Consider the following 56851-nt stretch of genomic DNA (forward strand, 5'->3'; position numbering starts at 1 on the left):
ATGGCCAGCGCATCCCACGGCCACTCGGTGCCGCCCAGCGCCAGCACCAGCAGCGCCGCCGTGACGGCACCCGTCAGCAAGGCAGAACCCAGGTAGTCGATCCGGTGCGCATGCGTGCGCACCGGCTTGCGTATGGCGCGCGCGATGATGACAAAGGCGACCGCGCCCACGGGCAGGTTCACGAAGAAAATCCAGTGCCACGACAGCGCGTCCGTGATGACGCCGCCCAGCACGGGGCCCAGCACGCTGGTGACGGCAAACACGATGGGCACCATGCCCTGCCGCTTGCCCCGCTCGGCCGGCGGCACGATATCGCCGATGATGATTTGCGCCAGCGGCATGAAGCCGCCCGCGCCGAGGCCCTGGATGGCGCGGAAAACGATCAGTTCCGTCATGTTCTGCGCCAGCCCGCACAGCACGGAACCGAGCAGGAAGGTCAGCAAGGCCGTGAAGATCATGGGACGGCGGCCATACTGGTCGGCCAGCTTGCCGTACAGCGGCATGGTGGCCGTCGAGGCCAGCACATATGCCGTCACCACCCACGACAGGTGCGCCATGCCGCCCAGGTCGTCGACGATGCGCGGCAGGGCCGTGGCGACGATGCTCTGGTCCAGCGCGCCCAGGCCCAGCACGGCCATCAGGCCCAGGTAGGTGGCGCGCACTTCACGCTCCGTCAGCGGCGCCTCTGCGCCTGCGGGTTTGGCGGGGCTGCTCATGCCTGGCCAATCTCGAGCAGCGGCTGCATGGCGGCGGCCAGCGCCTCCATCTGCTGCGGCGTCAGGCGGGCGATGCGCCGCGCCAGCGCATCGCGGCGGCGCGCGCGCAGGGTCTCGAGGATGGCCTCGCCTTGCGCCGACACATGCAGGCCGGAACGGCGCCGGTCCTGCGGATCGGGCGCGCTGCGCTCGACGAGTCCCGCCTCGGCCAAAGACTTGATCTGCGCGCTGACGGTGGGCCCGCGCACATTCTGCAGGCGCGCCAGCGCGGCCACGCCGATGCCGGGCTGCTCGTGGATCAGCGCCAGCAGCATGTATTGCATCATCGACACGCCGCTCTCCAGCTCGCCCCCTTCGCGCTGCATCGAGCGCAGCAGGCGCTTGAACGCCGTGCGCAATTCATCGGACAGCGCCAGCGCGCGTTCGGGGATGGGAAGATCTTCAGTATCAGGCATGGGATGATATAAATAGGTAGGCTATCTATCCATATTAGGCCGCATGTGAACCCCACGCAAGGCTTTTTTGCGCCCATGCCCCGCCTGGCCCTTCCCAAAACCACCTTTGGCCGTCATAATAGCCGCCCTTGGGTCGTTAGCTCAGCTGGTAGAGCAGCGGACTTTTAATCCGTTGGTCGCAGGTTCGAATCCCGCACGGCCTACCAAGAATTTGCAGTCCGTTTGCATGCCGCCATGGCAAGCACGCACCGCACAGCGTTACCGCAGCAAGCAGTCAAAGTTTTGGGTCGTTAGCTCAGCTGGTAGAGCAGCGGACTTTTAATCCGTTGGTCGCAGGTTCGAATCCCGCACGGCCTACCAAATACTTCAGAGAAGCCAACCGTTCGCGGTTGGCTTTTTTGTTTTGCGCGCCAGCTACTCCATCCCCTCCCCATACCTGCCCGGCGTCACGCCCATCACGCGCTTGAACATGGCGATGAAGGCGCTGACGTTGTCGTAGCCCAGGTCCAGCGCAATCGTCGTGACGGGCTGGCCGGCGGCCAATAATTCCAGGGTGCGCAGGATGCGGGCGCGCTGGCGCCACGCGGCCGGCGCAAAGCCGGTCTCGGCCTGGAAGCGGCGCGCCAGGGTGCGCGGCGAGACGCCGGCCCAGGCGGCCAGTGCCGCCACGCCCCGCTCGTCGGCCAGGTCATCGAGCACGGCACGCGCCACGCGCAACAGGCGCGGGTCCGTGGGCAGGGGCAAACCGAAGGGCTCGTGAGGCGAGGCGGCGATCTCGTCGAGTATCACGCCCGCCACGCGGGCTTGCCGCGCATCGAGCGCGCCACCTTCCCAGCTGCTGGCGCGGCCCACCGCCTCGCGCAGCAAGCCCGAAACGCGCATCACGCACGGCGCGGCAGGCAAGCTGGCGCAACTGGCCTCGTCCACATACACGCTCCAGCCCGCAAACGGGCCATGCGAACGCAGCGCATGGGCGTGATGGGGCGGCATCCACACGCAGTGGCTGGCGGGCACCACCCACTGCCCGCTGTCGGCGCCGATGGACAGCAAGCCGCGCTCGGCGCCGAACAACTGGCCGCTGGCATGGCGGTGCGGCGGCGTCACCCGCTCCTGTGGCTGAGACATGCGCAGGGCGCGCAGCGGCGCCAGCAGCATCGGCGGCAAGATTGGCGGATTTGACGTATCGATAGTCATAAACAAGGCAGGCAAGACAATCCCGCCATCATACAGTGGAGTCTTTCCATTATTCAGGAGTACATCATGCGTGCCGAAGACGTGTTACCGGATCAACAAAACCAAGGCCAGTTCAACGGCGTCACCGTGCGCAAGGGCACGGTAGGCGCTTTTCTCGCCAATGCCCGCCTGTGGCTGGACGAGGCCAGCGGCGATGCGGAACGGGCCGTCGCCGAGCGCGACATGCTCGACGCCTTGCCCGCCCTGCACGCGCTGGGACTGTTCGACATCGTGCAAGTGCGCGATGCTGCGCTGCACGAGCTGGTATTGCCATCGGCCAGGTAGGCGGCATTGGCTCGTCGCGGGCGCGCATTTCCTCTATCATGCTGCTTTGCCCGCCCTTGCTCCCGCCATGCCGTTTACCATTGCCGCCCCCGTCCACAGCGAACTGATCATCAAGAAAAGCCGCTTCATCGGCTGCGTGCAGCCGATGACGGACCGCGCCAGCGCGCAGCAGGTGGTCAACGATTTGAAGGCGCAGCATCCGGGCGCCTGCCATGTGTGCTGGGCGCTGCTGGCGGGCGGACAGTCGGCGGCCGTCGACGATGGCGAACCGAGCGGCACGGCCGGGCGGCCCATGCTCGACGTGCTGCGCCACCAGGACCTCGAAGGCGTGCTGGCCACCGTCGTGCGCTACTTTGGCGGCGTGAAGCTGGGCGCGGGCGGCCTCGTGCGCGCCTACACGGATAGCGTGGCGCAAGCGCTCTTGCTGGCGGAAAAGACGGCCATCGTGCGCCAGAGAAACCTGCGCTGCACGCTGCCGTATGCGATGGAAGGCATGCTGCGCCGCGAACTCGATGCCGCCGGCGCCACCCTGCTCAAGGTGGAGCATGGCGAAGACGTGCTGTTCGACTTCAGCCTGGCGGAAGCGGCCGCCACTGCCCTGCTCGCCCACCTGGAGGAAGCGGGCAATGGACGGATCAACTGGCTGGACGCGCAGGATAGCGACGGCCAGTCATAGTCGGCAAGTGCGCTGCCGCTGGCAGTCACCAGTCACAAACCGGGTCTTTATCCGCGCCCGAGGCGCGTCTAACGGATTTCTATCTTTTCAACTCTGACATTTTTCAATTGAATGCCGCGCAAGGGCTGCATTATGTCGTCAGAAATTAACATTCCGCCAAACTCCGTCCAAGAAATTTCATGGATCACGTTGACGCTGGTGTCGGCATGCCTGTTCCCTCGCCCAAAGCCGAATTTCACGCCGCAGGCAGGGCAAGCCGCAATTTTTGCATCCGCGACTACTGCACCATCCATCATTGCGGGCTGATCGCCAAAGAGCAGGACCCACGGCGCTCCGCCAACAAATGCGCAGTGGCTCTCCATCTTCCTCGAAGAGTCACCGAGATAGACATCGCCGAACCTGAAAAATTCGTTTATGCGCTCCGGCAGCAATTTCCGCAGCCTGGCGGACATGATGGAAGGCGATAGCCGTCCCATTGAAAACATATCTGCTTTTGCAGGAATGCGCTGCTCCACGACCACGGCAAAGTCACCTTCATTCCCGGGCATATAATTTCCGCAGTCTTGACAGATACCCGCACCGACATGCCCGCTCGTCCACGCTTCACTGGCGTCCACCACATCCGTTCCAGAATAATACAGATGCCACATGTATTTTTTCACGGCCTTGCCCTCAAAACCACCAACGTCATGGATAGCGCTGCTCCTGATATCCATTCGTAAACATGTGGAAAATATTGTCCATCTTTCCATCCACATAGCCGAACAGAATCTGGTATCCGCTAGGGCTTTCCTGACCATGCTCTCGCTGCCGGACCATGATGGACTGGAGGCGATCCCCTTCATACAGGTAATCGTAACGACCTACGCCAAATTTTCCGAAATTAATGTCCTGCATAATGCGTGCCCCATCGAGAAAACTGAGCATGACATTCCTCAGGCTCCCTCCTGCATTGAAGTGCACGCTTTTCAGCTTGTCCGGTTCATGAAAATAGAAGTTCCTGTTGATGACAGTAGCAGAGCCGCCATGGCTTTCCACCAGGAGTATCCTGTCCTCCCCGTCGAAATAGTACACATAAGTATCTTTTAACTTCGCGGGCAGCGTCTTTAGCGCTTTTCCCGGCGTGAAGCCGGCCCGTTGGGCGTCGAATGGCCTGACATTAAACAGCGGTCCTTTGCTGATCTGCGTTCGTGCCACGCGCAGCTTGACGGCCTCTAAATAGGTCGCCATGAAAAAGTCGGATTGCGACGCTATCGCGTGGAATTGCTCGCCCAGTTTTTTGATTTCAGTAATAATATATCGCTCCCGCTACGGCACTTCCAGCAATCAAGCCTGGCGCGGGCGCTTGATCTGCAACAAGATGAAATGGATCCACGCCAGCGCCGGCAGCACCAGCAAGACCAGCATCAGTCCGGCAGCCATGTCCGGCACGAAACGCACGAAGCAGGCGAGGAAGCCGGCGATGGCCAGCCAGAAGCGCCAGTTGAACGCATAGGCCTTGCGCGCCACGGTTGCCAGCGCGATGCGCCAGAATTCCAGCAAGGCCCACAGGCCGCCCGTCAGCAGCAGCGCCGCCAGCGCATTGGCGCCGGGCGCGTCCGCATACGTGCGCACCAGGTTGTACAGCAGCACGGGATAGCCGGCCGTGATGGCCAGGGTGGCGGGGCCGGCGGCGATGACAGCTTCGACCAGCTGCCCTTTGGAACGATGATCCACTGCGACTCCTTAAGCGATCACGCCGGAATGGGCGGCGATCACTTGCAGCGCGCCGGCGGCATTGCGCGCCCACACGCGCGTAAAGCGGAAGTCGCCATGCGTCTCCACATCGTGATAGCTGCCCGTCAACTGCATGCGCACGGATACCACGGCCACGTCGCCGCTCAGGCGCACATGGCGCTCGGACGCGCGCAAGTCCGTGATGGTCAGCAGGCGCTGCTCGTGCGCGGCCAGGTCGGCATGCTTGCTCAGCAAGTGCCCCAGGTGATTCGTAAACAGCAAGTCGTCGCCCAGCAAGTCGTTCAGCACGGCCACATCGGAGGCCATCATGGCCTGGCGCAAGCGCTCTTCCACATCCAGCACCTGTACTTCCGTCAAAGCATTCATTGTTTTCCTTATCAAGATAACGCGCGCCATAGTAGCAAACGGGGAAAGCATGCTGGCACGAAATAGCCAATTACACAATCATCCGGACGACTTATGCCTGTGGAGCATATTTATATAGCGTAATATTCGCAGCGGTATGGCGCAAAACGTCCCCATAGTACTGTACAGTGCCTGCCCTTCCGCCCTGGACCGGGCCAGGACCGGCGCGGATGTTACTTGCAGCAAAGTTCTATAAAATGCCCTCTGCAGCATAAAACCAAGAAAACCAAGATAAGGCCCACTATGGCAATCAACATCATTCTGAACCTGCTCGTTGCACTGATCGTCTTCGCTTTCATGTTCCGCCAGCAAAGCCGCCACGCGACCTTTACCGTGCGCGTCTTCACGGGCCTGGGCCTGGGCGTGCTGCTGGGCGCGGCCGCGCAAGCCATCTATGGCGCCGGCTCGCCCATCATCGCCGGCACCAATGAATACATCGATATCGTCGGCAGCGGCTATGTGAAACTGCTGCAGATGATCATCATGCCGCTGATCATGGTCTCCATCATTTCCGCCATCCTGAAACTCAAGGATGCGAGTTCGCTGGGCAAGATCAGCGCGCTGACCATCGGCACCCTGCTCATCACCACCACTATCGCCGCCGCGCTGGGCATTCTGATGGCCAAGCTGTTCGGCCTGACTGCCGTCGGCCTGACGTCGAGCGCCGCCGAAGTGGCGCGCGGCGTACAGCTGCAAGGTTCGCTGGAAACGGCGAAGGCGCTGTCGCTGCCGAAACTGCTGGTCAGCTTCGTGCCGACCAACCCCTTCCTCGACATGACGGGCGCGCGCAAGACTTCCACTATTGCCGTGGTCGTGTTCTCCATCTTCATCGGCATCTCGGCCACCGGCATCGCCGCGAGGAAGCCGGAAATCTTCGCCTCGTTCGAAAGCTTCATGAAAGTGGCGCACGCCATCGTCATGCGCATGGTCACCCTGGTGCTGCGCCTGACGCCATACGGCGTATTCGCGCTGATGTTCGAAGTGGTGGCCTCGTCGAGCTACACGGACATCTTGAAACTGATCAACTTCGTCGTCGCCTCGTACAGCGCGCTGATCTTGATGTTCCTCGTGCACCTGGCCATCATCGCCGGCACGGGCCTGAACCCGCTGCGCTTCCTGAAGAAAGTCTTCCCCGTGCTGGCCTTCGCCTTCACCTCGCGCACCAGCGCCGGCTCGATCCCGATGAGCGTGCAGACGCAGACCCAGCGCCTGGGCACGCCGGAAGGCATCGCCAACTTCGCCGCCTCGTTCGGCTCGACCATCGGCCAGAACGGCTGCGCCGGCATCTATCCTGCCATGCTGGCCGTGATGATCGCGCCCACCGTCGGCGTCGATCCATTTACGATCAGCTTCCTGCTGCCATTGCTGGCCATCATCACCATCGGTTCCGTCGGCGTGGCCGGCGTGGGCGGCGGCGCCACGTTTGCCGCCCTGATCGTGCTGTCGGCGATGGACTTGCCCGTCGCCCTGGCCGGCTTGCTGATCTCCGTCGAACCGCTGATCGACATGGGCCGCACGGCCCTGAACGTGAGCGGCTCCATCACGGCCGGCACCGTCACCAGCCGCGTCATGGGCCAGACCGACCTGGCCGTCTACAACAGCGACGACGCGCCCGACCTGGACGAAGCGGAACACGCCGCCTAAGCACCACTCCAGCGGCGCGCCGCGCCTTGCCGCTTTCCTCTATATTTATTCACAACAAGTACAGAGGAAGGCGCCAGGCGATGGAACAAAAGTGGCCGCAGCAACTGTGGATCGTGCGTCACGGCCAAAGTGCCGGCAACGTGGCGCGCGATGCCGCCGAAGCGGAAAAACAGCTGTTGATCGCCATCGCCGAACGCGATGTCGACGTCCCCCTCTCCGACCTGGGCGCGCGCCAGGCGCAAGCGCTCGGCGACTGGTTTGCCGCCCTCCCCCCTGAGCAACAACCGACCGTCGTGCTGTATTCGCCATACGTGCGCGCCCATCAGACGGCGCAAGCCGTGCTGGCGCGGCTGGACGCGGACAGCCTGAGTTCCGTGGTGGCCGACGAGCGCCTGCGCGAAAAGGAATTCGGCATCCTCGACCGCCTGACCGCGCGCGGCATCGCCAGCAAGTATCCGGAACTGCACGAACAGCGCCAGCACGTGGGCAAGTTCTACTTCCGGCCACCGGGCGGCGAAAGCTGGTGCGACGTCATCCTGCGCCTGCGCAGCGTGCTCGACACCATCACGCGCGAATACCGGGGCGAACGGGTGCTGGTCGTCGGCCACCAGGTGATCGTCAATTGCTTCCGCTACCTGCTGGAACGCTGCGACGAGCAAGCCATTCTGGCCATCGACAAGGCCGCCGACGTGCCCAACTGCGGCATCACCTCGTACGCATTCAATCCCGCCCTCGGCAAGCAGGGCAAGCTGCAACTGGACCTGTGCAACTTCGTCGCGCCGCTGGAAGCGGCCGGCACGCCCGTCACAGCCCAGCCAGACATGCCGGCCGCGCCCAAATCCTGAGCCGCGCCAAGAAGTCACACGAAAATCACACAGAAACAACAGCCATAAGCATATCCATAAAGAATCGTTCGCCATGGCAACGGCCTGCCGTAAGCTCAATCAAAAGTTTTCATAAATACATTGACCGAGCCCAAAGGACACCGCCTTGCACCCGCGCCATTCACACCTATCGCCCTCCCTTCCCGCCACGTCGCTGCGCGCCATCGTGCTGGCCTGCGCCATGCTGGGCGCCGCACCCGCCTGGGCCGATGCCGAAACCGCTAACACAGCCGGCGATGCCGCAACGCAAGCGGGCGCCAGCATCGACCAGGTCACCGTCGTCGGTTCGCGCGCGCGCAACCGTACCGTCTTCGACAGCAGCGTGCCCATCGACCGCTTCGGCGCGCGCGAAGTCAGCAATGCGCTGGCCACGGGCGACGTGGGCGCGGCCCTGCAGGCATTGTCGCCCTCGATCAACTTCCCCCGCATCGAATCGAGCGGCGCATCCGACTCCGTGCGCGGCATCCAGTTGCGCGGACTGGCGCCCGACCAGGTGCTGGTGCTGATCAATGGCAAGCGCCGCCACACGAGCGCCGTGCTCGACACGGAAAGCAGCTTTGCCGGCACGGTGCCGGTCGACATCAACGCCATTCCGCCGGGCGCCATCGACCATATCGAAATCCTGCGCGATGGCGCCGGCGCCCAGTACGGCAGCGACGCCGTCGCGGGCGTGATCAACATCGTGCTGAAAAAAGCCCGCACGGGCGGCTCGGCGGCCGTCAGCTATGGCGCCAACCACACGCATTTCGACCCGACCGATCAAACCCTGACGGATGGCCAGACCGTCATCGTCAACGCCGACTATGGCGTACCGCTGGGCGAAGCCGGCTATTTCCGTTTCGGCGCAGAAACGCGGCGCCGTTCGCCCACGGAGCGGGCCGGCCCCAGCGACGCGGGCTGGACCTCGTACAACGCCACGCCAGCCGACCTGGCCCTCGACGGCAAGGTGCTGTTCAAGTCCGGCGACTCGCGCCAGCGCAATCACTACCTGTTCTACAACGCGCAGCTCACCCTCGCTAGCGGCCTGGACTTGTACTCGTTTGCCACTTTGAACGAGCGCAAGTCCGACGGCAGCGCCTACTTCCGCTATCCGGGAGATCCGTCGAACGTACTCGCCCTGTATCCGAACGGCTACCGTCCCGTCACGAATGGCGACAAGCGCGACCTCGGCGTCGTGGCCGGCGTGCGCGGCACGGCAGCGGACTGGAACTGGGACGCCAGCGTCCGTCACGGCAGCGACCGCTTTGACTACGGCGTGAAGCAGTCCGTCAACGCCTCGCTGGGCGCGACCAGCCCCACGCGTTTCCACCTGGCCGGCTTCGGCTTCCGCCAGGATGCCCTGAACCTGGACGCCACGCGCAGCCTCGACATCGGCCTGCCCGCGGCCCTGAACGTGGCCGTGGGCGCGGAATGGATGCGCGAAAGCTACCAGAGCTCCGCCGGCGACGCCGCATCATATGCGGCCGGCACCGTCACGGATGCGCAGGCTATTGCACCACCGGGAGCCCAGGCTGGCCCCGGCCTGCGTCCGTCGGACACCTACGACGGCAGCCGCCACATCCGCTCCGTGTACGCGGACGTGGAAAGCGACCTCACGCCGCGCCTGCTGGTGGGCGCCGCCGCCCGCTATTCGCGCTACAGCGATTTCGGCAGCGCCAGCACGGGCAAGCTGTCGAGCCGCTACAAGGTGACGGACGCCTTCCTCGTGCGCGGCTCGCTGTCGAACAGCTTCCGCGCGCCGACCCTCGTGCAGACGGGCTTCCGCTTCGCCACCCTGAACTTCAACGCCGATGGCACGGCCCTGCAAACATCGGCCCTGCTGCCGGCCAGCGACGCGCTGGCACGCAGCTTCGGCGCACAGGCCCTGAAGCCGGAAAAATCGACCAACGTATCGCTGGGCCTGGCCTGGAAACCGGCCAGCGCCACCAGCCTGACGGTGGACGCCTACGTGATCCGCATCCGCGACCGCATCACGCGCTCGAGCGACTTGCAAAGCGACGCCGTCACCGCCTACCTCGCTGGCGTGGGGCGTAGCGACATCCAGTCCGTCGCCTACCTGGCCAACCTGCTCGACACGCGCACCAAGGGCCTGGACGTGGTGCTGAACCACGACCTCGCCTACGCCAGCGGCAAGCTGAACCTCAACGCGGCGCTGAACCTGAACACGACCACGCTCGACAAGGTCCGCTTGAGCTCCGACGCCTTGAACGCCATCGATCCCAGCTTGACCCTGTTGACGCAAACGAGTTTGTTCCGCATCAAACATGCGTCACCCAAGAGCAAATTGATACTGGGCGCCGACTGGCAGGCGGCAGGCTGGGGCGTGCAGGCGCGTGCCACGCGTTTTGGCGAGCTGAAAGATTTTTCATACGACAGCGAGGCCCCCCTGATCGACGGCATACCCGCGCAGCGCTTCGGCGCCGTCTGGTCACTGGACCTGGAAGGCCAATTGAAACTGAGCAAGCAGCTGACGGTGAGCGTGGGCGGCAACAATATCCTCGACCGCTATCCGCAGCGTGTGCGCCAGACGAATAACGCCACCTATGGCGGCGCCCTGCCCTACAATTTCATCAATCCCATCGGCGTCAACGGCGCGTATTTCTACGCCAAGCTGAACTACACCTTCTAACGCACGGAAAGACCATATGATCACCAAGAAAATCTCCCGCTTCGTCGCCGGCGCCTGCCTGGGCGCCCTCCTGTTGTCCAGCGCCCAGGCCGCCTCGCCGCTGGTGCTGATGACGGACTTCGGCACGGCCGACGGCGCCGTCTCGGCCATGCATGGCGTGGCGTACGGCGTCGCCCCCACGCTGACCGTTTCGGACCTGACGCACCAGATTCCCGACTACGACATCTGGCTGGGCGCTTATCGCCTGTACCAGACGGCCAATTACTGGCCGCAAGGCACGGTGTTTGTTTCCGTCATCGATCCGGGCGTGGGGACGGCACGCAAGTCTGTTGTTTTGAAGACAAAAAATGGCCGCTATTTCGTGGGCCCCGATAACGGCCTGTTCACCCTGATCGCCGAGCGCGACGGCGTGGCCGAACTGCGCGAGATTGATGAAAAGGTCAACCGCCTGGCCGGTTCCGCCGAGTCGTACACCTTCCATGGCCGCGACGTGTACGCGTATGTGGGCGCGCGCCTGGCCTCGGGCGCCATCAGCTATGAACAGGTGGGACCACAATTAGCGAGCGAATCCGTGGTGAAGATCGCCTATCAAAAACCTGTACGTGACGGCAATACCATCCGCGGCATCGTGCCCGTGCTCGACGTGAAGTATGGCAATGTCTGGACGAATATCCCGAAAACCCTGCTCGATGAATTGCAGGTAAAACTGCACGATCCGCTGCAAGTGCGCATCTTGCATAAAGGCAAGCAGGTCGCCAGGGTCACGGCGCCGTTCGAACATACGTTTGGCGGCGTTGCCAAGGGCAAGCCCCTCGTCTACCTGAACAGCCTGCTCGACGTGGCCGTTGCCATCAGTCAGGGCGACTTTGCCGCCAAACACCATATCGAATCGGGCGTGGACTGGGAAGTGGAAGTCAGCAAGGCCCCTGCAAAATAAACCGTTCCCTGCGGCCAGGATAGGCTGTCCTGGCCCATCTTGCCGCCCTCCGGCGACAGATGGGTATCGCGCCCTTGCGCCACATCAAACCTGACCATATCCGCTCCGCCCCAACGCCCCTCATTTGTAACTGCGGTGAACCTGCGCCAGGCTGCCTACTCTAATTTCTGCAAGCGATGCCAGCCATGCTCCAGTTGCCAGTCAGGCAGTCTGGCAAGGCATGCGCTTCCACGACAGCCTTCCACCGAAAAGGAACAATCATGACGGCTCCACTCCTGACTACCAGCAAGCTCGTCCTCGCTAGCGCCATCGTCTGCGCGCTGCTGGGCGGCTGCAACAAGCGCAGCGACACCAGCACGACGACCACCACCACCACGCCAGCGGCCACGGAGCCGGCAACGGCGCCAGGCACCAGCGGCACCTCGGGCACCACGGGCACGACCGCCCCCGCCACGCCGGACGCCACCATGCCTGCCACGCCAGGGGTGGCACCAGGCACCACCACGAATCCGGACGGCACCACGACGCCGCCGCCGAGCGTGCCGCCCGCCAATGGCACCACGCCGGGCACGGGTACCGGGACCGGGACCGGCACGACCACGCCGCCACCGCGCAACAGCTAGGCAAGCGGCAAGCGCCAATGGTGAATTTCCGAGCATGATGTCGCGCGCCTGGCCGCGGCAACAGGCAAAAAAAAGGAGCCTTCCGTGGAAGGCTCCTTGAAAACCACGGCGCAGCGCAAGCTGGCCTTGGCCCGGTATTACTTTTGCAGGCTGACCGATGCCGCTTTCGGCGTGCGGCGTCCCATCGCGAACAGGATGCCCTTTTTCAGCATGCGGTAGACGAAGCGCAGCAGCAGCAAGGTCAGCACGCACTCGACCAGGGTCAGGATCATGGCCACGGCCACCGGCATGCGCGCGGCGCGGCGGTGGAACTTGGCCACGGCGCCATCGCGGGCGATCTCGATGCTGTCATAGAAGGTCGGCACCACGAGCAGGGTCAGAATCGTCGACGTGATGGTGCCGCCGATGATGGCGATCGCCAGTGGGCGGTAGAACTCGCCACCTTCGCCCAGGCCCAGCGCTACGGGGAACATGCCGGCGATCAGCGCGAACGTCGTCATCAGGATGGGACGCAGACGCATGCGGCCCGCATACATCAGCGCGTCTTCACGGCCATAGCCCTCTTCCTCGCGCTTGCGCGCCGCGTCCAGCAGCAGGATGGCGTTCTTTGCCACCAGCCCCATCAGCATGATGATGCCGATAAAACTCATCAGGTTAAGGGTGTTGTTCGTGATCACCAGCGCCACCACCACCCCGATCAAACTCAGCGGCAAGGACATCATGACGGCCACGGGCGCCGTGAACGAACCAAACTGCATGACGAGGATCAAATACATCAGGCCGATACCCATCACCAGCGCGATCAGCATTTCCGTGAACAGCTCTTGCTGGTCCTGGCCGGCACCGCCCAGCGCCAGGCCGTAGCCGGGAGGGAAATCGATCGACTTGGCCAGCTTCATGGCGTCGGTCGTCACTTCGCCATTCGAGCGGCCCTGCGCATTGGCCGACACGGTGATCGTGCGCTTGCCATCCTTGTGCTCGATACCGGACGGGCCCTTGCCCATGGTAATGGTGGCAATCTGGTCGAGCGGCACCATTTGCGACGTCCCCGTCACGCTGATCGGCAGGCGCTCGATATTCTCGGACGCCACGCGGTCGTCGGGATGCAGGCGCACGGCCACGTCGCGCGTTTCGCCCGTCGGATCGACCCAGTCGCCCACTTCCACGCCGGCAAACGCCACGCGCAGCGATTGCGCCGCATCGTTGACGGAAATGCCCATCGAGTTGGCCAGGCCACGGTTCAGTTCAATCTGCAGCTCGTTCTTCGGATCCTGCTCCGACAGGCCCACGTCGACGGCACCCGGAATCAGGCGCATCTTGTCCATATAGGCGTTCGTGATTTCCATCAACTTGCGCGAATCGGGACCCGTGAATTCCACCTGGATCGGTTTTTGCGAACCATTGCTCAGATCGTCCTGCACCACGTATTCGGCACCCACGAGGCGCGACATCTTCTCGCGCAGCTCGACCGCGATTTCCTTGGCGGAACGCTTGCGGGTATTGCGCTTGCCGATATCGACATACACGCGCCCGCCACCGGCATTGATGGAGCTGTTGGTATCCTTGGTTTCAGGCAAGGTACGCGCCAGCACGGCCGCCGCTTCCAGTTTCAGGCGCGAATACTCGATGCTGCTCGACGACGGCGTGCGCACATTGATCATCAAATTGCCGGAATCGGATGCTGGCAGGAAACTCGTGCCGCCATGCGTGCTATGCAGAACGATGGCGCCGACCAGGCTGCCGAAGGCGATGATGGCCATCCAGCGGCGGTGATGCAGGGCCCAGGCGATGACGCGGCCATAGCGGTCGGCCTGGTGGTCGAACCAGTGGTTGAATTTCTCCAGCACGCGGCCGATGCCTTTCTTCGGCGCCGCGTGTTCCTCGATCGGGTCGCCCCAGAAGGCCGACAGCATGGGATCGAGCGTAAACGAGATGCCCAGGCTGACCAGCACCGAGCACGTCACCGTCAAGGCGAACGGACGGAACCATTCGCCAGAGATACCGGGCATGAAGGCCACGGGGATGAAGACGGCGATGATCGAGAAGGTCGTGGCGGCCACGGCCATGCCGATCTCGGCCGTGCCTTCCAGCGCCGCCGTGCGGCGGTCCTTGCCCATTTGCATGTGGCGCACGATGTTTTCACGCACCACGATGGCATCGTCGATCAGCACGCCAATGGCCAGCGACAGGCCCAGCAGGGTCATGAAGTTCAGGGTAAAGCCGCACAGCCACACGGCGATGAAGGCGGCAATCACGGACGTCGGCAGGCTCAGCGCCGTGATCAGGGTCGAACGCCATGAGTTCAGGAAGGCGTAGACGACGAAAATCGTCAGCACGGCGCCCAGCACCAGCGATTCGATCACATTGTTCAAGCTATGCTGGGCGTTTTCGCCGCCGTCGCGCGTCACTTGCAACAAGGTGCCCTTCGGCAAGGTCTTGTTGATTTCCGCCACCATGTCGCGGATCTTGTTGGCCACGCTGACGGTGGAGGCGTCGCGCACGCGGGTAATCGATATCCCCACGTTCGGCTTGCCGCTGCGCACGCTCATGCTGTTGACTTCGGCAAAGCCATCCTGAATGGTGGCCACCTGCGCCAGGCGCACGATTTCCTCGCCGCGGCGCTTGATCACCACTTGCTCGAATTCGGCAGGCGATTCGATGCGCCCCACCAGGCGGATGCTTTTCTCGTCCAGCGTGCCGCGCACCTTGCCCACCGGCGCATTGGTGTTCTGGTTGCGCAAGGCCGTGACGACATCGCTGACGGAAACATTGTATTCACGCAACTTTTCCGCACGCAACAGCACGGACAGTTCGCGTTTCAGCGAGCCGCCCACATTCACCAGCGCCACGCCATCGACGGCGCGGAAGCGGTCCGACAGCACGTCCTCGGCCAGGCGCGAGATTTCCGCATGGCTTTGCGAGCTTGACGACAAGGCCAGCTGCATGATGGGCTCGGCCGACGGGTCGATGCGCTGCAGGATCGGTTCGCGCATCTCCAGCGGCAGCTTGTAGCGCACGGAGGCGATGGCGTTGCGGATATCGTCGGACGCTTCGATCAGATTGGTCTTGAACGAGAACTTCAAGAACAGGGTGGCCGAACCTTCGTTCGAATCGCTATTGACCTCGGTCACGCCGGAAATGCTTTGCAGCGACTTTTCCAGGCGGTTCACCACTTCACGCTCGACCGTATCGGGCGATGCGCCAGGGTAAGGAATGCTGACGACGATAAACGGCACTTCGACGTCCGGATTCTGGTTGACGCGCAGTTTCTTGAGCGCCAGCAAGCCGACGCACATCATCGCCAGGATCAGGACGATGGTGGCGGTAGGCCGCTTGATACTGAAATCGGAAAGGAACATGGCTTAGTTTCCTTTACCGGCAACGGCGGTGCTGCTGCTGGCCACGGCGGCGGCAGGCACGGCCTTGGCCGCCGTCAACTCCACTTTCTGGCCATCCTTGAAGGTCGAGCCCGGCGTGCGCAGCACGGTGTCGCCGCTGGCCAGCCCGCTTTGCACTTCCCACTGGCCCGTGCGCACGTCGCGCGCGCCGATGCGCAAGCTGGTCTTTTGCAAGGCCTTGTCCTTGACTTTCCACGTGTACGTCACGTCGCCCGCCTTCACCAGGGCCGAATCGGGGATCATCAGGGCGCTGACGGTATCCGTTTCGATGCGGCCTTCCGCATACAGGCCGGCCACGCGCGGCTGTTCCTTGTCATTGAAATCGACGAGCACGGCCACCTGGCGCGTGATGGCGTTGGCGGCTGGATCGACGCGGCGCACCTTGCCCGAGAAATCCTGGCCCGGATAACCATTGATGCGGAACAACACCGGCTGGCCCACCTTGACGACGCCGATCTTGTCGGCCGATACCAGGCCCTCCAGGCGCATGCTGGTCGGATCGATGACGCGGATCAACTCCTTGCCGATTTGCGCCGTATCGCCGTTAGATACCTTGCGCTCGCTCACGATGCCGTCGAACGGCGCGCGCACGAGCGTGCGCTGCAGCTGCTGGCGGGCCTGGGCGGCGCGGCTCTTCGCGGCCGACAGGTCGCTCTGCGCATTGTTGCGGCGGATTTCCGCGTCTTCCAGCGCCTGCGTCGACGTCATGCCCGAGGCGCGCAGGGTCTTCATGCGCTGGAACATGCGTTCGGACTGCTCCAGCACCTGGCTCGAGGCGCGGCTCGCTTCCTCGGCCGAATTGAGGCTGTCGCGGATGGCCGTTTCATCCAGGCGCACCAGCACGTCGCCGCGCTTCACGGCTTCGCCATTTTCCTTCATGACCTGGATCACCACGGCCGACACTTCGGCGCGCAGGTCGGCATTGCGCTCTGGCTGCACGGAACCGGTGATCACGGGCCCCGATGCCAGCGCATTGCTCTGGATGGTCAACATGTCTTCCGGGGAAATCAGCAAATTGACGGCGGCGCTGGCCTGTTCCTTGCCGTCCTTGCCAACGCCCTTGCCAGGATCTTTGGATTCTTTGCCACAGGCGGTCAGGGCAGAAGCGATTGCCAGAACAAACAGGGTTTTGCGCAACATGGGTAATTCTCCGGATAGATAGCACCGTTACCGTACCGGCAGCCCGGATAGGGCGGCAGGCGATAGCAGGCATTTATTTTTATTAAAACCACAAGCGCCAAAGTATCCATGAGCGTGTCTGGGCATGTCAATCGGCGGTTTCCTGTAATGCTTTAATCTATGGATGAAACGTAGTTTTTACGCCCTGAAACGCAAAACCCCGCCTTGAAGCGGGGTTTCATGTCGATAGGCGGCGATGCTGCGCCGCTCTAAAAAGATGTTATTTGGCAAATACGGCATTGATCAGGAAACCGATCGCCACGCCCGTGCACAGGCCGCCGGCAATTTCCACCAGCGTATGGCCCATGCGCTCGCGCAAGGTCTTGTGTGCGGCGCTGGCCGCTTCCCCGGCCAGGCGGTTGATGGCCGCCGCCTGCTTGCCCACGTGCTGGCGCAGGCTGTTGGCGTCGATGATGACGATGAAGGCCAGGGTGACGGCCACGCCGAAGGCCGGATGGCCTATGCCTTCGCGCAAGGCGATCAGGGTCGCCATGCTGGAAACGACGGCGCTATGGTTGCTGGGAAAGCCGCCATTGCCGACCAGGCCGAATGCCCACTGCCGGGTACGGGCGCTGTTGATCAGGAATTTGATCGGTCCCACCAGGATCCAGGTGATCAGGGGCGTGACGAGGTAAGCGATATCCACGGGGTATTCCTTCTTATATGTCTAAAAGTATGTCAGGGGCTGCGGTGGCCAAAAGGGGCGCGCCGCAATTATCGCAGATCAACCGCGCCAGCAGAACTGTCTGTCCACGGCCTATAAAAACGCCGCCAGCGGCGGTGATAATATAAAATCATGGCATATACAACAATTGACGTATATCAACACTGGCAGTGGCGCGCAGCGCGGCGCTGATAATCAAACGTCTTTCCACACTTGCAACGGGGTCTCCATGCGGCATTTCAGAATCTCTTTTTTAGTTACCTTCATCCTGATGGCGGTGGCCGGCTGGTGGGGCTACAGCCACGGCGGCGTGCCAGGCATGATCCAGGCCCTGTGGATCACGGGCGTGCTGGGCATCATGGAAGTGTCGCTGTCCTTCGACAATGCGGTGGTGAATGCCTCGGTCTTGCGCCACTGGAATGAGTTCTGGCAAAAACTGTTCTTGACCGTGGGTATCCTCGTCGCCGTCTTCGGCATGCGGTTGCTGTTCCCGCTGGTCATCGTTTCCGTCGCCACGGGCCTGGGCCTGGTCGACGTGTGGACCATGGCCACCACCACGCCGGAAGTGTATGCCAAGCACCTGACGGACAACCATGCCCAGGTGGCGGCCTTCGGCGGCGCCTTCCTGCTGCTGGTATTCCTGAATTTCATGTTCGACGATGAAAAGGAATTGCACTGGCTGGGCTGGGCCGAGGAAAAAGTCAACGCGCTGGGCACCGAAAGCCTGGCCGTGCTCATCACCATGGGTGCCGTGGCCGCCTGCGTGGCCATGGGCCCCGTCGATGAAAAATACAGCGTGCTCGCTTCGGGCATCGTCGGCATCGCCGTCTACATCGGCGTGAACTGGATCAGCGGCTTGCTGGAAGAAGGCGAGCCGGACCTGCAGGACGACGATGAAGAGGCAGGCGCAGCGCCCGCGAAAAACGGCAATGGCGAGCTGGTAAAAACAGTGGCGCGCGGCAGCATCGGCGGCTTCCTCTACCTGGAAGTGCTGGATGCCTCGTTCAGCTTTGACGGCGTGATCGGCGCCTTTGCCATCACCAACGACGTCGTCATCATCATGCTGGGCCTGGCCATCGGCGCCATGTTCGTGCGCTCGATGACGGTTTTCCTCGTGCACAAGGGCACCCTGGACGAATTCGTCTACCTCGAGCACGGCGCCCATTATGCGATCGGCATCCTGGCCTTGATCATGCTGGCATCCGTCAAGTACCATATTCCCGAGTGGTTCACGGGCCTGTCCGGCGTGGCCTTCATCCTGGTCTCGCTGTGGTCGTCGCTGCGCTATCGCAAGCGGCACGCGGCACAAGCTTGAAATCGGGGGTTTCGCCCCCAATTGAGAGAGTAATGGCACGAGCGCCCTGGCGCGCTCATGCCATGAAGGCTGGATTAACAACGCCTTGCAAGACCGTAGCGAGCGGAAGGAAGTTGTGGTCGGGAAGCGCAACTGTACGAAGGCACAGTGAGCATCGCCGGCCGCAAATTACGACGCGCAGCAGGTTTTGACAGGCGTTCTAAGTTTAATTACTAAAAGGAGCACCACATGGCAATCAGTTTGCAAAAAGGCGGCAACGTCAACCTGAGCAAGGAAGCACCGAACCTGAAGAAGATCATCGTCGGCCTCGGCTGGGATCCTCGTTCGACAGACGGCGCCACCTTCGACCTTGACGGCAGCGCTTTCCTTCTGAAAAACGACGGCAAAGTCCGTGGCGACTCTGACTTTATCTTCTACAACAACCTGAAGTCGACCGACGGTTCCGTCGTCCACACGGGCGACAACACGACCGGCGAAGGCGAAGGCGACGATGAGCGCATCGAAATCGACCTGACCCGCGTGCCGGCCGACATCGACCGCATCAGCATCACCGTGACGATTCACGACGCCGACGCGCGCCGCCAGAACTTCGGCATGGTATCGAAAGCCTTCATCCGCTGCCTGAACGCGGAAGGCGAGAAGGAAATCGCCCGCTACGACCTGTCCGAAGACAGCTCGACGGAAACGGCGATGATCTTTGGCGAAATCTACCGCTACAACGGCGAATGGAAGTTCAAGGCCATCGGCCAGGGCTTCAACGGCGGCCTCGGCCCCCTCGCCCGCTCGTTCGGCGTGAACGCCTAAGATTCACGCTCGTAAAACCGGCTGCGCCGCTCGCCTTCGGGCTCGCGCGCGACGGTTTTCCGCGGTGACTTGGGTTAATGTCATATCATTACTGCCGCCTGCACAGTTCAGGCGGCTTTTTTTTGGAGATTACCATGCCAGTATTTAGTGTCACCGGCGACGTCGATCCATTCCTCCACGTCAGCATGAAACAGGGCGAAACCATCTATTGCGAATCCGATGCGATGGTGATGATGGAAACGGCGCTGGACTTGAAGGGCAAGATGACGGGTGGCCTGGGCAGCGCCATCATGCGCCGCTTCGCGAATGGTGAATCGTTCTTCCAGCAGCATATCGAAGCGGTGCGCGGCAGCGGCGATTGCCTGCTGTCGCCCACCCTGCCCGGCGCCATCGAAGTGGTCGACGTCGGTGCGCGCCAGTACCTGCTCAATGACGGCGCCTTTGTCGCGGCCACTTCGGGCACGGAAATGAAGGTGCGCACTCAGAGTCTGGGCAACGCATTGTTCGCCCAGTCCGGCGGCTTCTTCGTCATGGAAACGGCCGGCACGGGCCAGGTGGTGGTGTCGGGCTTCGGCTCCATGTTCCAGCTCGACGTCGAGCCGGGCAAGGATGTCGTGATCGACAATTCCCACGTCGTGTGCTGGGACAATAGCCTGAAATACGAGATTTCCGTGACCACGGGCGGCGGTTCGGGCGGTGGCGGCATCGGCGGCTTCCTCGGCAATATCGTCAACAGCGTGACCAGCGGCGAAGGCATCGTGCTGCGCTTTTCCGGCTCCGGCAAGGTCTTCATCTGCTCGCGCAACCGCGACGCGTTCTTAAAATGGACAGCCTCCGGCAAGGCTGGCTGATCCTCAAACGCCCGCCAGAACCGTCGCCAGCGGAAGGGGACGTGGCCGAGAAGCGCAGCTGTGTGTATGCACAGTAAGCATCGCAGGCCGCGTCCACGACGCGCAGCAGGTTCGGGCTGGCGTTTTTCTAAGGCCAGGTTAAGTCTGGTCAATTAGAATCCCCGCGCGCGCACCTGCGCGCGGCTTTCCCTTTCTTTACCCGGTCCCCGTACATGCAAAGAGTCTGGTTCAACAAAACATTTTCCTCGGTCGGCACGGCCATGCGCCTGATCCGTGAGGCGGACAGCGCCGCCACCGGCGGCAAGCCCCGCTACCACATCGTGTGCAGCAATACGAACGCGCATGCGGCGGCCTTTTTGTCGGCCCACGAATACGCGGTCGAGCCATCGGGCCTGACAGGCCATAACTATGTGGAATGGTGCCTGGAATTCTGCCGCGAGCGGGGCATCACGATATTCTGGCCCGGCAAGGAAGCGGGCCTGATCGGCAGCGCCAGCGCGCGCTTTGCCGCCATCGGCACGCGCGTGCTCAGCGTGGCCAGCGAAGAGACGCTGACCCTGATGCATGACAAGGCGCGCTTCTGCGACGGCCTCGACCTGCCCATGGCGCGTCCGGCCGACTACCGCGCCGTGACCAGCATCGAGGAATACGACGCCGCCTACGCCGAACTGCGCCCGCTGCACCGCAAGCTGTGCATCAAGCCGTCCGAATCCGTGTATGCCCTGGGCTTTGCCATTCTCGATGAAGAGCGCACCAGCGCCCAGCTGCTGCTGGCCGGCGCCGCCTACCAGATCAATGCGCAGGAATTGCGCGACGGCCTGGCGCAGATGGGCACTTTCAAGACCCTGCTGCTGATGGAATACCTCGATGGCCACGAATACAGCGCCGACTGCGTCGCCGACCAGGGCGCCCTCGTGTGCGCCGTGCCGCGCAAGAAGCTGCAGGGCGGCGGCAGCGGCCAGCTGATCGAACTGCGCGCCGACCTGCTGGCGGCCTGCGAAAAACTGGCGCGCGACTACCGCCTGAACGGCGTGTTCAACATCCAGTTCCGCGAAGGCGCCAACGGCCTGGCGCTGCTGGAAATCAACCCGCGCATGTCGGGCGGCATCGGCATGGCGTGCGCGGCCGGTCCGAACCTGCCCTACCTGGCGCTGGCCGGTTTCGACCAGGGCTACGACAAGCTCGCCGTGCCGGCCATACGCGAAGGCATGCGCGTGGGCGAATCCGCCTACGCCGTGGAGCTGCCATGAACATCGTCAAGCAGCAGATGCCGACGGGCGAACTGACCCTCAAGGTGGACGAGGCGCGCTTTCCTCTGGACTGGCTGATCGGCTTTGCCGCGCGCGCCAACGCCAAGCGCGGTTTTTTGTTCCTCTCCAAGGTGCTGGGCAAGCACTGGCCCGTCACGCCGCGCGCCATGGAAGCCATCCACGACGACCTGGCCGCGCAGATTCCCCCCAGCCTGCCCGGCCCCGTGGTCTTCATCGCCATGGCGGAGACGGCCGTCGGCCTGGGCCAGGGCGTGTTCGAGGCGTGGCTGCGCGCCAACCCGGACGGCAAGGCCTTGTTCCTGCACAGTTCGCGCTACCGCGTCGGCAGCGTGCCCTTCTTCGAATTCGAGGAATCGCACAGCCACGCGCCGCGCCAGTTCCTGCACCTGTCGGATGCGGCCAGCGCGCTGTTTTCCACCGCGCGCAGCCTGGTGCTGATCGACGATGAAGCGTCGACCGGCAATACCTTCGCCAACCTGGTGCAAGTGTGCCGCGCGCGCTATCCGCAGCTGGAAAAGCTGCACCTGGGCGTGATCACCAATTTCATGGGCCAGGCCGCCAACGCGGGCCTGAGCCAGCGCTTCGGCCTGCCCACCAGCATCGGCGCGGCGCTCTCCGGCCAGTACGCCTTCCAGGCCGGCGCGGCACCGGCGCCCGTGGCGGGCAGCGCGCAACGCTTCGAGGCGAACGAGGAACGCGGCGCCAGCCCGGCGTTCGGCCGCATCGGCGTGGGCCGCGCCCTGACGCCGCCGCAAGGCCTGGCGGTGCAGCTGGCGCAGGAAATCGGCGCCGGCGATTCCGTGCTGGTGCTGGGCACGGGCGAATTCATGCACCCGTCCTTCCTGCTGGCGCGCGAACTGGAAACCCTGGGCAAGAGCGTGGTGGTGCAGTCGACCACGCGTTCGCCCATCCTGTCATGGGGTTCCGTCGGGCATATCGTCTGCTGCGACGACAATTACGGCGAAGGCATCGCCAACTACCTGTACAACGTGGCGCCTGGCCAGTACCAGCACGTCTTCATCTGCCATGAAACCCCGGCCAGTCCGGCCCTCATGCAACTCGCCGGCCAGTTGAACGGCCGCCTGTTCCACTTTCAGTCAGAGACCAAAATTGAAGAAATTCCTGTTTGTTGACCTGGACGACACACTGTTCCAGACCCCGAAAAAATGCGTCGGCGAGACCGACCTGCAGCCGGCCGCCTATTTGAAAAATGGCGAGGCCTGCTCGTTTACGACGGCGCGCCAGCGTGCCTTCTTCGAATTCGCGCAAAGCGGCATGACCCTGATCCCCGCCACGGCCAGGAATGGCGACGCATTCCGCCGCGTCGACCTGCCGTTCACCAGCTACAGCGTGCTCGATTACGGCGGCATCGTGCTGCAGCCGGGCGGCGCGCTCGACGCGGGCTGGCTGGCGCTGATGCAGAACGACATGCAGACGGCGCTGCCCGGCCTGCGGGACGCCATGCGCATCATCGACGACTTCCAGGTCAAGGCGGGCATGCCTTCGCGCGCGCGCCTGATCGAGGACTACGACACGCCGTTCTACGTCGTCGTCAAGGACCATGAGGCACGCGGCGAACGCCTGGCCGATATCGAGGAACAGGTGCTGCAGGACTGGATCGCGACGGAAGGCTCCGACTACTTCATCCACCGCAACGGCAACAACCTGGCCGTGCTGCCCAAGACCTTGAACAAGGCGCGCGCCGTGGCCTACCTGCGCGCGGAGCTGGAAGCCGAACATGGCCCCATCCTCAGCTTCGGCATGGGCGACAGCCGCTCGGACGCGCGCTTCATGGCGGCCTGCGACTATGCCATCGTCCCCAACGGCACGCAGCTGGCGGCGCTCACCGTGGCGGCCCTATGACGGCAGTCGAACAGCATTTCAGCGGCAGCTACCGCCAGGACGACGTGGAGTTTCTGCTCACGCCGATGGCGCTCGAGCCGATCCTGGACCTGGCCGAGAAAGAGCGTCTGATCCAGTCCGGCCAGCGCCACTACAGCGAAATGCTGTCGCCCGAATCCCTGCCCTCGCCCGCCTACCTGGCGCTGTTCCAGAGCGCGTTTGCCGCCAACCGCCTGCAGATGGCGCGCGACTGCCTGCGCCTGGCAGCCCTGATCGCGGCCCGCCGTGCGGGTCCGATCGCCCTGGTCTCGCTGGCGCGCGCCGGCACGCCCGTGGGCGTCATCCTGGGCCACGTGCTGCGCCAGGTCTTCCAGCGCGAGTGCAGCCATTATTCCGTCTCCATCATCCGCGACCGCGGCATCGATGCGAACGCCCTGAAACACATCCTGGCGCAAGGCATTGCTGCCGAATCCATCGTCTTCGTCGACGGCTGGACCGGCAAGGGCGTGATCTCGCGCGAGCTGCGCCAGACGGTCAACGACTTCAATGCCGCGCATGGCACGGCCATCGACGGCGGCCTGTTCGTGCTGTCCGATCTGGCCGGCACGGCCGCCTGCGCCGCCTCGGCCAGCGACTACCTGATCCCGTCGAGCATCCTCAACGCCACCGTCTCGGGCCTGGTCAGCCGCTCCGTGCTCAATGAAGCCATCGGCCCGGACGACTTCCACGGCTGCGTGTACTACGCGCAGTTCGCGGCGCACGACCAGTCGCGCGATTTCGCCGACGGCCTGGTGGCCGATGCCGTGGCGCTGGCCGCCAGCAGCGGCGTGCCGCTGGCCGAAGCGACGGATGCGCCAGCCATGGCGGCCCGCTCGCAGGCTTACATGGCCAGGGCGCAGCAGGAGTACGGCATCAGCGACATCAACCTGATCAAGCCGGGCATCGGCGAAGCGACGCGCGTACTGCTGCGCCGCGTGCCCGAGCGCCTGATCGTGCGCGACACGAATGCACCGGACGTGGCACATTTGCTGCTCCTGGCGCAGGAAAAATCCATACCCGTCACAGTAGAACCGGCGCTGCCTTACCAGGCGGTCGCCCTCATCAGGAGCGCAGTCGATGGATAACTCCATACACCCACAAAGCGAACACAAGGCGGCGCTAGGCGCCTCCATGTATGTGCCCACCACGCACAAGGATTTGCTGGCCATCGCCAACGGCGACAAATTCAGCCACCTGCGTTCGGTGATCTTTTGCACCGAAGACGCCATCGCCGAACGCGATCTCAGCTACGCGCTGTTCAACCTGTCGCTGGCGCTGCAAAACATGCGCGACGAATCGGACACCTTGCGCTTCGTGCGCGTGCGCAATGTCGACGTGCTGGCGCGCGTGCTGGCCATGCCAGGCTCCGACAAATTGAGCGGCTTCGTGCTGCCCAAGTCCACGCGCCACAATTTTTCCGCGTATTTCGACCTCGTGCGCCACACGCATCACCTGCTGATGCCGACGTTGGAGACGGCGGACGTCTTCGACGACGAGGAAATGAAGCAGTTCCGCATCGCCCTGTCGGCGCCGGAAGTGCGGCGCCGCATCCTGGCCCTGCGCATCGGCGGCAACGACTTGCTGGCGCTGCTGGGCTTGCGCCGCCCCACCAGCGGCACCATTTACCAGACGCCGCTGGGCCAGGTCATCGGCCGCCTGGTGACGATCTTCAAGCCGCACGGCTTCCAGCTGACGGCGCCCGTCTTCGAGCACCTGTCGCAGGGCAGCTGGCTCGATGCGGAAGTGGCGCAGGACATGGCGCACGGCATGATCGCCAAGACCGCCATCCACCCTGACCAGGTGCCGCAGATCGAGCGCCACTACCAGGTGGCGCAGTCGGACATCGAACTGGCGCTGCGCATCATCGACCCGGACAGCCCGGCCGTGTTCCGCATGCAGGAATCGATGTGCGAAGTGGCGACCCACTCGAGCTGGGCGCAGCGCATCATCGAGCAGGCGCGCCTGTTCGGCATCCGCCATGCGGACGGCGCCGCCCTGCCGGCCACGCCTGCTATTTCGCATCACGCACCGAATCACTCATTGACTCAACTCTCCAGCGACGAAGGGACTGCACGACCATGACCAATTTCACACGCGGACAAAAAGGCAAACTGGCGGACCTGGGCTTGAATGGCCCGTTTGCCGTCACGCTCGATATCGTTTCGGGCTCGATGGAAGTGGACGTCAGCTGCTTCGGCGTCGATGCGGCCGGCAAGCTGTCGGACGACCGCTACATGGTGTTCTTCAACCAGAAAAGCGCGCCGGACAACGCCATCACGGTGGACTTGAACGGCCCCCGTTCCGTCTTCCAGGTGGACCTTTCCCGCCTGCCCGCCTCGATCGACAAGCTGGTGTTTACGGCGGCGACGGAACAGGGCAGCATGCGCGCACTGGGCGCTTCGAGCATGACGCTGGGCCAGGCCGCCACGTTTGCCTTCACGGGCAATGACTTCCAGGACGAGAAAGCCGTCATCATCGGCGAGCTGTATCGCCGCGACGGCAGCTGGCGCTTCGGCGCCGTGGGCCAGGGTTTCGCCGGCGGCCTGGCCGCATTGCTGAAACACTTCGGCGGCAGCGAGGCGGGGGCATCGTCTCCCGCGCCATCGCCGGCACCGGTTCCCGCGCCCACGCCGGCGGCGCCGCCAGCAAACAAAATCTCGCTGTCGAAGATCCGCCTGGAAAAGCGCGGCGACAAGATTTCGCTCGACAAGCGCGACAGCGGCGGCTATGGCCGCATCCGCGTCAACCTGAACTGGAACCAGAATGCGTCGCAGGGCCAGGCGCCCGCCTCGAAGCTGGACACGGGCTTCCTGGGCAAGCTGTTCAACAAGCCGGCCGGCCGCGCGGGCGGCATCGACCTCGATATCGGCTGCCTGTTCGAAATGAGCAATGGCGCCAAGAGCGCCGTGCAGGCGCTGGGCAACAGCTGGGGCGCATATGACCGCCCGCCCTACATCCACCTGGAAGGCGACGACCGCACGGGCAGCATCAGCAGCGGCGAAAACATCTTCATCAACGGCACCCATTTCGACCAGATCAAGCGCGTGCTCGTGTATGCCTTCATCTACGAAGGCGTGCCGAACTGGGCCGCCACGGATGGCGTGGTGACGATCGAGATACCGGGCCAGCCGACGGTGGAAGTGCGCCTCGACAGCGACAGCCAGCACGCCATGTGCGCCATCGCCATGCTGGAAAACCACGGCGGCAACCTGCAGGTGACGAAATTGGTGGAATACTTCGGCGGCCAAGGTAAAATCACGGCGCACCAGGCCATGGACGAACGCTACAATTTCGGCCTCAATTGGAAAGCTGGCCGCAAGGATTAATCCTTTCACCTTTAAAACCCTACCATGACCCCTACGACCAAAAAAGTCACCTTCGCCTTCGTCATCTTCCTCGTGGCCGGCTTCCTGCTGCTGGCAGCCTACACGTGGATGGCCCTCAGTTTCTCGTACTCGGAAGGCGAACGGGCGGGCTACCTGCAAAAGTTCTCCAAGCGGGGCTGGATTTGCAAGACATGGGAGGGCGAACTGCTGCTGACGGCGCTGCCGGGCACCATCCCGGAAAAATTCCAGTTCAGCGTGCGCGATGAGGAAGTGGCCAAACAGCTGTCGGCCGCGGCCGGCAAGCGCATCCTCGTCACCTACAGCCAGCACAAGGGCGTGCCGACGCAGTGCTTCGGCGAGACCGAATACTATGCCGACAAGGTCGTCCTGAGCCAGTAACAACAGCGTTTCCGCAACAAGCGCCGGCCGGCCATGCACGCGCCGGCGCCATTCCGCCGCCCCCTTCCCGTCCCGTCTTTCCCCTCATTGAATTCCTGACAAGAATTCTTGCGCGCCTCACACATTCTCACTTTCTTATACACTATTACAATTAGTTCTGACTGGAACTGTTCATTGGTGTAATAAAAACACAAGATGCTTGCGTCAGCGCAGCACGCCCAGCCAGCCCACCGTTAGCGTGTCTATCTCTCTCCTCGGAAACCTCATGCGCAGCCGATTCCGCATCCTGGCCCTGCTGGCCGCCTCGCTCCCCCTGTGCGCCCAGGCACAGGACATTTCCGGCATGGCCGGCTCGCTGAAAGTCAACAGCACCAGCGAGCGCACCTTTGTCGCCGCCGTCAGCTACACGCAGCCGGTCGGCGATTACAATGCCGTCAGCCTGTCGTACATCAATGAGGGCCATCCAGAAGACCACCACCGCGACGGCATGGCGGGCCAGGCCTGGCTGCGCACGAAAAAGGTGGACCGGGGCCTGACCCTGGGCGCCGGCGTGGGCCGCTACTTCTTCTTCGACACGGCCAAGACGGACGACGCACCGCATAATTTCGACAATGACCACGGCTGGGGCACCATCTTCAGCCTGCAGGCGCGCTGGCAATTCGACAACCGCTGGTATGCGCAAGCCCAGGTGAACCGCATCCTGCCCAGCGGCAAGGACGCCACCACGCACCTGCTGATCGGCGCCGGCTACCGCTATGACGGCGTGCCTGGCGCCAAGCTGCATCTGCAGAACTGGGCGCACGACGACACCCTGACCGTGTCGACGGGCCATACCATCGTCAACAGCTTCCGCTCCGAAACTGCGCGCCCGTTCACGCTGGAATACCGGCGCGCGGCGGGAAAATACGTGGACTGGACGGTCACCGCCCTCGATGAAGGCAGCACCGACCTGGCACACCGGCGCGGCGTGGCCGCCCAGCTGTGGCTGATCCGCTCGCTCAATGAAAAGGTGGAATTCGGCATGGGCGGCGGCCCCTACCTGGCCTGGGATGGCCGCGACACGCAGGGTCACGGCACGCGCCTGACGGGATTGCTGTCAGCCGCAGCGCGCTACCACTTCGATCGCCGCTGGGTGGCGCAAGTGGCGTGGAACCGCGTCGTCACGGACTACCACCGCGACGCGGACGTGATACTGGTGGGGGTGGGCCGGAAGTTCTGATGCCTGGGGCCAGTCCCGGCGGGACGGCCCCCACAGCCAGTTAGCGCGAACGCCAGACGGCGCCAGCCTCGTTCGGCTGCGTCAGGCGCTCGATCACTTCGCGCGCCAGGCTGGCCGAGCTCACCTGTTCAGCCTTGGCGCGGGCCGCGGCCAGGGAGCTGGAAAAGGCGCACTGCTGCTGTTCCAGGCTGGCGCGCAGGGCGGCCAGTTCGCGTTCCTGCTGCTGCGCATTGGCCGTTTCCAGCTCCAGCAGTTGCTGCCTGGCGGCAGCCATGGCGCGCGTCGTGTCGGCCGCCTTGCGCTGCAATGCGGCGTGGGCTTGCGCGCTGGCCAGCAAGGCTTGCTGCGCGTCGAGTTTCTCATCGGCGGCCTGCTGCGCGGCCAGTTCCAGCCGTTCGCGCTGGCGCATGGCGTCCAGCGCTTCCTGTTCCAGCGCGGCGCGCGCCTCGGCCGCCTGCGTCGCCTGCTTTTCCGCTTCCAGGCGGCCGGCGATGGCTTGCGACGCCCGCTCCTCGGCTGCCGTCGTCTGGCGCTGCTGCACCAGTTTTTGCGCGATCAGCGCCAGCGATTCGCGTTCGGCGGCGACGAAATCGCGCTCGGACGCCAGCAGCGCCTCGGCTGTCCGGGCTTTTTCTTCTTCCACGCGGGCGCGCTCGCTATGCACCTGGCCCAGTTCCACGGCCAGGCGCGCCTGCGCCTGCACGGCTTGCGCGGCGGCCGCCTTCTGTTCGCCTTCGACCAGCGCCTGGTCCATCAGGATGCGGATGGCGTTCGCTTCCTTTTCCGACGCCTGCTGCAGGGCCTGTTCGGCGGCCTGCTGGCCGCGCAGCAGCTCTGCCTGCGCCTGTTCGGCGGCGCTGCGTTCCTGCGCCGCGGCGAACGCCTGCGCTTCCGCTTCCAGCTTGTCTTTCAGGGCGGCGATGGCCGCTTGTTCCGCGGCCAGGCGCTCCTGCTCTGCCTGCAGCAGGCTGGCCGCCTGTTCTGCCTTCTGCTGCGCCAGCTGCAGCGTTTCCGCCTGCATGGCCAGTTGCGCCGCGCCGGCCGCCACTTCCGCCTGTTCCGCGTCATTCCGGCTGGCGGCCAGCTGCGCCGCCTGGCGCGCCAGTTCGGCGCGTTCGTGCGCGAGGCCGGCGGCGCGCTGCTGTTCTTCCAGTTCACGGGCCGCCGCCACGGCCGCGGCCTGCTCGGCCGCTTCGCGGGCCTTGGTTTCTTCGAGGGCCGCCGTTTCCGCTTCCAGCTTGGCGTGGCCGGCGATTTCCGCATCCTGTTCGGCGGCGACGCGGGCCAGCGCCACGGCGCGCAACTGGCGATCCACTTCGATGCGCGCTTCGGTGGCGGCCAGGATGCGCACGTCCGCATCGCGGCGCGCCTGCGCGCTGGCCACTGCCACCATTTCCAGGCGTTCGCGGTGGATGGCCGCGTCGCGCAATTCTTTTTCCGTTTGCAGGCGCAAGCGCAGGGACTGCGCCGCATGGCGCTCCGATTCCGCCTGCGCCAGGGCGATGGCTTCGCGTTCCTGCTCCAGGTGCGCCAGCGCGCGCGCCTCTTCCAGCGCGCGCACTTCGGCGGCGGCGCGGTTGAAGGCCGATTCCAGCGCGATCTGGTCGGCGCGCTCGCGCTGCACCGTCAATTCCAGCGCCTCGCTTTCCGCTTCGGCCAGCATCTGCGCCGTCTGGCGCGCACCGTGGGCATGGCGCTCGCGCTCGCGGGCCAGCACGGCCACGCGCGCATCGGCCGAGGCGATGCCCACCATTTCCTCCTTGGCCGCCTGCACGGCGGCGACGCGCTCGACGGCCTGCAGGCGCGCCTGCTCCGTCTGCACCTGCAATTCCTCGGCGGCGCGGGCGGCCTGCTCGGCCAGCTCCGACTGCACGGCCACCTGTTCGCTGGCGCGCAAGCGGCTTTCCTGCTCGGCGCGGGCGCGCTGTTCCGCGGCCAGGCGGATTTCATTGTCCGATTCCACGCGGGCGCGCAGTTCGGCCGTTTCCTGCTTGACCGCTTCCAGGCGCGCCACGCTTGCTTGCGCGGCGGCGCGCATGGTGTCGAGGCGCTCGCGGTTGGCGGCGATCGCCTCTTCGGCCGCTTGCGCGTTCTGCTGCGCGGCGGCGGCGGCGGCGGCGTCGATGGCGGCGCGGTCCTCGGCCAGCGAGCGCACGCGCGCCTCGGCCAGGGCACGGCTTTCGGCGGCGCAGGTGGCTTTCGCTTCCGCTTCCACGCGGGCGATCGCTTCGTGGATGGCCTTCAATTCCATTTGCTGGCGGCCGGCGGCCGGCGCCTTGACCTCGCCATCCGGCTCTTGCTCGGCCGGCGGCGCGGACATGGCGGCGGGGGCAGGCGCCTCGGCCTTGCTCTCCAGGTCCTTGAAATCATGCAGCGAGACGATGCTGTCCTGGTCGAACTCGTCATCGGCCGAGTAGGCGACGGTGAGGGAGGCGGCCTGGCGCTGATTTTGCTGTGCTTGCATGATTTCTCGCTTATTCGGGTGAATTCCGTTGCTTATGGGAATTTATTAGCACCATTATCGAGCAGGCATGCACAAATCAGCGCGGCAAGAAGAGGCGGTTTTACCGCTCTTTTCAGGATTTGATGCGGACGTAGGCGTCCGAGAACATGCTCAGGGCAAGGCGCATTGCCGAAGGCAGCACGAAGGGTACGCCCAGGCAATGCAACGCCGCCATGGGCGTGTAGCGCGCGCTTAAATTGGCCAGAGCGGCGCTTCATCCATCAACGCCACCTGTTCACGCAATTCCAGGATGCGGTCCTGCCAGTAGCGCTGCGTGTTAAACCACGGGAAGGCGACGGGGAAGGCCGGATCGTCCCAGCGGCGCGCCAGCCAGGCCGAATAGTGGATCAGGCGCAGCGTGCGCAGCGCTTCGACCAGGTACAGCTGGCGCGGATCGAAATCGCAGAAGTCCTCATAGCCGGCCAGGATGTCGCTCATCTGGCGCACCATGTCGCCCCGCTCGCCCGACAGCATCATCCACAGGTCCTGGATGGCCGGTCCCATGCGGCTGTCGTCGAAGTCGACGAAATGCGGGCCGGCGTCCGTCCACAGCACGTTGCCGCCATGGCAATCGCCATGCAGGCGCAGCACGGCGACGTCGCCGGCGCGGTCGTAGCAGCGCCTGACGCCGTCGAGCGCCTGCTGCGCCACGCTGGCATACGCGGCCAGCAGCTCGGGCGGAATAAAGTCGTTCGCCAGCAGGAAGTCGCGCGGCTCGACGCCGAAGGTGGCCGGATCGAGCGCCGGACGCTCCTTGTACGCGGACAGGCCGCCGACGGCGTGGATGCGGCCGATGAAACGCCCTATCCATTCCAGCGTGAGCGGGTCGTCGAGTTCGGGCGCCCGTCCGCCATGGCGGGGGAAGACGGCAAAGCGGAAGCCCTGGAACTGGTGCAGGGTGCGGCCGTCGATGGCCAGCGCGGGCACGACGGGAATTTCGCGCTCGACCAGTTCGGACACGAACGCGTGTTCTTCCAGGATGGCGGCGTCGCTCCAGCGCTCGGGGCGGTAAAACTTCGCCACCAGCGGCGCGCTGTCCTCGATGCCCACCTGGTAGACGCGGTTTTCATAGCTATTGAGCGCCAGCAGGCGGCCATCGCCGCGCAGGCCCACGCTATCGAGGGCATCGAGCACGCAGTCGGGGCTCAGTGCGGAGAAAGGATGGACGGGCCGGGCGTCCTCGTGCGGCTGGTTTTCATTGTGCATAAGCGACATTGTAAGGCGCGCGCGGGCCGCGGGTGCAAACACTTCGGTGATGAAGCGCCGCAAGGCGTATACTGGCAGCTTACATTCAATCAAAGAGCAAGCCATGCAACTCGAACAGCCATTATCAGAAAAAGAATTTGACGAATTAGACCAATTCCTGTTGTCGGACCGGTGCTCCGAAGACGCCATGACCATGGATATGCTGCACGGCTATCTGACGGCCGTGGCCATCGGCCCGGAACCGATCATGCCGGCCGAGTGGTTGCCGCGCGTGTGGGGCGAAGATGCCGAAGATGCACCGAAATTCAAGAACAGCAAGGAAGAAGAGCGCATCGTCAACCTGATCATGCGCTTCATGAACGAAGTGCTGGTGACGTTTGAAGTGGCACCGAAGGAATTCGAGGCCCTGTTCGTCGAGCACGACTACGAAGGCCAGACCCTGATCGATGCCGAAGCCTGGTGCTGGGGCTTCTGGGACGGCATGGAACTGCGTCCTGGCTCGTGGAACGAGATCTGGGATTCCGAAGTGGCCGAGCTGATGCAGCCGATCTACCTGCTGGGCGCCGACGAAATCAAGGAAGAAGAACTGAAACTGGTGGAAGACCCGGTCAAGGCGCACAAGCTGGCGCAGGAACTGGAAGCGAACCTGCCAGCCATCCACCGTTTCTGGGTGCCGCGCCGCAAGGCTCCCGTGCAAACCCTGAAACGTGACGAGCCGAAAGTGGGCCGCAACGACGAATGCCCTTGCGGCAGCGGCAAGAAGTTCAAGAAATGCTGCGGCGCCGACGGCGCTGCGGAATAATCGCGCCCTGATGCAATCGTGATGCGCCGGCGCCCTGCCGGCGCATGCCTGCCGTGCCGGCCCGCCGTCACCGATGCTGGCGCTATAATCGCCGCATGAAACTCCCTGACCTGAATCTGCTCGTCGCCCTCGACATCCTGCTCGAGGAAGGCAGCGCCGTGGCCGCCGCGCGGCGCATGAACTTGAGCGCGCCGGCCATGAGCCGCACCCTGGCGCGCATCCGCGACGCCATCGGCGACCCCGTCCTCGTGCGCTCCGGCCGCGGCCTGACGCCCACCCCGCGCGCGCTGGAGTTGCGCGAACAGGTGCGCGGCGTGGTGGAACAGGCGCACGCCGTCTTCACCTCGGGCCGCGAAATCGACCTGCGCACGCTGGAGCGCACCTTCAGCCTGCGCGCCAACGACGTGTTTGTCGGCGCCTATGGCGGCAAGCTGCGCGACCTGCTAGCCCGCCATGCGCCCAACACGGTGCTGCGCTTCGTGCCCGAAGGCGATGGCGAGACGGATGGCGACGCCCTGCAGGCGGGCCGCATCGACCTGTACATCAGCTCCATGCGCAATTTCGCGCCCGACATCAAGCTGCAGCACCTGTTTACCACCTCGTTCGTCGGCATCGCGCGCGCCGGCCATCCCGTGTTTGACGGCCCCGTCGACCTGGCCCGCTTCACGGCCTACGACCATATCAGCGTCTCGCGCCGGGGCCTGGCGCGCGGCCCCTTCGACACGACGCTGGCCGAGCGGGGGCACGCGCGCCGCGTCTCGCTGATCACCGCCAATTTTCACTCGGCCATCTTCGCCGTCGCAGATTCCGACCTGATCCTGCCGCTGATGCCGCGCCACATGCTGCCCATCGTCGAACGCCTGGGCCTGAAACTGCGCCCGTTCGAACTGCCGCTGCCCGTCGACAGCGTGGAAATCGTGCAAGCCTGGCACCCGCGCCTGGACAACGACCACGCGCACAAATGGCTGCGGCGCATGCTGAAGGACGTCTGCGGCGAGGAATGAGGCTGGCCGAATAGTTGCGTCAGACGCAATCGAGCATTCCTCAATGATCAATTTTCACAACATTAAGCGCTGCCTATACTGCGTGGACTGATTCTCGTCCACGGAGTTCCCTGTGTCTGCTGTACCGCTATCCGGCGCCGTCCCTGCGGCCGCGCCGCCCCCTCCCTCCCCTGCCGCGCCAGCGGCGCCGCCCGCACCGGCCGTCTTTGGCCTGCGCCTGGCGACCGGCCTGGCCGGCGTGCTGCTGGCCGTGCTGGTCTCCGGCCTGAATGAAAACATCACCAAGATCGCGCTGGCCGACATCCGCGGCGCGATGGGCATTGCGCGCGACGATGCCAGCTGGCTCGTCGCCCTGTATGCGGCCGCCTCGGTCTCCGCCATGGCCTTCGCGCCATGGTGCTCCGTCACCTTCTCGCTGCGGCGCATCACCCTGGCCGCCATCGTCACCTGCATGGCCGCCGGCGTGCTATGCCCGTTCGCACCCAACCTGTCCGTGCTGATCGTGCTGCGCGTGGTGCAGGGCGCGGCCGGCGGCGCGCTGCCGCCCATGCTGATGACGGTGGCGCTGCGCTTCCTGCCGCCCAACATCAAGCTGTATGGCCTGGGCGGCTACGCCCTGAGCGCCACCTTCGGCCCCAGCCTGGGCACGCCGCTGGCCGCCTTCTGGACCGAATACCTGGGCTGGCAATGGGCGTTCTGGCAAATCGTCCCGGGCAGCATCGCCGCCCTGCTGATGGTGTCCTGGGGCTTGCCGCAAGACCCGCTGCGCCTGGAGCGCCTGCGCCAGTTCGACTGGCGCGGCCTGCTGCTTGGCCTGCCCGCCATCAGCATGCTGGTGGTCGGCCTGCTGCAGGGCGAACGCCTGGACTGGTTCCATTCGCCGCTGATCTGCGTGCTGCTGGGCGGCGGCGTCGCCCTGCTGGTCCTGTTCTTCATCAACGAATGGTCGCATCCGCTGCCCTTCTTCAAGCTGCAACTGCTGTCGCGGCGCAACCTCAGCCACGCCCTGCTGACCCTGGGCGGCGTGCTGTTCGTGCTGCTGGCCGTGATCCTGATTCCCTCGTCCTACCTGGCGCAGGTCCATGGCTACCGCCCCTTGCAGACGGCGCCCGTGATGCTGATGGTGGCGCTGCCGCAACTGATCGCCCTGCCGCTGGTGGCCGCCCTGTGCAATATCCGCGCCGTCGACTGCCGCTGGGTGCTGGCCATCGGCCTGGGCCTGCTGGCGCTGGCGTGCGTGCTCGGCGCGCGCATGTCGCCGGACTGGATACGCACGCACTTTTACCTGCTGCAGGCGATGCAGATCTTCGCCCAGCCCATGGCCGTGATTCCCTTGCTGCTGCTGGCCACCACGGGCCTGGCGCCGCAGGACGGGCCGTTCGCCTCGGCCTGGTTCAACACCATCAAGGGCATGTCGGCCGTCGTCGCCGGCGCCGTGCTCGACGCGCTGATCACGCGCCGCAACCACTTTCACTCGACGGTGCTGAGCGAACGCCTGGGCAACCTGCCCGAGGGCGTCGACATGGCCGGCCTGGGTGCGCGCATGCATGCGCAGGTGGTCACCCTGACCTCGTCCGACCTGTACCTCACGGTGGCCGCCATCGCGCTGGCCATGATCGTGATCATTCCCATCATGCCGACGCGCGTCCATCCGCCGCGCGCCGCCTGAATCTTCACCCCCGCTTTACTCCACGAAAGAGCATCACCATGAATATCCCCATCCTGCGCTCGCGCGCATTCCTCCTCGGCCTGGCCTTGCTGGCCTGCGCCCTTGCCTATGGCGCCTGGCAGCTGCTGTTTGTCCGCAGCGAAGAACAGATGACCGACGACGCCTTTGTCAGCGCCGACTACACCGTCCTCTCCCCCAAGGTGGGCGGCATCGTGCAACAGGTGCTGGTGGAAGACAACCAGGCTGTCAAGGCGGGCCAGCTGCTGGTGCGCATCGACGACCGCGACTACCAGGCGGCCGTCGCCTCGGCCCGCGCCGACGTGGCCGGCGCCGAAGCGCAGCTGGGCAATGCCCGCGGCACCCTGCAGCGCCAGCAATCGGTGATCGAACAGGCCACCACCCTCGTCGAGGCCAACCTGGCCGAGCAAAAGCTGGCGAAACAGGAACTGGAACGCTCGCAGCACCTGGCAGGCCAGGGCGCGGGCAGCGTGCAGAACGCGCAGCAGGCGCAATCGCGCTTCGACGTGAGCCAGGCCCGCGTGGCGCAAAACCGCGCCGCCCTCGTCTCCGCGCGCAAGCAGACGGAGATTCTGCAGGCGCAGCAAGGCGCCGCCGAAGCGGCCCTGCTGCGCGCCCGCGCCGGCCTGCAGCGGGCCGGGCTCGACCTGTCGCACACGCAGCTGCTGGCCCCCATCGACGGTGTCATCGGACGCCGCGCCGTGCGCGTGGGCGCCCTCGTCAACCCGGGCGCCAGCCTGATGGCCGTGGTGCCGTTGAACCGCACCTTCGTCGTCGCCAATCTGCAGGAAACCCAGCTGACCCACGTGCGCCGCGGCCAGAGCGCCAGCATCACGGTCGACGCCTATCCGGGCGCCCCCCTGCGCGGCACCGTGCACAGCATCGCACCGGCCACCGGCGTCACGTTTGCCGCCATCGCGCCGGAAAACGCCACCGGCAATTTCACCAAGGTGGTGCAGCGCATCCCCGTCAGGATCGCGCTCGATCCCGGCCAGGACGGCGACAGCCGCCTGCGCGTGGGCATGTCGGCCGAAGTGCGCATCGATACGGCCATCCGCTATCAAAATCCGCAACAGGTCAGCCAGGTGAGCGCGCGATGAAGACACTGGTATTCATGGCAGCCCTCGGCCTGGCCGGCTGCGGCACGGTGGGCAGCGACTTCCAGCGCCCGCAAGCGCCGCTGGGCCAGCAATGGCGCCAGGCGGACGATGCCCGCTTCGCCGCGCAGCAGGACGCCGACGTCGAACGGCGCTGGTGGGATGCGTTCGGCGACGCGACCCTGTCGTCGCTGGTGCAGCGCGCCGCCAGCAGCAACCTCGACGTGCTGGCGGCAGCCAGCCGGCTGGAGCAAAGCCGCGCCGCGCGCGGCGTGGCCGGCGCCGCGCAAGGCCCGGCGCTGGGCGCGAATGGCAGCTACGGCCGCGCGCGCAACAGCGCGCAAGGCTTGAGCGACCCGTCGCGCCACAATGGGCAGTCCGCCTACAACCTATGGCAAAGCAACCTCGACGCGGCCTGGGAACTGGACCTGTGGGGCCGCGTGCGGCGCGAAGTGGAAGCGGCCGACGCCCGCGTCGACGTGGCCGTGGAGGCCGGGCGCGGCGTGCTGCTGGCCGTGCTGGCCGAAACGGCGCGCGACTACATCGAACTGCGCGGCGCGCAGCAAACGCTGGCCATCACGGAAAAACTGCTGGCCATCGCGCGCCACACGCTGGAATTGACGCGCATCCGCCTGCGCGAAGGCGTGACGACGGAACTCGACGTGGCCGAAGCGGCCGCCCATGTGGCCACCATCGAGGCGCGCCTGCCGCCGCTGCAGCAGCGCGAAGCGCGCCTGGCCAATGCCCTCAGCCTGCTGCTGGCGCTGCCGCCGCAAGCCTTGCAGGCCGAACTGGCCGCCAGCGGTGACATTCCCGCCATGGCAGCGCAGGTACAGCTGGGCGTGCCGAGCGGCCTGGCCGAGCGCCGCCCCGACATCCGTCGCGCCGAAGCGCAGCTGCATGCGGCCACCGCCACCACCGGCGTGGCGCACGGCGACTTTTATCCGCGCATCACGCTGTCGGGCAGCGTCGGCCTGCAAGCCATGCAGCTGGGCGACATCGGCTGGGACGCCAAACGCTTTGCCATCGGCCCCGGCTTCAGCGTGCCCCTGTTCGATGGCGGCCGCCTGCGCGGCAACCTGCAATTGCGCGAGGCGCAGCAGCAGGAAGCGGCCATCGCCTACCGCCAGACGGTGCTGGCCGCCTGGCACGAGGTGGAAGACGCGCTGTCCGGCTACCAGGCCAATGCTCGCCGCCAGGCCAGTCTCGACGAGGCGGTGCGCCAGGGCCGGCGCGCCTTGTCCAGCGCGGAACTGCAATACCGCCAGGGCGGCACGGACCTGATCAACGTGCTGCACGTGCAAAACACCCTGATCAACAACGAGGCGGCGCTGGTCGACAGCCGCGCCACCGCATCGCTGTCGCTGGTCCAGGTCTACAAGGCGCTGGGCGGCGGCTGGCAGGCATTCCCACTCACTAGCGCACAAGGAAACACACCATGAAACCCGACACCGCCCTCTTTGCCATCCACGACGTCAGCGATTTTCCCATCGTGCGCTTTCGTCCCGAAACGGCCGTCACCGGCTATGCGCCGCTGTGGGAAAACGACATGGACGCCCTGCTGCGCCATGGCGTGCCGTTCGTCATGCTGTTCGAAGCCGAGCGCAGCGACGAAGCGCACGTCGACCGCAAGCGGCGCGGCCTGTGGCTCAAGCATAACAAGATGGCGCTGGCCGCCATTTGCCGGGGCCTGGTCTCGGTCGAAGCCGATGCGCAGGAGCGCGCGCGCCTGCAGGCGATGGCGGCCGGCGCCATGAAAGCCTTCGGCATCGTGCAGGAAGTGGCGGCCACGCGCGAAGAAGCGGACGCGCTGATGGTCTGGCTGCTGGGCAGCGGCAGGATGGCGCGGCCGCGCGCGGCGGCCGAATAGACACGCACTGTCAGGCGCGCAGGCGGCGCACGGCGCTGGCGCGCCTCGCCGGTATCACGCAGACGTCGCCTTCGCTGTTGGTGGCCGTCGTCAGCGCGATGCCGTACAGCGCCGCCAGCGCGGGAACCGCCGCCGCATCGCTGGCGATATCGGCGGTCAGCTGGCCCGAACGCACCAGCAGCAGCCGCTCAAAGCCCAGCAAGGCGTGATTGATATCGTGCAGGATGGCGATGACGGCGTGGCCGCGCGCCGCGCAAAACTGCTGCAGGCTTTCCAGCAGGTCGAACTGCAGGCCGGGATCGAGGGCCGCCAGCGGCTCGTCGACCAGTATCAGCCCGTTTTCCACGTCCCACATCTGCGCGAAGATGCGCGCCAGCTGCACCCTGGCCTGCTCGCCGCCGGACATGGTGTCCATGCTCCGGCCCAGCAGATGCGAGGCGTGCGCCAGGGCGGCAGCGTCCCGCACGATGCGCTCCAGCTGCGGGTCGGCCAGGCGCGCCACCCGTCCCAGGCCGATCACCAGGTCCGACAACAAGCCGAAGGCCACGTGCGAGCCTTGCGGCAGCACGGCGCGGCGCAAAGCCAGTTCGGCCAGCGGCCACTGCGCCAGCGCACGGCCGGCAAACGCCACCTGCCCCGCCTGCGGCCGCAATTCGCGCGCCATCAGTTTGAGCAGGGTCGACTTGCCCGCGCCGCTGGGGCCGAGGATGGCGACCCGCTCGCCGGCGTGGACCTGCACATTGAAGGGGCCGAAGTACTGCTGGCCCAGTTTCGTGGTGGCGAACGTCAATTCCAGTAACGGCGTCATGCGCGTCCTTTCAGGCGGTGCCGTGGCGAAAACGCCGCAACAGCAACAGGAAGAAGGGCCCGCCCAGCAGGGCCGTGAAGATGCCGACGGGGACTTCCGCCGGGATGGCGACGCTGCGCGCCAGGGTATCGGCCAACAGCAGCAGCAAGCCGCCCGCCAGCATCGACAGCGGCAGCACGCGGCGCTGGTCGGCGCCCAGCCAGGTGCGTACCAGGTGCGGCGCGATCAGGCCGATGAAACCGATGCCGCCGCACCAGGCGACGGCAAACCCCGTCAGCACGGCCACCAGCACGATCACCTGCGTGCGCAGCCGGCCGACGTCGATGCCCACGTGCAGGGCCGCCGCTTCGCCCAGCGCCAGCGCGTTGAGTGCGCGCATGAGGAAGCGCGTGGCCCACAGCGCGCCGGCCAGCACCAGCAGCAGGGCCGCCACCTGGCGCCAGCTGCCGGCCGACAGCGAGCCGAGGGTCCAGAAGGTCAGGGTGCGCAACTGGTCGTCGCTGGCCATGTAGATGCACAGGCCCATGACGGCCACCGTGATGGCGTTCAGCGCCACGCCCGTCAGCAGCAGGCCGACGATGGAACCGGGCGTGGCCCAGCGGGCGACGCGGTCGAGCAGCACGCATATGAGCATGGCGCCCGCGAATGCGGCGGCCGGCAGCAGCCACACGCGCAGCTCGGGCGCCACGTGCAGGCTGGCCGCGAAAACGATGGTGGCCGCGCCTGCGCAGGCGGCGCCGCTGCTGATGCCCAGCAGGCCCGGATCGGCCAGCGGATTGCGGAACAGTCCCTGCGTCAGGCCGCCGGCCAGCGCCAGCGCGGCGCCGATCAGCATGGCGAACAGGGCGCGCGGCAAACGGATATGCCACAGCACGTAGGCGCCGCCGGACAGCCCCTCGTCGCCAGCCTGAAAAGGCGCCAGCCAGTCGGCCAGCACCACCGGCACGGCGCCGGCCTGCACGGCGACGATCAGGCCGATGGCCAGCGCCACGGCCAGCAGCCCGGGGGCGCCCCAGCGCTGGAAACGCCAGAACACGCGCCAGGACAGTGCCGGCGGCATTGCGCGCACGGTCATGCGGCCATGGCTTGCGCAAAGGCGGCGTCGAGTTCGGCCAGCGCCTGCGGCATGCGCGGGCCAAAGCCCAGCAGCAGCATGGCTTCCAGCGACACGATGCGGTGCCTGCGCCCGGCCGGCGTCTGCGCCAGGCCCGGCAACGTGAGGATGCCGTCCACGCCGCCCGAGGCCTTCAGTCCCTGGTCGGTGACGAGCACGATGTCGGGCCGCGCGGCGATCACGGCTTCCGGCGTGAGCGGCTTGTAGCCAGCGAAACCACCGTGCCCGCCCATCACATTGACGGCGCCCGCATACGCCAGCATGGCGTCGGCGCCCGTCTCGCGCCCGCCCACCATCACCTGGTTCGGCGCGTGGGCGAGGATGAACAGCACGCGCACGGGCGCATGCTGGCGCTGCTGCACTCTGGCCACGGCGCCATCCCACTGCTGCCGCAGGCTGTGCGCCAGGCGCGCGGCGGGTTCGATGCGACCGGTGATCTGGCCCACCTGCTTCACGCGCTCGAGCAAGCCTTCGAACCTGTTATTCGCGTTCAGCACCGCCACCGGCACGCCGGCGTCGCGCACCTGGCGCAGCACCGTCTGCGGCCCCGCCTCCTCGGTGGCGATCAGCTGCGTCGGCGCCAGCGACAGCACGCCTTCGCTCGACAGGGTGCGCGCATAACCGACCTGCGGCAGCTTTTGCGCCGAGGCCGGGTACAGCGAGGTCGTATCGACGCCCACCAGCTCGGCCTGCGCATCGAGCGCATAGACGATTTCCGTCAGGGCGCCGCCGACGCTGACGATGCGCCGCGGCTTCGGATTCGGCTTGCCGGCGTCGGCGACGGCGGCCAGCACCTGCATCGGCGCAGCCAGCGTCAGCGCACCCGCCCCAATTTTTTTCAGCGCGATGCGGCGCGCCACGCTGGCGGCGATCATGCGGCGCATAATTCGCCCTCCTGCAGCACGCGCTCGACGACATTGCGCCACTCGCACAATTCATGCACGCCCGGCTTGCGCTCGCCGAAGAACATGACGATGGTGTCGCCCTTGGCGTCGAACAGTTCGACGGACGTCACCAGGCCGTCGACGGTGGGCTTTTTCACCACCCAGGCACTGGCGATATGGTCTTCACGCAGATGCAGGTTGAAGCGCGCATCGAGGACATTGATCCACGGCCCCATCACGGCGATCTTGTGCACGGGACCCGAATGGATCTGGATCATGCCGGCATTGCCGACGAAGGCCATGATGGCGACCTTTTCGCGGGCGGCGTCGTTGAGCAGGTCGAGCACGCAGGATTTGTCGAGCTGCTGCACGAAGCGCGGCTCGGCCAGGCGCAGCCCCTGCAGGCGCGAGACCGCATATTTTTTCAGCAGGGTGAAAAATTCATGCGTGTCGCGCAAATCGGCCCAGGCGGCGCGAAAGCCCGCCACGTCGATCTGCGCATCGGGCAATTCGGCCGGCGGCGGCGCCAGCGGAGCCACGGCGATGCCCGCCTCCTGTCCGGCATCGGCAAAGCGCGCCACCAGCGCATCGTAGGCGGCCAGGTCGCTGTGCGGCTTCATGAAAATCTTGTGCACGGCATTGCCGGCAGCATCAAAGAACTGCAGGCTGCGCTGCACCTCGGTCTCGCCCAGCTCGCGCACGGCAAAACCATGCGCCCACTGGCGGTAGAACACGCGCAGGTCGATCTCGCCGCCCAGCACCAGGCCCACATGGTTGTTGTGGCTGGCATGTCGATAGACGCCCGTCTTTTCATGCACGCACGACGCGTTGCGCGTCAGGGCCATGACTTCGCCCAGCGGTTCCAGGGCGGCAATGATGGCGGGCCAGTCCGCCTGCAGGCGCTCGGCGCCCAGCAAGGCGCCATCGGCCAGCGACAGGCCGGCATGGGCGGCGATCAGTTCGCCCTCGGAAATGGCCAGTTGCTCGGCGATGTCGCGGTGGCGGGCCTTGCTCTCGCGGCGCAGGCGGGCAAATTCGCTGGTGATCAGATCGGTACTGCAAATAGGGGGCATGCTCGTCACGGTGTCTCCTTTCAAGGCGAACACTGGCTGGCATCGGCTGGCTGGTGGTGGGGAATCTTGAAATCAATTATAAATGAGAATCATTCGCAATCAAGAGTTATTTGCGTGCGTGCGCCAGGAAAGAAAAAGAAGCGGACGAAAAAAAAGCGCCGCAACGGGAAACCCGTCGCAGCGCCAAAGGAGACTGATCGGGACTAATGATCAGTGTTTAGAAAATGTCAGCGTTGAACTCAGGCGCTGGCCTGTACTGCCGGCATGGAGGCCGGTTTCGCCGTGGGGCGCTGCGCCAGCAATACCACGGCCGCCAGGACCATGGCGCCACCGAGCAATTGCGTGCCGCTGACCGATTCCTTCAGCAGGGTCACGCCAAACGCCATCGTGATGACGGGCTCGAAGGTGGAAATGATCGAGGCCTTGGCCGCGCCGATCTGCGCCACGCCGGCGAAGAAGGCGGCGATCGCGATGGCCGTCGAGAACAGGGCGATGGCGCTGACGGCCAGCCAGCCCGTCGCCGTGGCCGGCAGGGACACGCCCTGCCACAGGGCGATGGCGCTGTTCGACAGGCCGGCCGTGCCCAGGATCACCACGCACGCCGCCAATGGGTGAATATTCTCGCGGCTTTTCGACAGGCTGTTGCCAAACAGGATATACACGGCGTAGACGCCGGCGGCCATCAGCGCCAGCGCGATGCCGATCGGCTGGCCCTGCAGCTTGCCGCCAAGGGTAATGGCCATGCCGGCAATGGCCAGCGCCATCAGCACCAGCATGCGCCGGTCCAGCTTTTCCCAGCCCAGGGCCAGCGCCAGGATGGTGACCAGCACGGGATACACATACAGCAACATGCCGCACAGGCCGCTGCTGGCGTACATGAGGGCATTGAAATAGCCCTGCGACTGGGCCGTGTACATCAAGCCCATCAGCATGTAGCCGGCCAGCAGGCGGCCACGCGGCAAACGCCAGCCGCCCAGCCACACCAGCGGCAGCAACAGCATGGCGGCGATGACGAAACGCAAGGCCAGCATGGTCGACGGGTTGACCCCGGACGCATACGCCGCCTTGGCAAACACTGCGGAACTGCCGAAACCGGCGGCCGACAGCAACACCAGCGCAACTGCGCGGCGATCAGACATGACTAAACCTCTTTCAGTAACACCTGGGCAAACCTGCCGCGCGTCGCGCTTTGCGGCCGGCGATGCTCACCAGCTCGGCGCCCCGTACTGACGTACGGTTGCGCTTCTCAGCCACAAATCACTGCCGCTCGCGACGGTTTTCCCAGGCGTTGTAACTATAAATGCCAAGCAAGGCCGGGAGATGATTCATGCGTGAATCCTATTGCGGGTCACTTCACGCAGTGACGGCATCATATTCGCTTGCGCAAAATGAAACAAACCAATATTCTTCACGGATAGGCCGAAAAATACTGAGGCTCAATTTTCCAGAAGACTGCCATGTCACGTCCCTTGCCACCGCTCGCCGCCCTGCACGCCTTCGAGGCGGCCGCCCGCCATGAAGGATTCCAGCGCGCGGGCGAGGAATTGCACGTCTCGGCCGGCGCCATCGGCCACCACGTCAAGCAGCTGGAAGCGTGGCTGGGCATCGTGCTGTTCCAGCGCCTGCCGCGCGGCGTCGTGCTCACCAATGCAGGCCAGCGCTATGCGGCGTCGCTGGGACCGATCCTGAACCAGCTGGCGGACATCTCCGAGCAGGCGCGGCGCCAGGGCGACGACAAGGTGGTGACGGTGACGGCCACCAGCTCGCTCGTCTCGCGCTGGCTGATGCCGCGCCTGGGCCGCCTGCGCGACCGCTACCCGCAGATCGAGCTGCGCGTGCTGGCGTCCATGCACCCGGTCGACCTGGCGCGCGATGGCGTCGACGTCGCCATCCGCCTGGGACCGGGCCGCTATCCCGGGCTGAAAGTGGATTTATTGATGGAAGAGTGGTTTTCCGCCGTCTGCAGCCCCGGCTTCCGCGCCAACGCCGCCAGCCTGCGCCAGCCCGCCGACCTGCTGCGCTATCCGCTGCTGCACGACGAACCGGAAGTGCACCTGCCCGGCGAAATCGACTGGACGCGCTGGCTGCACAGCTGCGGCGTGCATTACAGCGGCAATAGCGGCAACAGCGGCGCGCGCTTCTCGCACACCTATCTGTGCCTGGATGCGGCCGCCAGCGGCCAGGGCGTGGCCATCGCCGCCAGCCCCCTGATCGGCGACGACCTGCGTTCGGGCCGCCTGGTGCGCGTGTTCGAGCACGCCGTGCGCGGGCCCCACTGCTATTACCTGCTGCGTTCGCCCCAGGCGGAAACGCGGCCGCTCGTGCATGCCTTCTGCGAATGGCTGATCGCCGAGGCGCGCGCCGACCAGGAAACCGTCTGGCCCACCGTGGAGACCGCATGACAAGCAAGGAATTGGCGCGCAGCGCGCATCACGTCGTCACGCACGACTACGAACATGCCAGGGTGACGGCGGCCGATGGCCGGCAGGCCGGCGTGGGCGAATTCTATGGCGACCCGGCCGTGGCCCTGATCGATGTCAATGAGCAATGGTGCGTCGTGGCGGGCGAGGGATTGGTGCTGTGCGGACTGGGGCAAGCGTTCGGGCAGTGCGCGGCATATTTTCGCGCCCCCGGAGCAACCGTCTGGGTCACGGACTTGCGGCAAACGGGACCGTTTGCGCTGCAGTGGCAAGGCGAGGATGGCACTTGGTCCACCCTTGTCTTCGCCCCGGCCGATGTGTCGGCTTACGCGCCGGGACGCTAAGCCGACCTCCGCCAGCGGCGAAGAATGGCATCCATGGCTCGCAGGTCGGCTTAGCGCATAGCGCGCAAGCCGACAACACCATTACAGCTTGATGAAGTGCTCGCGGTAGTACTTCAGTTCTTCGATCGATTCCAGGATGTCGGCCAGGGCCGTGTGCTTCTGGTGCTTCTTGAAACCGGTGGCGATTTCCGGCTTCCAGCGCTTGCACAGCTCCTTCAGTGTCGATACATCAACATTGCGATAGTGGAAGAACGCTTCCAGCTTCGGCATGCCGCGCACCATGAAGCGGCGGTCCTGGCCGATGGTGTTGCCGCACATGGGCGACTTGCCAGCTGGCACGTATTTCTTCAGGAAGGCGATCAATTCCGCTTCCGCCTGCGCTTCCGTCACGGTCGACGCCTTGACCTTGTCGATCAGCCCCGAGCGGCCGTGCGTGCCCTTGTTCCAGGCATCCATCTTGTTCAGGGTTTCATCCGATTGATGGATCACGAACACGGGGCCTTCGGCCAGCAGGTTCAAATGCATGTCCGTCACTACCACCGCCACCTCGATGATGCGGTCGGTATCGGGCTCCAGGCCCGTCATTTCCATGTCGACCCAGACCAGGTTCATCTCATTTGGACGTGCCGGGACGACGGGGGCGGGGGCGGATGCGGTTAAGTCGGTCGCTTGTGACATAATTCTCTCTTGGCCTAATCAAACTAAATAATCAGCCATTTTCTCACAGGCACAGAATGTATTCACTCGCGTTTTCGATTTTGTTTGTATCCGTCCTCGTTTTGACGCTCGCCGTGCGCTTCTGGCTCGCCTCGCGGCAGATCCGCCACGTGCTCGCGCACCGCGCCTTTGTGCCGCCGGAATTCGCGGAAAAGATCCCGCTGGCCGCGCACCAGAAGGCGGCCGACTACACGGTGGCGAAGACCAAGTTCGGCCTGCTGACCCTGCTGGTCAACTATGCCGTGCTGATCGGCTTTACCCTGCTCGGTGGCCTGCAGTGGCTGGCGCTGTATCTGCATGCATTGACGGGACCGGGCTCGCCCATGCTGTACCAGATCGGCCTGATCGTCGCCTTTGCCGCCATTTCCGGCCTGATCGACCTGCCCTTCGATTATTACCGCCAGTTTGTGCTGGAACAACGTTTCGGCTTCAACACCATGCCGCGCAAGCTGTTCTTTACCGATATGTTCAAGGGCGTGGGCCTGGGCGCTGCCATCGGCCTGCCCCTGATCTGGGTCGTGCTGACGCTGATGGCCAAGTCGGGCGACCTGTGGTGGCTGTACGCCTGGTTCGTCTGGAGCGGCTTCCAGCTGCTGATGATGGTGCTGTTTCCGACCGTCATCGCCCCGCTGTTCAACAAATTCACGCCGCTGGCCGACGACGCGCTGAAAAGCCGCATCGAAGGCTTGATGCAGCGCGTGGGCTTCGCCTCGAAAGGCCTGTTCGTCATGGACGGCTCGAAACGCAGCGCCCACGGCAACGCGTATTTCTCGGGTTTCGGCGCCAACAAGCGCATCGTCTTCTTCGATACGCTGCTGTCGCGCCTGGCGCCGCAGGAAATCGAAGCGGTGCTGGCGCATGAACTGGGCCACTTCAAGCTCAAGCACATCGTCAAGCGCATCGCCATGATGTTCGTCATTTCGCTGGGCTTCCTGGCCCTGCTTGGCTACCTGAAGACGCAGCCGTGGTTTTATGCGGGCCTGGGCGTCGATCCTGTCGCGCTGGCGCTCACTGGCCAGCCGACGGATGCGCTGGCCCTGCTGCTGTTCATGCTGGCCCTGCCCGTCTTCACCTTCCTGCTGGGACCGCTGACCTCGCTCAGCTCGCGCAAGCACGAATTCGAGGCCGATGCCTTTGCCGCCACGCACACGCAGGCGGACGACCTGGTGTCGGCGCTCGTGAAAATGTACGAAGACAATGCGTCGACCCTGACGCCCGACCCGCTGCACTCGGCCTTCTACGACTCGCATCCGCCGGCCAGCGTGCGCATCCGCCACCTGAAAGGGGCTGCCGCATGAATACGCCATCGACTACGCAAGACCTGGCCCAGCTATCGTGCGCGCCGCGCCAGCAGGCGCTGGGCGACACCGACATCGCCACGCTGGGCGCCCTGCTGCCGCAGTGGCGCGTGCAAAACGGCAAGCTGTGCCGCGACTTCGGCTTCAAGAATTACTACCAGACCCTGGCGTTCGTCAACGCCCTGGCCTATATGACCCATACACAAGATCACCATCCGGAGCTCATCATTACTTACAAAACCTGCGCCGTGCGCTACGACACGCATTCGGTCAACCAGGGCGCCGGCGGCCTGTCGGAAAACGACTTCATCTGCGCCGCCAAGGCTGACCTCATTTACTACAGCGGCGCGACCACACCATGAGCGACGCAAAGCTGGAAACCAAGCTGACCGGCGTCATCATCGCCGCCCACGGCCGCCACTACCTGGCCGACGTGGATGGCGCCAAGCTGCAATGCGTGACGCGCGGCAAGAAAACCAATGTGGCCGTGGGCGATATCGTGCACGTGACGCGCACCTCCAACGACCAGGCCGTCATCGACCGCATCGAGGAACGCAAGACCCTGCTGTACCGCTCGGACCAGTACAAATCGAAATTGCTGGCCGCCAACCTGACGCAGCTGTTCATCGTCGTGGCGACGGAACCGGGCTTTGCCGACGACCTGATCTCGCGCTCGCTGGTGGCGGCCGACGCGGCCGGCATCGAGGCGCGCATCATCCTCAACAAGACGGACGTGACGGCCTCGCTGGACAAGACCCGCGAACGCCTGCTGCCGTATTCTTCGCTCGGCTATCCCGTGCATGAAGTCTCGGCACGCGCCGAACCCGAGCACGCGGTGGCCACCCTGGCACCGCTGCTGGCGGGCCAGTCGTCCATCCTCATCGGCCAGTCGGGCATGGGCAAGTCGTCGCTGATCAACCTGCTGGTGCCGGACGCCGACATCGCCGTGCGCGAAATCTCGGCCGCGCTCGACACGGGCAAGCACACGACGACGTTTACGCGCCTGTACAAGCTCGACGAGCTGGGCGCGAACAGTTCCATCATCGATTCGCCAGGCTTCCAGGAATTCGGCCTGTACCACCTGTCCGAAGGCATGCTGGAGCGGGCCTTCCGCGAATTCCAGCCCTACCTGGGCGGCTGCAAGTTTTATAACTGCCGCCACCTGATCGAGCCGCAGTGTGCGATCCTGCAAGCCATGGCTGAAGGAAAAATCGCCAAGATGCGCCATACCCTGTATGGCCAGCTGCTGCACGAATCGGCGCAAACGCTGTACTGATCTGCCATGGCGCCCGCTATCGCAGCGGGCGTCAAACCGATAAAAAAACTATCATTTCCACAAAGACAGAATTAAATTCTGTTGTATAGCCAACTTTCCGGCATTCCTACCAAAACCGTCCATCGCCCGATTTCGCGCTTCAGCGCCGGATTCCGGCATTTCATCGCTTTGCGCTGGCACGTCGCCCCAGCGCTTGCTACCTTGGCATTGTCCCCGCCAGCGAACCTGCTGGAGACAACACTGGTCTAACTCCAACTAGCATCTCGATCACAAGGTGAAATCATGAAAGCATCGTTCTCGCGCACCCTCGCCCTCGGCAGCGCCGCCCTCGTCCTCGGCCTGTCCAGCCTCAGCGCCAGCGCGCTGGAAATCGGCGAACAGGACAAAGTCCAGATCTCCGGCAAGGCCTACAAGCTGGCGCCCCAGGAATTCAGCCAGTACGGCAATCGCTACCACCTCGACACGGGCGACACCCTGTTGCTGCGCCAGCAAGTGAACCGCTATTTCACGCAGCTCAAGGGCCAGCCGGAAGTGGAACTGTTCGGCCGCGCGCCGGGCGTCTTTGAAACGGCCAGCGGCACCCGCCTGGAATTTCGCAGCGATGCCGACGTCATCGCCATTACCGGACTGAGCCAAATTCCGGGGGCGGTCGCCAAGGCCGGCGAGACCGCCAGCACCGTGCATTTCGCCGCGCGCTAGGCAAGCGGCAAGGCCGCCATCCCTGGCCCGTCAACGGGGCGCACGCCAGCCGGCAGGGATTGGCGCGCGCCCCGCTTGCTTTACGACCGGGAATTTCGCAGAAAAAACTGTTCCGTCCGCCAAACAACTGCATCCGAATGCAGCTTACAATGCGATCCAATAAGGTGTCACTGGCCGCTGGCCAACACCATCGCCTTGCGGGAGATTTCGGATGGAAATGTTCGCCCTCGAACATGACATTGCACAGTGGGAAGACTCACTGCAGCCATTACGCGCAGTGGAGCGCCTGCCCTTGCTGATGCTGCTGGCATGGCATCTGCGCCAGCGCAACTGTGCACAAGCACAACAGTATGCGGCCGAAGCGAGCATTTTGTTACCGCTGGCACAGCTGCCGGCGCACGCCCTGGCCATCGCGCAGGCACGCCTGCAGCTGGTGCGTGCGGAAGTTGCATGGTTGCAAGGTTCGCTCGATGCGGCCGAAAGCCTGGCCATGGCGGCGCACGCCATCCTGTGCGCGCACGGCGACGGCGCCGGCTGCGCCGATGTGCACTGGCTGCTCTCGTCGATCGCCGTCGACCGCGGTGACCATGCGCGCTGCGACGCCGAGTTGCTGGCGGCGGGCGAACAGGCGCGCAGCGCCGGCGACGCCATGCGCGCCAGGCTGGCCGACGCGGCCACGGCGCGCTGGGCCGTGCTGCGCGATGCGCCTGCCGCGCTGGCACGCTGGGGCGGCCACTTCCTGGCCGACGGCGCCAGTGGCAAGCTCGACGCGCCGCTGGCCACCTGGATACACGACTTCCGTGGCTTGCTGGCGCACACCTCGCGCGACCTGGGCACGGCCGCCGGTCACTATATGCAAAGCTACGAGGCGGCACTGGAAAGCGGCCAGTTGCGCGGCGCCATCACGGCCGCCATCAATATCGGCGACTGCTTCGCCAGCCTGAACGACCATGAATCGGCGCTGGAATGGATGCAATGCGCGCTCGACCTGGCGCGCCCGACAGGCTGGCCGCGCAGCATCGGCGCTTGCCAGACGCATGCGGCGGAAACCATGCGCAAGCTGGGACGCCTGGCGGCCGCCGAGGACTTGCTGCGCGAAGCGCTGCTCATCCTGGCGCCCGTGTCCGGCGCACGCACCTACGCCAACGCCCTCTTCCACCTTGGCGAACTGAGCCTGGACAAGGGCGACTACGACACCGCGCTCGACGCCTTCAGCCGCCTGGCGCAGCGTGCCGAGGCGCTGGGCCAGGCCGATTTCCGCAGCATGGCGCAGCGCGGCAGCGCGCATGCACTGTCCTACCTGGACCGTCCCGACGAGGCGCACCAGGCGGCAGAGCGGGCGCGCCAGCTGGCCACGGTACAGGGCGACGCCATGCACCAGGTGGCGGCATTGCGCGTGCTGGCCATGCTGCATGCGCGCCACGACCTGCCGCCACCGCCCGGCATGCAGGAGCGCAATCCCGCCCTGCACTATCTACACCAGGCATTGCAGGTCGCCGCCTCGATCGACGGCTATGTGCCGCCCGGCGAGCTGCTCGATGCGCTGGCGCGCGAATACGCGCATGCGGGCGACTATGCGCGCGCCTACGATATCGCGCTCGACGCGGGCGTGGCGCGCGAAAAAAGCCACACCCAGCAGGCGAGCAACCGCGCCACCGCCATGCAGGTCTACCACCAGACGGAACATGCGCGCTCGGAAGGCTATCATCACCGCGAACTGGCCGCGTCCGAGGCGCGCCGCGCCGAAGTGCTGCAGCAGACCAGCGATACCCTGGAGCGGCTGTCGGCCATCGGCCAGGAAATCACCACCCACCTCGACGCCAGCGCCGTGTTCCAGGTGCTGGACCGCCATGTGCATGCCTTGCTGCCCGTTAACACCTTTGCCGTCTACATGCTCGACGCGGCGGGCACGGCCCTGCGCCGCGCGCACGGCATCGAGGCGGGCCGCCCGCTGCCCGACAATGCCATCCCCCTGAGTAATCCACGCGCCTATTCCGTGCGCTGCCTGCTTGGACGGCGCGAGGTGTATATCGCGCAAGTTCCGCCGCGGCGCCATGCCTACACCGTGCCTGGCACCCTGCATAACCAGAGCGTGCTGTATGTGCCGCTGATGGTGGGCGAACGCGTGCTCGGCGTGATGACGGTGCAGGCTTGCCATGCGAATGCGTACGGCGAGCGCGAGCGGCTGATTTTCCGCACCCTGTGCGCGTACGGCGCCATCGCGCTCGACAATGCCAGCGCCTACCGCCAGCTGCAAGATGCTCAGGCGCAACTGGTGTCGCAGGAAAAGCTGGCCGCCCTCGGTTCGCTGATGGCGGGCGTGGCGCATGAGCTGAACACGCCGATCGGCAACAGCTTATTGATTGCCAGCACCATGCAGCAAAAGACGGACGACGTGGCGCGCCTGATGAACGGCGCCGGCCTGCGCCGCTCGGACCTGGCCGCCTACATCGACGATGCGGGCAAGGCGGCCGAACTGGTGATGCGCGGCCTGCACAGCGCGGCCGACCTGGTCAACAGTTTCAAGCAGGTGGCCGTCGACCGCACCACCGAGCAGCGGCGCCAGTTCGACTTGCAGCAGGTCAGCACGGAAATCATCGCCACCGTCATGAACCGCATCCGCAGCTCGGGCCACCGCATCGAGACAGACATCGATTTCGGCATCGCCATGGACAGCTATCCGGGCCCGTTCGGACAGGTAATCACCAATTTGATCAACAATGCCCTGCTGCACGCCTTCGACCAGGCGGCCAACGACGGCAGCGCCAGCACGGGCTGCATGCGCCTGTCGGCCACGACCGACGCCGCGCGCGTGCGGATCGTCTTTGCCGACAATGGCGGCGGCATCGCCGAACAGTATCTGTCGCGTATCTTCGACCCCTTCTTTACCACCAAGCTGGGCCAGGGCGGCAGCGGTCTGGGGCTGTCGATCAGCTACAACATCGTCACGGCCCTGCTGGGCGGCACCATCCAGGTGGCCAGCAGCCCTGCCGGCACGCACTTCACGCTGGACCTGCCGCTGGTGGCGCCCCAGCTGGACGGCGCGGCCCCGGCCAGCATCTATTGATGCCTGCCGTACACGGGCGCGCGCTTGCCTATACAAGTACGCGCCCGGACGGTCTTTCCAATCTAAAAGCAAAACCCTTATAATTGAACGGCTGACGTACCTGCCATTGCATTATTTTCAACTTGGCAAACCGCATCGTATCGCCCGATTGGCATCCACGGGCGACGGTCAACACAGCAGCGCGCCGGGCAAGGCAGCCATCAGCACGACGTTTTTCGGCTGATGCAACCCGGCGGGAAAGGCACGCCGCCGGCGGCCTGCGCATCTTCAAGTGGTCATTATGTCTACAAAAAAACCGATCAAGCACTACCTCCAGTTCTCCGATTTCACGTTGGAAGAGTACGAATATGTGATCGAACGCGCCCATCTGATCAAGCGCAAGTTCAAGAACTACGAAATCTACCATCCACTGATCGACCGCACCCTGGTGATGGTCTTTGAAAAGAATTCCACCCGCACGCGCCTGTCGTTCGAGGCCGGCATGCACCAGCTGGGCGGCGCCGCCATCTACCTGAACACGCGCGACTCGCAGCTGGGCCGCGGCGAACCGGTGGAAGACGCGGGCCAGGTCATGTCGCGCATGTGCGACATCATCATGGTGCGCACCTTCGGCCAGGAAATCATCGAGCGTTTCGCCGCCAACTCGCGCGTGCCCGTGATCAATGGCCTGACCAATGAACACCACCCGTGCCAGGTATTTGCCGACATCTTCACGTATATCGAGCACCGCGGTTCGATCGCCGGCAAGGTCGTCGCCTGGATCGGCGACGCCAACAACATGCTGTATTCGTGGCTGCAGGCGGCCGAGGTGTTCGGCTTCCACGTCAACGTGTCGACGCCGAAGGGCTACGACATCGACCTGTCGCAGGTCAAGACGCAGCGCTACACCTTCTTCGCCAACCCGTCCGACGCCTGCGAAGGCGCGCACCTGGTCAACACGGACGTGTGGACCAGCATGGGCTACGAAGCGGAAAACGCGGCCCGCATCGCCGCCTTCGACGGCTGGATCGTCGATGGCGCGAAGATGGCCCGCGCCGCGCCCGACGCGCTGTTCATGCACTGCCTGCCCGCCCACCGCGGCGAGGAAGTGGCCGCCGAAGTGATCGACGGCCCGCAATCGGTGGTGTGGGACGAGGCGGAAAACCGCCTGCACGTGCAAAAAGCTTTAATCGAGTACCTGTTACTCGGTAAAATCAGTTAATTCGCCAGGAAATGGCCGATCACCTGGCAGCATCGCACTACATACATAGACAACGACAACTGGAAGCAATATGAGCGACATTAAAAAAGTAGTTCTCGCCTATTCGGGCGGACTCGACACCTCCGTCATCCTGAAATGGCTGCAAGATAACTACCAGTGCGAAATCGTCACCTTCACGGCCGACCTGGGCCAGGGCGAAGAACTGGAACCGGCACGCGCCAAGGCCATCAAATTCGGCATCAAGCCGGAAAACATCCATATCGAAGACGTGCGCGAGGAATTCGTGCGCGATTTCGTCTTCCCGATGTTCCGCGCCAATACCGTGTATGAAGGCGAATACCTGCTGGGCACCTCGATCGCCCGCCCGCTGATCGCCAAGCGCCTGATCGAAATCGCCAACGCCACCGGCGCCGACGCCATTTCGCACGGCGCCACCGGCAAGGGCAACGACCAGGTGCGTTTCGAACTGGGCGCCTACGCGCTGAAGCCAGGCGTGAAGATCATCGCCCCATGGCGCGAGTGGGATCTGCTGTCGCGCGAAAAACTGCTGAAGTACGCGGAAGACGCCGGCATCGAAATCGACATGAAGCACAAGAACGGCGGCGCGCCGTACTCGATGGACGCCAACTTGCTGCACATCAGCTTTGAAGGCCGCCACCTGGAAAACCCGAGCGCCGAAGCGGAAGAAACCATGTGGCGCTGGACCGTCAGCCCTGAAAAGGCGCCGGACGAAGCGGAATACCTGGACATCGAATACGAAAAAGGCGACATCGTCGCCATCAACGGCGTGCGCATGTCGCCCGCCACCGTGCTGGCCGAACTGAACAAAGTTGGCGGCAAGCATGGCGTGGGACGCCTGGACCTGGTGGAAAACCGCTATGTCGGCATGAAATCGCGCGGCTGCTATGAAACCCCGGGCGGCACCATCATGCTGAAAGCCCACCGCGCCATCGAATCGATCACCCTGGACCGCGAAGTTGCCCATCTGAAAGACGACCTGATGCCGCGCTACGCCTCGATGATCTACAACGGCTACTGGTGGGCGCCCGAGCGCGTCGCCCTGCAAACCCTGATCGACCACACGCAGGAAACCGTGAACGGCTGGGTACGCATCAAGTTGTACAAGGGCAATGTGATCGTCGTCTCGCGCGACTCGAAGACCGATTCGCTGTTCGACATGAACATCGCCACCTTCGACGAAGACGGCGGCGCCTACAACCAGGCCGACGCCGGCGGCTTCATCAAGCTGAACGCCTTGCGCATGCGCATCGCCGCCATCGCCCGCGAAAAGCGCGGCCAGAAGTAAGTAGTTGCCGGGAGGCACCGCCTCCCGCGCCCGCCAAAAGCCGCCCATGGGCGGCTTTTTTACGTCTGGAGCGCACTCGGCCGTGATTTACGGCCGTGCGCGCGCCCAGATCGCCCCCATTTTGCTGTCCGCATGGCAAAATGCTACAGTGCAATTGTGCTGACCTTCCCGCTTCCGGAGCCCTCCCATGTTCAAAGACCTGAGTATCAAGAATAAACTGTACCTGGGCTTCGGCTCGATCGTGGTCATCATCCTGATCCTGCTGGGCGTCGCCTACAACAGCTTTTCGCGCCTGTCCGAGGCCAATGCCTGGGACCGGCATACGATGGAAGTGCTGGTGGAGATCGACAAGATCCACAATTCCATCCTGCAGATCCAGGTGGAAACACGGGGCTACATCCTGAGCGGCAATGAAGTGTCGCTCAATTCGGAGACCGACGAGATGGCGGTGCTGAGCCAGCACACGCAAAAGGCCATGACCATGACGGCCGATAACAAGACGCAGACGGAACGCTTCCGCAAGATTGACGCGCTGACCACGGCCTGGGTCAAGGAGTGGATCACCCCCTTGATCGAAAAACGCCGCACGCTGGGCAATGCACCGGGCGCGACCGAAGCGGTGGCGCGCCTCGTGCCTGCGGCCGGCTCGCCCGGCATCCTGCAAGCCAACAGGCTGCTCGACGAGGCGGCTGCCGAAGAAACCCGCCTGCTGACCGAACGCACGGCCACCACCGCCAGGCTGCAGGAAACCATGCTGCTGACGCTGGCGCTGGGCGGCGTGCTGTGCATCGTGCTGGCGCTGGGCATTTCCTACGTGCTGGGCCGCGCCATCCTCGGCCCGCTGAACAACCTGACGGACGCCGTCGGCCGCATCGCCGGCGGCGAGCAGGGCGCGCGCGCCGCCATCATCTCGCGCGACGAACTGGGCAAGGTGACGGAAGAATTCAACCGCATGGCGCAAACCATCCAGGACAACCAGGCCAATGAACTGGCCGCCACGAATAGCTTGCGCGCCAAGGTCGATTCGCTGCTGGAAGTGGTGTCGAAGGCCGCCTCGGGCGACTTGACGGGCAAGGTCAGCATCACCGGCAGCGACGCCATCGGCCAGCTGGGCAACGGCCTGGCGAAGATGTTCGAGAACCTGCGCAGCCTGCTCAACAATGTGCAGAAGGCGGGCATCCAGGTGACGACCTCGGCCACGGAAATCGCCGCTTCGGCGCGCCAGCAGGAAGCCACGGGCATTGAACAGGCGCAAACCAGCGTGGAAATTCTCAGCACCACCAAGGAAATCTCGGCCAATACGAGCCAGCTGCTGAAAACCATGGAAGACGCCACCGCCGTGGCCGACTACACGACGAATGCCACGGCCGAAGCGCAAAATAACCTCAAGCGCATGGATTCGACCATGCAGCACATGGTCTCGGCCACCGACTCCATCAACGCCAAGCTGGCCGCCCTGTCGGAAAAAGCCAGCAACATCAACAGCGTGCTGATCACCATCACCAAGGTGGCCGACCAGACCAACATCCTGTCGCTGAACGCCGCCATCGAGGCGGAAAAAGCGGGCGAAGCGGGCCGCGGCTTCTCCGTCGTGGCCACCGAAATCCGCCGCCTGGCCGACCAGACCTCCGTGTCCACCTGGGATATCGAGCAAATGCTGAAGGAAATGCAATCGGCCGTGTCCGCCAGCGTGATGGGCATGGACAAATTTTCGGAGGAAATCCGCCGCAGCGTGGGCGAAGTGCGGCAAGTGGCCGAACAGCTGTCGTCCGTGATGGACCAGGTGCAGAAACTCACGCCGCAGTTTGACGCCGTGCTGCAAGGCATGCAGTCGCAGGCGATCGGCGCCTCGCAGATTTCCGACACCATGATGCAGCTCAACGACGCCACGCAGCAGACGGTGGAATCGCTGAAAGCCACCAGCGAGGCGGTGCACCAGCTGCA

At 64.7% G+C, this 56851-nt stretch carries 52 protein-coding genes and 2 tRNA genes (2 of these 54 only partly in view); 36 read left to right on the forward strand and 18 right to left on the reverse strand.

All coding sequences use genetic code 11. From position 1 onward, the window contains the following. Positions 1-716, reverse strand: the 5' portion of a protein-coding gene (locus tag YQ44_RS18995) for an MDR family MFS transporter (RefSeq protein ID WP_232250945.1). It extends 772 nt beyond the left edge of the window; the window shows 716 of its 1488 coding nt (coding positions 1-716); the start codon lies at positions 714-716; its stop codon lies off the left edge, out of view. Next, on the reverse strand, positions 713-1171 hold the full coding sequence (locus YQ44_RS19000) for a MarR family winged helix-turn-helix transcriptional regulator (RefSeq protein ID WP_071324712.1): 459 nt from the start codon (positions 1169-1171) through the stop codon (positions 713-715). The genes YQ44_RS18995 and YQ44_RS19000 overlap by 4 nt, the downstream gene beginning before the upstream one ends. 130 nt (positions 1172-1301) lie before the next feature. On the opposite strand from YQ44_RS19000, the gene YQ44_RS19005 reads away from it, so the two are divergent. Next, positions 1302-1377 (forward strand) — tRNA-Lys (locus YQ44_RS19005). Positions 1378-1455: 78 nt separating this feature from the next. Further along, positions 1456-1531 (forward strand) — tRNA-Lys (locus YQ44_RS19010). Between the two features lie 54 nt (positions 1532-1585). Here YQ44_RS19010 and YQ44_RS19015 read toward each other — a convergent pair. After that, positions 1586-2365, reverse strand: coding sequence for an AraC family transcriptional regulator (locus tag YQ44_RS19015; protein WP_198043761.1), 780 nt, complete (start codon positions 2363-2365; stop codon positions 1586-1588). A 66-nt stretch (positions 2366-2431) separates the two neighbouring features. Here YQ44_RS19015 and YQ44_RS19020 point away from each other — a divergent pair, with 66 nt between their 5' ends. Together YQ44_RS19020 and YQ44_RS19025 are read left to right on the forward strand one after the other, a co-directional pair. Continuing rightward, on the forward strand, positions 2432-2689 hold the full coding sequence (locus YQ44_RS19020; protein WP_071324714.1) for a hypothetical protein: 258 nt from the start codon (positions 2432-2434) through the stop codon (positions 2687-2689). A 67-nt stretch (positions 2690-2756) separates the two neighbouring features. Beyond that, positions 2757-3365, forward strand: a complete 609-nt coding sequence (locus YQ44_RS19025) for an IMPACT family protein (protein ID WP_071324715.1) — start codon at positions 2757-2759, stop codon at positions 3363-3365. 68 nt (positions 3366-3433) lie between these two features. Here YQ44_RS19025 and YQ44_RS19030 read toward each other — a convergent pair whose 3' ends face one another. The 4 genes from YQ44_RS19030 to YQ44_RS19045 all read right to left on the reverse strand — a co-directional run bounded on the left by YQ44_RS19030 (position 3434) and on the right by YQ44_RS19045 (position 5468). Further along, complete coding sequence (locus YQ44_RS19030) at positions 3434-4081, reverse strand: hypothetical protein (RefSeq protein WP_071324716.1); 648 nt, start codon at positions 4079-4081, stop codon at positions 3434-3436. Continuing rightward, positions 4053-4595, reverse strand: a complete 543-nt coding sequence (locus tag YQ44_RS19035; protein ID WP_071324717.1) for a hypothetical protein — start codon at positions 4593-4595, stop codon at positions 4053-4055. Before YQ44_RS19035 ends, YQ44_RS19030 begins: the two co-directional genes overlap by 29 nt. A gap of 96 nt (positions 4596-4691) precedes the next feature. Then, positions 4692-5081 (reverse strand): hypothetical protein, encoded by a 390-nt coding sequence (locus YQ44_RS19040; RefSeq protein WP_071324718.1) that lies wholly within the window; start codon positions 5079-5081, stop codon positions 4692-4694. A 9-nt stretch (positions 5082-5090) separates the two neighbouring features. Beyond that, positions 5091-5468, reverse strand: coding sequence for a nuclear transport factor 2 family protein (locus YQ44_RS19045; protein WP_071324719.1), 378 nt, complete (start codon positions 5466-5468; stop codon positions 5091-5093). Positions 5469-5750: 282 nt separating this feature from the next. On the opposite strand from YQ44_RS19045, the gene YQ44_RS19050 reads away from it, so the two are divergent. From YQ44_RS19050 to YQ44_RS19070, 5 genes are all read left to right on the forward strand, one after another. After that, complete coding sequence (locus YQ44_RS19050) at positions 5751-7151, forward strand: L-cystine transporter (RefSeq protein ID WP_071324720.1); 1401 nt, start codon at positions 5751-5753, stop codon at positions 7149-7151. Positions 7152-7231: 80 nt separating this feature from the next. Beyond that, positions 7232-7996, forward strand: a complete 765-nt coding sequence (locus YQ44_RS19055; RefSeq protein WP_071324721.1) for a histidine phosphatase family protein — start codon at positions 7232-7234, stop codon at positions 7994-7996. A 145-nt stretch (positions 7997-8141) separates the two neighbouring features. Continuing rightward, positions 8142-10664, forward strand: coding sequence for a TonB-dependent receptor plug domain-containing protein (locus tag YQ44_RS19060; RefSeq protein WP_232250946.1), 2523 nt, complete (start codon positions 8142-8144; stop codon positions 10662-10664). 16 nt (positions 10665-10680) lie between these two features. Next, positions 10681-11601, forward strand: a complete 921-nt coding sequence (locus YQ44_RS19065; protein WP_071324722.1) for an SAM hydrolase/SAM-dependent halogenase family protein — start codon at positions 10681-10683, stop codon at positions 11599-11601. Positions 11602-11861: 260 nt separating this feature from the next. Continuing rightward, the gene (locus YQ44_RS19070; protein ID WP_071324723.1) at positions 11862-12224 is read left to right on the forward strand and encodes a hypothetical protein; all 363 of its coding nucleotides are present in this window, start codon (positions 11862-11864) and stop codon (positions 12222-12224) included. Between the two features lie 137 nt (positions 12225-12361). Here the strand turns inward: YQ44_RS19070 and YQ44_RS19075 are convergent, their stop codons facing one another. From YQ44_RS19075 to YQ44_RS19085, 3 genes are all read right to left on the reverse strand, one after another. After that, entirely contained in the window at positions 12362-15583 is a 3222-nt protein-coding gene (locus YQ44_RS19075) for an efflux RND transporter permease subunit (RefSeq protein WP_071324724.1), read from the reverse strand. Between the two features lie 3 nt (positions 15584-15586). After that, on the reverse strand, positions 15587-16762 hold the full coding sequence (locus YQ44_RS19080) for an efflux RND transporter periplasmic adaptor subunit (protein WP_071324725.1): 1176 nt from the start codon (positions 16760-16762) through the stop codon (positions 15587-15589). A 259-nt stretch (positions 16763-17021) separates the two neighbouring features. Further along, positions 17022-17447, reverse strand: a complete 426-nt coding sequence (locus YQ44_RS19085) for a divergent PAP2 family protein (protein WP_071324726.1) — start codon at positions 17445-17447, stop codon at positions 17022-17024. Positions 17448-17694: 247 nt separating this feature from the next. On the opposite strand from YQ44_RS19085, the gene YQ44_RS19090 reads away from it, so the two are divergent. From YQ44_RS19090 to YQ44_RS19140, 11 genes are all read left to right on the forward strand, one after another. Next, positions 17695-18780: a DUF475 domain-containing protein gene (locus YQ44_RS19090; protein WP_071324727.1), complete on the forward strand. Its 1086-nt coding sequence runs from the start codon at positions 17695-17697 to the stop codon at positions 18778-18780. 228 nt (positions 18781-19008) lie between these two features. Next, on the forward strand, positions 19009-19584 hold the full coding sequence (locus tag YQ44_RS19095) for a TerD family protein (RefSeq protein WP_070290657.1): 576 nt from the start codon (positions 19009-19011) through the stop codon (positions 19582-19584). 134 nt (positions 19585-19718) lie between these two features. After that, entirely contained in the window at positions 19719-20435 is a 717-nt protein-coding gene (locus YQ44_RS19100) for a TIGR00266 family protein (RefSeq protein ID WP_071078756.1), read from the forward strand. A 212-nt stretch (positions 20436-20647) separates the two neighbouring features. Next, positions 20648-21685, forward strand: coding sequence for an ATP-grasp domain-containing protein (locus YQ44_RS19105; protein ID WP_071324728.1), 1038 nt, complete (start codon positions 20648-20650; stop codon positions 21683-21685). Continuing rightward, entirely contained in the window at positions 21682-22839 is a 1158-nt protein-coding gene (locus YQ44_RS19110; RefSeq protein ID WP_071324729.1) for a phosphoribosyltransferase domain-containing protein, read from the forward strand. Before YQ44_RS19105 ends, YQ44_RS19110 begins: the two co-directional genes overlap by 4 nt. Next, on the forward strand, positions 22817-23569 hold the full coding sequence (locus tag YQ44_RS19115; RefSeq protein WP_071324730.1) for an HAD family hydrolase: 753 nt from the start codon (positions 22817-22819) through the stop codon (positions 23567-23569). Before YQ44_RS19110 ends, YQ44_RS19115 begins: the two co-directional genes overlap by 23 nt. Next, the gene (locus tag YQ44_RS19120; protein WP_071324731.1) at positions 23566-24672 is read left to right on the forward strand and encodes a cysteine protease StiP family protein; all 1107 of its coding nucleotides are present in this window, start codon (positions 23566-23568) and stop codon (positions 24670-24672) included. The genes YQ44_RS19115 and YQ44_RS19120 overlap by 4 nt, the downstream gene beginning before the upstream one ends. Beyond that, on the forward strand, positions 24665-25669 hold the full coding sequence (locus YQ44_RS19125) for an HpcH/HpaI aldolase/citrate lyase family protein (protein ID WP_071324732.1): 1005 nt from the start codon (positions 24665-24667) through the stop codon (positions 25667-25669). The genes YQ44_RS19120 and YQ44_RS19125 overlap by 8 nt, the downstream gene beginning before the upstream one ends. Then, complete coding sequence (locus YQ44_RS19130) at positions 25666-26913, forward strand: TerD family protein (protein ID WP_071324733.1); 1248 nt, start codon at positions 25666-25668, stop codon at positions 26911-26913. The genes YQ44_RS19125 and YQ44_RS19130 overlap by 4 nt, the downstream gene beginning before the upstream one ends. Positions 26914-26937: 24 nt before the next feature. Beyond that, positions 26938-27312, forward strand: a complete 375-nt coding sequence (locus YQ44_RS19135) for a hypothetical protein (RefSeq protein WP_071324734.1) — start codon at positions 26938-26940, stop codon at positions 27310-27312. 265 nt (positions 27313-27577) lie between these two features. Then, on the forward strand, positions 27578-28531 hold the full coding sequence (locus tag YQ44_RS19140) for a hypothetical protein (RefSeq protein ID WP_083411953.1): 954 nt from the start codon (positions 27578-27580) through the stop codon (positions 28529-28531). 40 nt (positions 28532-28571) lie between these two features. Here the strand turns inward: YQ44_RS19140 and YQ44_RS19145 are convergent, their stop codons facing one another. Together YQ44_RS19145 and YQ44_RS19150 are read right to left on the reverse strand one after the other, a co-directional pair. Beyond that, entirely contained in the window at positions 28572-30995 is a 2424-nt protein-coding gene (locus YQ44_RS19145; RefSeq protein ID WP_071324735.1) for a hypothetical protein, read from the reverse strand. Positions 30996-31226: 231 nt separating this feature from the next. Further along, the gene (locus tag YQ44_RS19150) at positions 31227-32240 is read right to left on the reverse strand and encodes a serine/threonine protein kinase (RefSeq protein ID WP_071324736.1); all 1014 of its coding nucleotides are present in this window, start codon (positions 32238-32240) and stop codon (positions 31227-31229) included. Between the two features lie 103 nt (positions 32241-32343). Between YQ44_RS19150 and YQ44_RS19155 the strand changes: the two genes are divergently transcribed. From YQ44_RS19155 to YQ44_RS19180, 6 genes are all read left to right on the forward strand, one after another. Continuing rightward, entirely contained in the window at positions 32344-33042 is a 699-nt protein-coding gene (locus YQ44_RS19155; protein WP_071326624.1) for a UPF0149 family protein, read from the forward strand. 95 nt (positions 33043-33137) lie between these two features. Further along, positions 33138-34046 carry a LysR family transcriptional regulator gene (locus YQ44_RS19160; protein WP_071324737.1) on the forward strand — a complete coding sequence of 303 codons (909 nt, stop codon included), beginning with the start codon at positions 33138-33140 and terminating at the stop codon, positions 34044-34046. 112 nt (positions 34047-34158) lie between these two features. Beyond that, positions 34159-35715: an MFS transporter gene (locus tag YQ44_RS19165; RefSeq protein WP_071324738.1), complete on the forward strand. Its 1557-nt coding sequence runs from the start codon at positions 34159-34161 to the stop codon at positions 35713-35715. A gap of 38 nt (positions 35716-35753) precedes the next feature. After that, positions 35754-36833, forward strand: coding sequence for an HlyD family secretion protein (locus YQ44_RS19170; RefSeq protein WP_071324739.1), 1080 nt, complete (start codon positions 35754-35756; stop codon positions 36831-36833). Continuing rightward, positions 36830-38272 (forward strand): efflux transporter outer membrane subunit, encoded by a 1443-nt coding sequence (locus YQ44_RS19175; protein WP_071324740.1) that lies wholly within the window; start codon positions 36830-36832, stop codon positions 38270-38272. The genes YQ44_RS19170 and YQ44_RS19175 overlap by 4 nt, the downstream gene beginning before the upstream one ends. Further along, a complete protein-coding gene (locus YQ44_RS19180) occupies positions 38269-38700 on the forward strand; it encodes a hypothetical protein (RefSeq protein WP_071324741.1) in 432 nt (143 codons plus the stop codon). Before YQ44_RS19175 ends, YQ44_RS19180 begins: the two co-directional genes overlap by 4 nt. Positions 38701-38710: 10 nt before the next feature. On the opposite strand, the gene YQ44_RS19185 is transcribed toward YQ44_RS19180, so the two are convergent. The 5 genes from YQ44_RS19185 to YQ44_RS19205 form a co-directional block, all read right to left on the reverse strand. Then, complete coding sequence (locus tag YQ44_RS19185; protein WP_071324742.1) at positions 38711-39508, reverse strand: ATP-binding cassette domain-containing protein; 798 nt, start codon at positions 39506-39508, stop codon at positions 38711-38713. Positions 39509-39518: 10 nt separating this feature from the next. Next, positions 39519-40583, reverse strand: a complete 1065-nt coding sequence (locus YQ44_RS19190) for a FecCD family ABC transporter permease (RefSeq protein WP_071324743.1) — start codon at positions 40581-40583, stop codon at positions 39519-39521. Next, on the reverse strand, positions 40580-41506 hold the full coding sequence (locus YQ44_RS19195) for a heme/hemin ABC transporter substrate-binding protein (protein WP_071324744.1): 927 nt from the start codon (positions 41504-41506) through the stop codon (positions 40580-40582). The genes YQ44_RS19190 and YQ44_RS19195 overlap by 4 nt, the downstream gene beginning before the upstream one ends. Further along, positions 41494-42579, reverse strand: coding sequence for a hemin-degrading factor (locus YQ44_RS19200; RefSeq protein ID WP_071324745.1), 1086 nt, complete (start codon positions 42577-42579; stop codon positions 41494-41496). Before YQ44_RS19200 ends, YQ44_RS19195 begins: the two co-directional genes overlap by 13 nt. Before the next feature lie 239 nt (positions 42580-42818). Next, positions 42819-43718, reverse strand: a complete 900-nt coding sequence (locus YQ44_RS19205; RefSeq protein ID WP_071324746.1) for a DMT family transporter — start codon at positions 43716-43718, stop codon at positions 42819-42821. Between the two features lie 318 nt (positions 43719-44036). On the opposite strand from YQ44_RS19205, the gene gcvA reads away from it, so the two are divergent. Then, entirely contained in the window at positions 44037-44981 is a 945-nt protein-coding gene (gene gcvA, locus YQ44_RS19210; RefSeq protein WP_071324747.1) for a transcriptional regulator GcvA, read from the forward strand. Next, entirely contained in the window at positions 44978-45343 is a 366-nt protein-coding gene (locus YQ44_RS19215) for a hypothetical protein (protein WP_071324748.1), read from the forward strand. Before gcvA ends, YQ44_RS19215 begins: the two co-directional genes overlap by 4 nt. Positions 45344-45424: 81 nt before the next feature. Here YQ44_RS19215 and orn read toward each other — a convergent pair whose 3' ends face one another. Next, on the reverse strand, positions 45425-46021 hold the full coding sequence (gene orn / locus YQ44_RS19220; protein WP_198043763.1) for an oligoribonuclease: 597 nt from the start codon (positions 46019-46021) through the stop codon (positions 45425-45427). A 56-nt stretch (positions 46022-46077) separates the two neighbouring features. Here orn and YQ44_RS19225 point away from each other — a divergent pair, with 56 nt between their 5' ends. The 8 genes from YQ44_RS19225 to YQ44_RS19260 form a co-directional block, all read left to right on the forward strand. Then, positions 46078-47358, forward strand: a complete 1281-nt coding sequence (locus tag YQ44_RS19225; protein ID WP_071324749.1) for a M48 family metallopeptidase — start codon at positions 46078-46080, stop codon at positions 47356-47358. Continuing rightward, complete coding sequence (locus tag YQ44_RS19230; protein ID WP_071324750.1) at positions 47355-47720, forward strand: 4a-hydroxytetrahydrobiopterin dehydratase; 366 nt, start codon at positions 47355-47357, stop codon at positions 47718-47720. The genes YQ44_RS19225 and YQ44_RS19230 overlap by 4 nt, the downstream gene beginning before the upstream one ends. After that, complete coding sequence (gene rsgA / locus YQ44_RS19235) at positions 47717-48634, forward strand: ribosome small subunit-dependent GTPase A (RefSeq protein ID WP_071324751.1); 918 nt, start codon at positions 47717-47719, stop codon at positions 48632-48634. Before YQ44_RS19230 ends, rsgA begins: the two co-directional genes overlap by 4 nt. A gap of 282 nt (positions 48635-48916) precedes the next feature. Continuing rightward, complete coding sequence (locus tag YQ44_RS19240; RefSeq protein ID WP_071324752.1) at positions 48917-49333, forward strand: hypothetical protein; 417 nt, start codon at positions 48917-48919, stop codon at positions 49331-49333. 211 nt (positions 49334-49544) lie between these two features. Next, the gene (locus YQ44_RS19245; RefSeq protein ID WP_071324753.1) at positions 49545-52400 is read left to right on the forward strand and encodes an ATP-binding protein; all 2856 of its coding nucleotides are present in this window, start codon (positions 49545-49547) and stop codon (positions 52398-52400) included. Between the two features lie 280 nt (positions 52401-52680). Then, positions 52681-53601 carry an ornithine carbamoyltransferase gene (gene argF / locus YQ44_RS19250; protein WP_071324754.1) on the forward strand — a complete coding sequence of 307 codons (921 nt, stop codon included), beginning with the start codon at positions 52681-52683 and terminating at the stop codon, positions 53599-53601. Positions 53602-53671: 70 nt separating this feature from the next. Continuing rightward, on the forward strand, positions 53672-54907 hold the full coding sequence (locus YQ44_RS19255) for an argininosuccinate synthase (RefSeq protein ID WP_034759383.1): 1236 nt from the start codon (positions 53672-53674) through the stop codon (positions 54905-54907). 187 nt (positions 54908-55094) lie between these two features. Continuing rightward, positions 55095-56851 carry the 5' portion of a methyl-accepting chemotaxis protein gene (locus YQ44_RS19260; RefSeq protein ID WP_071324755.1) on the forward strand. 55 nt of this gene lie beyond the right edge of the window, so only the first 1757 of its 1812 coding nucleotides appear in the window; it begins with the start codon at positions 55095-55097; its stop codon lies beyond the right edge, outside the window.

This window comes from Janthinobacterium sp. 1_2014MBL_MicDiv (genome assembly GCF_001865675.1).
In the GTDB taxonomy this organism is placed as follows: domain Bacteria; phylum Pseudomonadota; class Gammaproteobacteria; order Burkholderiales; family Burkholderiaceae_D; genus Janthinobacterium.

Excerpts from the sequence above, each read along its gene's own strand:
- YQ44_RS19105 (WP_071324728.1), top strand. The coding sequence starts at position 20,648 with ATGCAAAGAGTCTGGTTCAACAAAACATTTTCCTCGGTCGGCACGGCC.
- YQ44_RS19190 (WP_071324743.1), bottom strand. The coding sequence starts at position 40,583 with ATGACCGTGCGCGCAATGCCGCCGGCACTGTCCTGGCGCGTGTTCTGG.
- YQ44_RS19160 (WP_071324737.1), top strand. The coding sequence starts at position 33,138 with ATGAAACTCCCTGACCTGAATCTGCTCGTCGCCCTCGACATCCTGCTC.
- YQ44_RS19000 (WP_071324712.1), bottom strand. The coding sequence starts at position 1,171 with ATGCCTGATACTGAAGATCTTCCCATCCCCGAACGCGCGCTGGCGCTG.
- YQ44_RS19130 (WP_071324733.1), top strand. The coding sequence starts at position 25,666 with ATGACCAATTTCACACGCGGACAAAAAGGCAAACTGGCGGACCTGGGC.
- argF (WP_071324754.1), top strand. The coding sequence starts at position 52,681 with ATGTCTACAAAAAAACCGATCAAGCACTACCTCCAGTTCTCCGATTTC.
- YQ44_RS19175 (WP_071324740.1), top strand. The coding sequence starts at position 36,830 with ATGAAGACACTGGTATTCATGGCAGCCCTCGGCCTGGCCGGCTGCGGC.
- YQ44_RS19245 (WP_071324753.1), top strand. The coding sequence starts at position 49,545 with ATGGAAATGTTCGCCCTCGAACATGACATTGCACAGTGGGAAGACTCA.
- YQ44_RS19255 (WP_034759383.1), top strand. The coding sequence starts at position 53,672 with ATGAGCGACATTAAAAAAGTAGTTCTCGCCTATTCGGGCGGACTCGAC.
- YQ44_RS19050 (WP_071324720.1), top strand. The coding sequence starts at position 5,751 with ATGGCAATCAACATCATTCTGAACCTGCTCGTTGCACTGATCGTCTTC.
- YQ44_RS19240 (WP_071324752.1), top strand. The coding sequence starts at position 48,917 with ATGAAAGCATCGTTCTCGCGCACCCTCGCCCTCGGCAGCGCCGCCCTC.
- YQ44_RS19075 (WP_071324724.1), bottom strand. The coding sequence starts at position 15,583 with ATGTTCCTTTCCGATTTCAGTATCAAGCGGCCTACCGCCACCATCGTC.
- YQ44_RS19025 (WP_071324715.1), top strand. The coding sequence starts at position 2,757 with ATGCCGTTTACCATTGCCGCCCCCGTCCACAGCGAACTGATCATCAAG.
- YQ44_RS19125 (WP_071324732.1), top strand. The coding sequence starts at position 24,665 with ATGGATAACTCCATACACCCACAAAGCGAACACAAGGCGGCGCTAGGC.
- YQ44_RS19055 (WP_071324721.1), top strand. The coding sequence starts at position 7,232 with ATGGAACAAAAGTGGCCGCAGCAACTGTGGATCGTGCGTCACGGCCAA.
- YQ44_RS19020 (WP_071324714.1), top strand. The coding sequence starts at position 2,432 with ATGCGTGCCGAAGACGTGTTACCGGATCAACAAAACCAAGGCCAGTTC.
- gcvA (WP_071324747.1), top strand. The coding sequence starts at position 44,037 with ATGTCACGTCCCTTGCCACCGCTCGCCGCCCTGCACGCCTTCGAGGCG.
- YQ44_RS19140 (WP_083411953.1), top strand. The coding sequence starts at position 27,578 with ATGCGCAGCCGATTCCGCATCCTGGCCCTGCTGGCCGCCTCGCTCCCC.
- YQ44_RS19070 (WP_071324723.1), top strand. The coding sequence starts at position 11,862 with ATGACGGCTCCACTCCTGACTACCAGCAAGCTCGTCCTCGCTAGCGCC.
- YQ44_RS19145 (WP_071324735.1), bottom strand. The coding sequence starts at position 30,995 with ATGCAAGCACAGCAAAATCAGCGCCAGGCCGCCTCCCTCACCGTCGCC.
- YQ44_RS19170 (WP_071324739.1), top strand. The coding sequence starts at position 35,754 with ATGAATATCCCCATCCTGCGCTCGCGCGCATTCCTCCTCGGCCTGGCC.
- YQ44_RS19090 (WP_071324727.1), top strand. The coding sequence starts at position 17,695 with ATGCGGCATTTCAGAATCTCTTTTTTAGTTACCTTCATCCTGATGGCG.
- YQ44_RS19095 (WP_070290657.1), top strand. The coding sequence starts at position 19,009 with ATGGCAATCAGTTTGCAAAAAGGCGGCAACGTCAACCTGAGCAAGGAA.
- YQ44_RS19205 (WP_071324746.1), bottom strand. The coding sequence starts at position 43,718 with ATGTCTGATCGCCGCGCAGTTGCGCTGGTGTTGCTGTCGGCCGCCGGT.
- YQ44_RS19185 (WP_071324742.1), bottom strand. The coding sequence starts at position 39,508 with ATGACGCCGTTACTGGAATTGACGTTCGCCACCACGAAACTGGGCCAG.
- YQ44_RS19200 (WP_071324745.1), bottom strand. The coding sequence starts at position 42,579 with ATGCCCCCTATTTGCAGTACCGATCTGATCACCAGCGAATTTGCCCGC.
- YQ44_RS19100 (WP_071078756.1), top strand. The coding sequence starts at position 19,719 with ATGCCAGTATTTAGTGTCACCGGCGACGTCGATCCATTCCTCCACGTC.
- YQ44_RS19195 (WP_071324744.1), bottom strand. The coding sequence starts at position 41,506 with ATGCGCCGCATGATCGCCGCCAGCGTGGCGCGCCGCATCGCGCTGAAA.
- YQ44_RS19155 (WP_071326624.1), top strand. The coding sequence starts at position 32,344 with ATGCAACTCGAACAGCCATTATCAGAAAAAGAATTTGACGAATTAGAC.
- YQ44_RS19080 (WP_071324725.1), bottom strand. The coding sequence starts at position 16,762 with ATGTTGCGCAAAACCCTGTTTGTTCTGGCAATCGCTTCTGCCCTGACC.
- rsgA (WP_071324751.1), top strand. The coding sequence starts at position 47,717 with ATGAGCGACGCAAAGCTGGAAACCAAGCTGACCGGCGTCATCATCGCC.
- YQ44_RS19035 (WP_071324717.1), bottom strand. The coding sequence starts at position 4,595 with ATGGCGACCTATTTAGAGGCCGTCAAGCTGCGCGTGGCACGAACGCAG.
- YQ44_RS19120 (WP_071324731.1), top strand. The coding sequence starts at position 23,566 with ATGACGGCAGTCGAACAGCATTTCAGCGGCAGCTACCGCCAGGACGAC.
- YQ44_RS19065 (WP_071324722.1), top strand. The coding sequence starts at position 10,681 with ATGATCACCAAGAAAATCTCCCGCTTCGTCGCCGGCGCCTGCCTGGGC.
- YQ44_RS19135 (WP_071324734.1), top strand. The coding sequence starts at position 26,938 with ATGACCCCTACGACCAAAAAAGTCACCTTCGCCTTCGTCATCTTCCTC.
- YQ44_RS19110 (WP_071324729.1), top strand. The coding sequence starts at position 21,682 with ATGAACATCGTCAAGCAGCAGATGCCGACGGGCGAACTGACCCTCAAG.
- YQ44_RS19225 (WP_071324749.1), top strand. The coding sequence starts at position 46,078 with ATGTATTCACTCGCGTTTTCGATTTTGTTTGTATCCGTCCTCGTTTTG.
- YQ44_RS19230 (WP_071324750.1), top strand. The coding sequence starts at position 47,355 with ATGAATACGCCATCGACTACGCAAGACCTGGCCCAGCTATCGTGCGCG.
- YQ44_RS19180 (WP_071324741.1), top strand. The coding sequence starts at position 38,269 with ATGAAACCCGACACCGCCCTCTTTGCCATCCACGACGTCAGCGATTTT.
- YQ44_RS19030 (WP_071324716.1), bottom strand. The coding sequence starts at position 4,081 with ATGGATATCAGGAGCAGCGCTATCCATGACGTTGGTGGTTTTGAGGGC.
- YQ44_RS19150 (WP_071324736.1), bottom strand. The coding sequence starts at position 32,240 with ATGCACAATGAAAACCAGCCGCACGAGGACGCCCGGCCCGTCCATCCT.
- YQ44_RS19015 (WP_198043761.1), bottom strand. The coding sequence starts at position 2,365 with ATGACTATCGATACGTCAAATCCGCCAATCTTGCCGCCGATGCTGCTG.
- orn (WP_198043763.1), bottom strand. The coding sequence starts at position 46,021 with ATGTCACAAGCGACCGACTTAACCGCATCCGCCCCCGCCCCCGTCGTC.
- YQ44_RS19045 (WP_071324719.1), bottom strand. The coding sequence starts at position 5,468 with ATGAATGCTTTGACGGAAGTACAGGTGCTGGATGTGGAAGAGCGCTTG.
- YQ44_RS19215 (WP_071324748.1), top strand. The coding sequence starts at position 44,978 with ATGACAAGCAAGGAATTGGCGCGCAGCGCGCATCACGTCGTCACGCAC.